The 55,683-nt window shown below is 70.9% G+C and carries 55 protein-coding genes (1 of these 55 only partly in view); 26 read left to right on the forward strand and 29 right to left on the reverse strand.

Annotation, left to right across the window (positions count from 1 at the left end):
• Positions 1 to 250: hypothetical protein (locus tag AB0O24_RS13910; RefSeq protein ID WP_363375667.1), on the forward strand; the 250-nt coding region annotated here is incomplete at its 5' end.
• A gap of 7 nt (positions 251 to 257) precedes the next feature.
• Entirely contained in the window at positions 258 to 908 is a 651-nt protein-coding gene (locus AB0O24_RS13915; RefSeq protein WP_363375669.1) for a GIY-YIG nuclease family protein, read from the forward strand.
• On the opposite strand, the gene ald is transcribed toward AB0O24_RS13915, so the two are convergent.
• A complete protein-coding gene (gene ald, locus AB0O24_RS13920) occupies positions 871 to 1,956 on the reverse strand; it encodes an alanine dehydrogenase (protein WP_363375672.1) in 1,086 nt (361 codons plus the stop codon). The two genes, AB0O24_RS13915 and ald, sit on opposite strands and share 38 nt — an antisense overlap.
• A gap of 155 nt (positions 1,957 to 2,111) precedes the next feature.
• Between ald and AB0O24_RS13925 the strand changes: the two genes are divergently transcribed.
• Positions 2,112 to 2,585, forward strand: a complete 474-nt coding sequence (locus tag AB0O24_RS13925) for an Lrp/AsnC family transcriptional regulator (RefSeq protein WP_307384960.1) — start codon at positions 2,112 to 2,114, stop codon at positions 2,583 to 2,585.
• Here AB0O24_RS13925 and AB0O24_RS13930 read toward each other — a convergent pair.
• Both AB0O24_RS13930 and AB0O24_RS13935 read right to left on the reverse strand, forming a co-directional pair.
• Positions 2,552 to 2,833 (reverse strand): hypothetical protein, encoded by a 282-nt coding sequence (locus AB0O24_RS13930; RefSeq protein ID WP_275798327.1) that lies wholly within the window; start codon positions 2,831 to 2,833, stop codon positions 2,552 to 2,554. The two genes, AB0O24_RS13925 and AB0O24_RS13930, sit on opposite strands and share 34 nt — an antisense overlap.
• Positions 2,834 to 2,880: 47 nt before the next feature.
• A complete protein-coding gene (locus AB0O24_RS13935) occupies positions 2,881 to 3,333 on the reverse strand; it encodes a hypothetical protein (RefSeq protein WP_275798325.1) in 453 nt (150 codons plus the stop codon).
• Positions 3,334 to 3,481: 148 nt separating this feature from the next.
• On the opposite strand from AB0O24_RS13935, the gene AB0O24_RS13940 reads away from it, so the two are divergent.
• From AB0O24_RS13940 to AB0O24_RS13950, 3 genes are all read left to right on the forward strand, one after another.
• Positions 3,482 to 4,027 (forward strand): sigma-70 family RNA polymerase sigma factor, encoded by a 546-nt coding sequence (locus AB0O24_RS13940; protein ID WP_275798323.1) that lies wholly within the window; start codon positions 3,482 to 3,484, stop codon positions 4,025 to 4,027.
• The gene (locus tag AB0O24_RS13945; protein WP_363375676.1) at positions 4,024 to 4,590 is read left to right on the forward strand and encodes a hypothetical protein; all 567 of its coding nucleotides are present in this window, start codon (positions 4,024 to 4,026) and stop codon (positions 4,588 to 4,590) included. The genes AB0O24_RS13940 and AB0O24_RS13945 overlap by 4 nt, the downstream gene beginning before the upstream one ends.
• Positions 4,591 to 4,711: 121 nt before the next feature.
• Positions 4,712 to 5,641, forward strand: a complete 930-nt coding sequence (locus AB0O24_RS13950; protein ID WP_363375679.1) for a hypothetical protein — start codon at positions 4,712 to 4,714, stop codon at positions 5,639 to 5,641.
• 21 nt (positions 5,642 to 5,662) lie between these two features.
• Here the strand turns inward: AB0O24_RS13950 and mmuM are convergent, their stop codons facing one another.
• The 6 genes from mmuM to AB0O24_RS13980 form a co-directional block, all read right to left on the reverse strand.
• Positions 5,663 to 6,517 (reverse strand): homocysteine S-methyltransferase, encoded by an 855-nt coding sequence (gene mmuM / locus AB0O24_RS13955; protein ID WP_275798318.1) that lies wholly within the window; start codon positions 6,515 to 6,517, stop codon positions 5,663 to 5,665.
• Entirely contained in the window at positions 6,514 to 7,020 is a 507-nt protein-coding gene (locus tag AB0O24_RS13960; protein ID WP_275798317.1) for a MarR family transcriptional regulator, read from the reverse strand. Before AB0O24_RS13960 ends, mmuM begins: the two co-directional genes overlap by 4 nt.
• A gap of 378 nt (positions 7,021 to 7,398) precedes the next feature.
• Complete coding sequence (locus AB0O24_RS13965; RefSeq protein ID WP_363375682.1) at positions 7,399 to 8,517, reverse strand: glycerate kinase; 1,119 nt, start codon at positions 8,515 to 8,517, stop codon at positions 7,399 to 7,401.
• A 288-nt stretch (positions 8,518 to 8,805) separates the two neighbouring features.
• Positions 8,806 to 10,362, reverse strand: a complete 1,557-nt coding sequence (locus AB0O24_RS13970; protein ID WP_058615024.1) for a tripartite tricarboxylate transporter permease — start codon at positions 10,360 to 10,362, stop codon at positions 8,806 to 8,808.
• On the reverse strand, positions 10,350 to 10,991 hold the full coding sequence (locus tag AB0O24_RS13975; protein WP_363375685.1) for a tripartite tricarboxylate transporter TctB family protein: 642 nt from the start codon (positions 10,989 to 10,991) through the stop codon (positions 10,350 to 10,352). Before AB0O24_RS13975 ends, AB0O24_RS13970 begins: the two co-directional genes overlap by 13 nt.
• A complete protein-coding gene (locus tag AB0O24_RS13980; RefSeq protein WP_363375688.1) occupies positions 10,988 to 11,956 on the reverse strand; it encodes a tripartite tricarboxylate transporter substrate-binding protein in 969 nt (322 codons plus the stop codon). Before AB0O24_RS13980 ends, AB0O24_RS13975 begins: the two co-directional genes overlap by 4 nt.
• 201 nt (positions 11,957 to 12,157) lie before the next feature.
• Here AB0O24_RS13980 and AB0O24_RS13985 point away from each other — a divergent pair, with 201 nt between their 5' ends.
• Together AB0O24_RS13985 and AB0O24_RS13990 are read left to right on the forward strand one after the other, a co-directional pair.
• On the forward strand, positions 12,158 to 13,387 hold the full coding sequence (locus AB0O24_RS13985; RefSeq protein WP_363375691.1) for an ATP-binding protein: 1,230 nt from the start codon (positions 12,158 to 12,160) through the stop codon (positions 13,385 to 13,387).
• The gene (locus AB0O24_RS13990; protein WP_363375693.1) at positions 13,384 to 14,097 is read left to right on the forward strand and encodes a response regulator; all 714 of its coding nucleotides are present in this window, start codon (positions 13,384 to 13,386) and stop codon (positions 14,095 to 14,097) included. The genes AB0O24_RS13985 and AB0O24_RS13990 overlap by 4 nt, the downstream gene beginning before the upstream one ends.
• A gap of 101 nt (positions 14,098 to 14,198) precedes the next feature.
• Here the strand turns inward: AB0O24_RS13990 and AB0O24_RS13995 are convergent, their stop codons facing one another.
• The gene (locus AB0O24_RS13995; protein ID WP_363375696.1) at positions 14,199 to 15,200 is read right to left on the reverse strand and encodes a LacI family DNA-binding transcriptional regulator; all 1,002 of its coding nucleotides are present in this window, start codon (positions 15,198 to 15,200) and stop codon (positions 14,199 to 14,201) included.
• 172 nt (positions 15,201 to 15,372) lie between these two features.
• Here AB0O24_RS13995 and AB0O24_RS14000 point away from each other — a divergent pair, with 172 nt between their 5' ends.
• From AB0O24_RS14000 to AB0O24_RS14015, 4 genes are read left to right on the forward strand one after another with little or no spacing between them, the layout of a single operon-like run.
• Positions 15,373 to 16,656: an extracellular solute-binding protein gene (locus tag AB0O24_RS14000; RefSeq protein ID WP_363375699.1), complete on the forward strand. Its 1,284-nt coding sequence runs from the start codon at positions 15,373 to 15,375 to the stop codon at positions 16,654 to 16,656.
• A gap of 11 nt (positions 16,657 to 16,667) precedes the next feature.
• Positions 16,668 to 17,690 (forward strand): sugar ABC transporter permease, encoded by a 1,023-nt coding sequence (locus AB0O24_RS14005; RefSeq protein WP_275799812.1) that lies wholly within the window; start codon positions 16,668 to 16,670, stop codon positions 17,688 to 17,690.
• Entirely contained in the window at positions 17,687 to 18,571 is an 885-nt protein-coding gene (locus tag AB0O24_RS14010) for a carbohydrate ABC transporter permease (protein WP_275799810.1), read from the forward strand. Before AB0O24_RS14005 ends, AB0O24_RS14010 begins: the two co-directional genes overlap by 4 nt.
• Positions 18,572 to 18,578: 7 nt before the next feature.
• On the forward strand, positions 18,579 to 21,041 hold the full coding sequence (locus AB0O24_RS14015) for a glycoside hydrolase family 3 N-terminal domain-containing protein (RefSeq protein WP_363375702.1): 2,463 nt from the start codon (positions 18,579 to 18,581) through the stop codon (positions 21,039 to 21,041).
• A gap of 356 nt (positions 21,042 to 21,397) precedes the next feature.
• On the opposite strand, the gene AB0O24_RS14020 is transcribed toward AB0O24_RS14015, so the two are convergent.
• Positions 21,398 to 21,958 carry a hypothetical protein gene (locus AB0O24_RS14020; protein WP_363375704.1) on the reverse strand — a complete coding sequence of 187 codons (561 nt, stop codon included), beginning with the start codon at positions 21,956 to 21,958 and terminating at the stop codon, positions 21,398 to 21,400.
• A 197-nt stretch (positions 21,959 to 22,155) separates the two neighbouring features.
• Between AB0O24_RS14020 and dgt the strand changes: the two genes are divergently transcribed.
• Complete coding sequence (dgt, locus tag AB0O24_RS14025; RefSeq protein WP_275799806.1) at positions 22,156 to 23,679, forward strand: dGTP triphosphohydrolase; 1,524 nt, start codon at positions 22,156 to 22,158, stop codon at positions 23,677 to 23,679.
• Between the two features lie 407 nt (positions 23,680 to 24,086).
• Here dgt and AB0O24_RS14030 read toward each other — a convergent pair whose 3' ends face one another.
• Together AB0O24_RS14030 and AB0O24_RS14035 are read right to left on the reverse strand one after the other, a co-directional pair.
• The gene (locus AB0O24_RS14030; protein ID WP_275799804.1) at positions 24,087 to 24,566 is read right to left on the reverse strand and encodes a hypothetical protein; all 480 of its coding nucleotides are present in this window, start codon (positions 24,564 to 24,566) and stop codon (positions 24,087 to 24,089) included.
• Positions 24,567 to 24,677: 111 nt separating this feature from the next.
• The gene (locus AB0O24_RS14035) at positions 24,678 to 25,265 is read right to left on the reverse strand and encodes a CGNR zinc finger domain-containing protein (RefSeq protein ID WP_275799802.1); all 588 of its coding nucleotides are present in this window, start codon (positions 25,263 to 25,265) and stop codon (positions 24,678 to 24,680) included.
• Between the two features lie 64 nt (positions 25,266 to 25,329).
• Between AB0O24_RS14035 and AB0O24_RS14040 the strand changes: the two genes are divergently transcribed.
• The gene (locus AB0O24_RS14040) at positions 25,330 to 26,622 is read left to right on the forward strand and encodes an MFS transporter (RefSeq protein ID WP_363375708.1); all 1,293 of its coding nucleotides are present in this window, start codon (positions 25,330 to 25,332) and stop codon (positions 26,620 to 26,622) included.
• A gap of 300 nt (positions 26,623 to 26,922) precedes the next feature.
• Positions 26,923 to 27,567: a hypothetical protein gene (locus AB0O24_RS14045; protein ID WP_275799799.1), complete on the forward strand. Its 645-nt coding sequence runs from the start codon at positions 26,923 to 26,925 to the stop codon at positions 27,565 to 27,567.
• A 268-nt stretch (positions 27,568 to 27,835) separates the two neighbouring features.
• On the opposite strand, the gene araA is transcribed toward AB0O24_RS14045, so the two are convergent.
• From araA to AB0O24_RS14065, 4 genes are all read right to left on the reverse strand, one after another.
• Positions 27,836 to 29,347 (reverse strand): L-arabinose isomerase, encoded by a 1,512-nt coding sequence (araA, locus tag AB0O24_RS14050; RefSeq protein ID WP_275796334.1) that lies wholly within the window; start codon positions 29,345 to 29,347, stop codon positions 27,836 to 27,838.
• A 20-nt stretch (positions 29,348 to 29,367) separates the two neighbouring features.
• The gene (locus AB0O24_RS14055; RefSeq protein ID WP_275796333.1) at positions 29,368 to 30,951 is read right to left on the reverse strand and encodes an FGGY-family carbohydrate kinase; all 1,584 of its coding nucleotides are present in this window, start codon (positions 30,949 to 30,951) and stop codon (positions 29,368 to 29,370) included.
• Positions 30,948 to 31,664, reverse strand: a complete 717-nt coding sequence (locus AB0O24_RS14060) for an L-ribulose-5-phosphate 4-epimerase (protein ID WP_307384939.1) — start codon at positions 31,662 to 31,664, stop codon at positions 30,948 to 30,950. The genes AB0O24_RS14055 and AB0O24_RS14060 overlap by 4 nt, the downstream gene beginning before the upstream one ends.
• Positions 31,665 to 32,039: 375 nt before the next feature.
• Positions 32,040 to 33,008: a LacI family DNA-binding transcriptional regulator gene (locus AB0O24_RS14065; RefSeq protein WP_307384938.1), complete on the reverse strand. Its 969-nt coding sequence runs from the start codon at positions 33,006 to 33,008 to the stop codon at positions 32,040 to 32,042.
• Between the two features lie 66 nt (positions 33,009 to 33,074).
• On the opposite strand from AB0O24_RS14065, the gene AB0O24_RS14070 reads away from it, so the two are divergent.
• Positions 33,075 to 33,932: a hypothetical protein gene (locus AB0O24_RS14070; RefSeq protein WP_363375713.1), complete on the forward strand. Its 858-nt coding sequence runs from the start codon at positions 33,075 to 33,077 to the stop codon at positions 33,930 to 33,932.
• Here the strand turns inward: AB0O24_RS14070 and AB0O24_RS14075 are convergent.
• The 3 genes from AB0O24_RS14075 to xylA form a co-directional block, all read right to left on the reverse strand.
• Complete coding sequence (locus tag AB0O24_RS14075; RefSeq protein ID WP_307384936.1) at positions 33,908 to 34,057, reverse strand: hypothetical protein; 150 nt, start codon at positions 34,055 to 34,057, stop codon at positions 33,908 to 33,910. The two genes, AB0O24_RS14070 and AB0O24_RS14075, sit on opposite strands and share 25 nt — an antisense overlap.
• Before the next feature lie 53 nt (positions 34,058 to 34,110).
• Entirely contained in the window at positions 34,111 to 35,502 is a 1,392-nt protein-coding gene (xylB, locus tag AB0O24_RS14080; protein ID WP_363375715.1) for a xylulokinase, read from the reverse strand.
• Between the two features lie 146 nt (positions 35,503 to 35,648).
• Entirely contained in the window at positions 35,649 to 36,836 is a 1,188-nt protein-coding gene (xylA, locus tag AB0O24_RS14085) for a xylose isomerase (protein WP_307384934.1), read from the reverse strand.
• Positions 36,837 to 36,984: 148 nt separating this feature from the next.
• Between xylA and AB0O24_RS14090 the strand changes: the two genes are divergently transcribed.
• Both AB0O24_RS14090 and AB0O24_RS14095 read left to right on the forward strand, forming a co-directional pair.
• The gene (locus AB0O24_RS14090; RefSeq protein WP_275798299.1) at positions 36,985 to 37,191 is read left to right on the forward strand and encodes a type II toxin-antitoxin system VapB family antitoxin; all 207 of its coding nucleotides are present in this window, start codon (positions 36,985 to 36,987) and stop codon (positions 37,189 to 37,191) included.
• On the forward strand, positions 37,188 to 37,601 hold the full coding sequence (locus tag AB0O24_RS14095; RefSeq protein ID WP_363375718.1) for a PIN domain-containing protein: 414 nt from the start codon (positions 37,188 to 37,190) through the stop codon (positions 37,599 to 37,601). The genes AB0O24_RS14090 and AB0O24_RS14095 overlap by 4 nt, the downstream gene beginning before the upstream one ends.
• 10 nt (positions 37,602 to 37,611) lie before the next feature.
• Here the strand turns inward: AB0O24_RS14095 and AB0O24_RS14100 are convergent, their stop codons facing one another.
• The 3 genes from AB0O24_RS14100 to AB0O24_RS14110 form a co-directional block, all read right to left on the reverse strand.
• On the reverse strand, positions 37,612 to 38,508 hold the full coding sequence (locus AB0O24_RS14100) for an alpha/beta hydrolase (protein ID WP_363375721.1): 897 nt from the start codon (positions 38,506 to 38,508) through the stop codon (positions 37,612 to 37,614).
• 177 nt (positions 38,509 to 38,685) lie between these two features.
• Complete coding sequence (locus AB0O24_RS14105) at positions 38,686 to 39,171, reverse strand: glutathione peroxidase (RefSeq protein ID WP_058597352.1); 486 nt, start codon at positions 39,169 to 39,171, stop codon at positions 38,686 to 38,688.
• 324 nt (positions 39,172 to 39,495) lie between these two features.
• On the reverse strand, positions 39,496 to 40,224 hold the full coding sequence (locus AB0O24_RS14110) for an SDR family oxidoreductase (protein WP_275800412.1): 729 nt from the start codon (positions 40,222 to 40,224) through the stop codon (positions 39,496 to 39,498).
• Between the two features lie 237 nt (positions 40,225 to 40,461).
• Here AB0O24_RS14110 and AB0O24_RS14115 point away from each other — a divergent pair, with 237 nt between their 5' ends.
• From AB0O24_RS14115 to AB0O24_RS14135, 5 genes are all read left to right on the forward strand, one after another.
• Positions 40,462 to 41,160, forward strand: a complete 699-nt coding sequence (locus AB0O24_RS14115) for a nucleoside/nucleotide kinase family protein (protein WP_275800414.1) — start codon at positions 40,462 to 40,464, stop codon at positions 41,158 to 41,160.
• Positions 41,157 to 41,933: an ATP-binding cassette domain-containing protein gene (locus AB0O24_RS14120; protein WP_275800417.1), complete on the forward strand. Its 777-nt coding sequence runs from the start codon at positions 41,157 to 41,159 to the stop codon at positions 41,931 to 41,933. The genes AB0O24_RS14115 and AB0O24_RS14120 overlap by 4 nt, the downstream gene beginning before the upstream one ends.
• Positions 41,930 to 43,015, forward strand: a complete 1,086-nt coding sequence (locus AB0O24_RS14125; RefSeq protein WP_363375725.1) for an ABC transporter permease — start codon at positions 41,930 to 41,932, stop codon at positions 43,013 to 43,015. The genes AB0O24_RS14120 and AB0O24_RS14125 overlap by 4 nt, the downstream gene beginning before the upstream one ends.
• Before the next feature lie 67 nt (positions 43,016 to 43,082).
• Entirely contained in the window at positions 43,083 to 44,069 is a 987-nt protein-coding gene (locus tag AB0O24_RS14130; protein WP_363375784.1) for an ABC transporter substrate-binding protein, read from the forward strand.
• Between the two features lie 353 nt (positions 44,070 to 44,422).
• A complete protein-coding gene (locus tag AB0O24_RS14135; RefSeq protein WP_363375728.1) occupies positions 44,423 to 45,886 on the forward strand; it encodes a mannitol dehydrogenase family protein in 1,464 nt (487 codons plus the stop codon).
• 422 nt (positions 45,887 to 46,308) lie between these two features.
• On the opposite strand, the gene AB0O24_RS14140 is transcribed toward AB0O24_RS14135, so the two are convergent.
• The 3 genes from AB0O24_RS14140 to AB0O24_RS14150 form a co-directional block, all read right to left on the reverse strand.
• The gene (locus AB0O24_RS14140; protein ID WP_363375787.1) at positions 46,309 to 47,280 is read right to left on the reverse strand and encodes a LacI family DNA-binding transcriptional regulator; all 972 of its coding nucleotides are present in this window, start codon (positions 47,278 to 47,280) and stop codon (positions 46,309 to 46,311) included.
• A gap of 139 nt (positions 47,281 to 47,419) precedes the next feature.
• The gene (locus AB0O24_RS14145; protein WP_363375731.1) at positions 47,420 to 48,307 is read right to left on the reverse strand and encodes a hypothetical protein; all 888 of its coding nucleotides are present in this window, start codon (positions 48,305 to 48,307) and stop codon (positions 47,420 to 47,422) included.
• A 62-nt stretch (positions 48,308 to 48,369) separates the two neighbouring features.
• Positions 48,370 to 49,740: an FGGY family carbohydrate kinase gene (locus tag AB0O24_RS14150; RefSeq protein ID WP_363375733.1), complete on the reverse strand. Its 1,371-nt coding sequence runs from the start codon at positions 49,738 to 49,740 to the stop codon at positions 48,370 to 48,372.
• A gap of 83 nt (positions 49,741 to 49,823) precedes the next feature.
• On the opposite strand from AB0O24_RS14150, the gene AB0O24_RS14155 reads away from it, so the two are divergent.
• Positions 49,824 to 51,050, forward strand: a complete 1,227-nt coding sequence (locus AB0O24_RS14155) for an HAD-IA family hydrolase (RefSeq protein ID WP_307384926.1) — start codon at positions 49,824 to 49,826, stop codon at positions 51,048 to 51,050.
• Between the two features lie 230 nt (positions 51,051 to 51,280).
• Here AB0O24_RS14155 and AB0O24_RS14160 read toward each other — a convergent pair whose 3' ends face one another.
• Positions 51,281 to 51,970 carry a DUF2848 domain-containing protein gene (locus AB0O24_RS14160; protein ID WP_275796268.1) on the reverse strand — a complete coding sequence of 230 codons (690 nt, stop codon included), beginning with the start codon at positions 51,968 to 51,970 and terminating at the stop codon, positions 51,281 to 51,283.
• Between the two features lie 129 nt (positions 51,971 to 52,099).
• Between AB0O24_RS14160 and AB0O24_RS14165 the strand changes: the two genes are divergently transcribed.
• A complete protein-coding gene (locus AB0O24_RS14165; RefSeq protein ID WP_363375736.1) occupies positions 52,100 to 53,446 on the forward strand; it encodes an MFS transporter in 1,347 nt (448 codons plus the stop codon).
• 143 nt (positions 53,447 to 53,589) lie between these two features.
• Here AB0O24_RS14165 and AB0O24_RS14170 read toward each other — a convergent pair whose 3' ends face one another.
• Complete coding sequence (locus tag AB0O24_RS14170) at positions 53,590 to 54,249, reverse strand: GntR family transcriptional regulator (protein ID WP_275799788.1); 660 nt, start codon at positions 54,247 to 54,249, stop codon at positions 53,590 to 53,592.
• 46 nt (positions 54,250 to 54,295) lie between these two features.
• Between AB0O24_RS14170 and AB0O24_RS14175 the strand changes: the two genes are divergently transcribed.
• Positions 54,296 to 55,099 carry a carbon-nitrogen hydrolase family protein gene (locus AB0O24_RS14175; RefSeq protein WP_275799789.1) on the forward strand — a complete coding sequence of 268 codons (804 nt, stop codon included), beginning with the start codon at positions 54,296 to 54,298 and terminating at the stop codon, positions 55,097 to 55,099.
• A 28-nt stretch (positions 55,100 to 55,127) separates the two neighbouring features.
• Here the strand turns inward: AB0O24_RS14175 and AB0O24_RS14180 are convergent, their stop codons facing one another.
• Positions 55,128 to 55,683, reverse strand: partial view of an MFS transporter gene (locus AB0O24_RS14180; RefSeq protein ID WP_275799790.1) — the final stretch only. It continues 1,115 nt past the right edge of the window; the window shows 556 of its 1,671 coding nt (coding positions 1,116-1,671); its start codon lies beyond the right edge, outside the window — the gene reads right to left on this strand; it ends in the stop codon at positions 55,128 to 55,130.

Here is a 55,683-nt window from a genome sequence, read left to right on the forward strand (position 1 = left end):
CTTCGACAAGCTCAGCCACCTCCGCCGCACCGAGACCTCCAGCTACGCGAGGTCCCTGAGCCCACGCGAGGTCCCTGAGCTTGTCGAAGGGACCGCAGGCTTCGACAAGCTCAGCCACCTCCGCCGCACCGAGACCTCCAGCTACGCGAGGTCCCTGAGCCCACGCGAGGTCCCTGAGCTTGTCGAAGGGACCGGACCCGACGCGACGTTCTCCACAGTCTCCGCGAGCAGTCGCCACAGGCTGCCATGATCACGGGATGCCTTGGGCCTACATCCTCGAATGCCGCGGCGGTGCGCTATACGTCGGGAGTACCGGCCGCGAACTCGAGAGTCGCGTGTGGGAGCACAACAACGACGATGACCTGGCGGCATCCTTCACCCGGAAACGTCGACCCGTTCGGCTCGTCTATGCGGAATGGTTCGACGCGGTCGAGCTAGCCTTCACGCGCGAGAAGCAGCTACAGGGGTGGCGCCGGGAGAAGAAGCTCGCACTTATCGCCGAGCGGGGCGCAGATCTTCCCCGGCTGTCGCGCTGCGGGCCGGGACCGGAGGCTTCGACAAGCTCAGCCACCTCCGCCGCAGCCCCGGGACCGGAGGCTTCGACGAGCTCAGCCACCTCCGCCGCAGCCCCGGGACCGGAGGCTTCGACAAGCTCAGCCACCTCCGCCGCAGCCCCGGGACCGGAGGCTTCGACAAGCTCAGCCACCTCCGCCGCAGCCCCGGGACCGGAGGCTTCGACAAGCTCAGCCACCTCTGCCGCAGAGGAACCCTCACCACGCGAGGTCCCTGAGCTTGTCGAAGGGACCGGAGGCTTCGACAAGCTCAGCCACCTCCGCCGCAGCCCCGGGACCGGAGGCCACGGAGGGGATGTCAGAGGGCGAAGGCGGCGCGGACGCCCTCGTTCGTGACCTCGCCGGCGCGGACGTTCAGGCCCTTCGCGAGGGCGGGATCAGCGGATGCCGCGGCGTCCCAGCCCGCGTCGGCGATCCGCGTGATGTAGGGCAGGGTCGCGTTCGAGAGCGCGCGCGTCGAGGTGTGCGGCACCGCGCCGGGCATGTTCGCGACGCAGTAGTACAGCGAGTCGTGGACGCGGAAGGTCGGCGCGTCGTGCGTCGTCGGGCGCGACCCCTCGAAGCACCCGCCCTGGTCGATCGCGATGTCGACGAGCACGGAGCCGGGCTTCATCGCGGCGACCATGTCGTCCGTGACGAGCTTGGGGGCGGCCGCGCCCGGGATCAGCACCGAGCCGATCACGAGGTCGGCATCGGCGAGCTGCTCGGCGATCTCGAGGCGGGTCGACGCGCGGGTCTCGATCGCTCCGCCGAAGCGCTCCTCGAGCTGGCGGAGCTTGGGCAGCGAGATGTCGACGACCGTCACGCGCGCCCCGAGTCCGAGGGCGTTGGCGGCCGCGTGCTCGCCCGCGACGCCGCCGCCGATGACGACGACCTTCGCGCGAGGCGTTCCGGGAACACCGCCGGGCAGGAGCCCCCGTCCGCCCGAGGCGCGCAGCAGGTGGTGCGCGCCCTCGATGATCGAGAGGCGTCCGGCGACCTCGCTCATGGGGGCGAGCAACGGCAGGGCCCGGTCGGCGGTCTGCACGGTCTCGTACGCGACGGCGGTGGTCCCCGCCGCGATGAGGGCATCGGTGAGCGGGCGATCGGCGGCCAGGTGCAGGTAGGTGAAGAGCGTGAGGTCGGGGCGGAGGAACCCGTACTCGGGGGCGATCGGCTCCTTGACCTTGACGAGGAGCTCGGCGCGCGCCCACGTCTCGTCGGCGGTCGCGACGATCTCAGCGCCCGCCGCACGGTACTGGTCGTCGCTGAACCCGCTGCCCTCCCCCGCACCGGCCTGGACGAGCACCTCATGGCCGCGGTGGACGAGAGAATCCACGCCCGCGGGCGTCATCGCGACGCGGTTCTCGTTGTTCTTGATCTCGGTCGGCACGGACACGCGCATGGGTTTCTCCTCGATCGACTGAGCGTTGCCGAGAGAATCGCAGAAACGAGTGTTTCGGCGACGTTAAACCGATGATCCTTCGAATGGATGCCGGCAAACCGGCGTACTGTCGAACGCAACCATGCCAAGTGCCACCGTCGACCGAAGGATCTGCGATGCCCGACGACGAGCTTCACCCTCACGACGCGCGGATCATCGAACTCCTCTCCGCCGACGCGCGAATGACCAACGCCGCGATCGCCGAGGACCTCGGCGTCGCCGCATCGACCGCGCACGCACGGCTGCGCTCCCTCGTCGATCGAGGTCTCATCACCGGCTTCCACGCGGCCGTCGACCAGAGCCGCCTCGGCCGCGGGCTGCAGGCGATCGTCGGGGTGACCCTCCGCCCGGGGCAGCGACAGGAGAGCATCCGCGCGTTCGCGCACGACGTGCGCCGGCATCCGGATGTCATCCAGCTCTACTTCCTCGGCGGGGCCGACGACTTCCTCGTGCACATCGCCGTCGACGACTCGTCCGCCGTGCGCCGCTTCGTCGTCGATCACCTCTCGGCGCGGCACAGCGTGGCATCCACACGCACGAGCATCATCTTCGAGTATCACCGGAACGCTGTCGCGGCCGACTTCGACTGATCCTCTCGGCACGAAGATGACGCCGCGCGCGACGCCGCTGTCGCGGCGATCGCGAGCCCCACGGCGAGAGCCAGCGCGGCGAGAAGACCGTCACGGACAAGGGCTGCGGAGATCGTGGTGACGACCGTCAGCGCGAGGAACACCGTGGAGACCGCCAGCAGGACGCCGGGAGACAGACGCCCCGGCCCTTTGCGCGTAGCGGAACGCGCGTACACGTAGATCTCGCGCCTCCCGGCTGCCGTGCTCACCGCGGCACGCGACGGCAGCCAGGAGGCCCGAGGAGAGGAGTCGAGGCTCACCGAGCCTCGACCGTGATCTCAAACGTCGTCTTGACGCCGGCGGCATCCTGGATCCAGGCGGACGTCGTTCCGGTCTCGCCCGCTGTGAAGCCCGCGTTGAACGACACCTCGTCCGCATCGGTCGACGCGGCATCGAAGTGCGCGACGGCGTCATTGTCCGTCCCGCCGGTGCCCGGCCATCCGGCGGTGTCGTCGTCGGTCGAGATGATGAGCACCTCTCCAGCGGCGAGCGAGATCTTCGCCCCGGCGAGTTCGGCGGGGGTCATGATGAGCGGGGCCGGCATGCCGATCTCGGTGTCGGCGCCGTCGGTGTCGGGCGCGATGACGTCGACGCTGGTGTTGTCGGAGATCGCGTCGTCGGACGCCGCCGCGAAGGCGGTCACCGTTCCCGTGGCGATGCCGAGCACGACGACGGAGGCGGCCAGGAGGGTGAGGGTTCGCGTGCGCATGGGAGTTCCTTTCGGGAGGGAGCGCCGTCGTTCGCGGCGTCTGATCTGTTCATGGCCGACACCGACGGGGTTCTTTCATCGGGAACGAACCTTTTTTCTGCGCGCGAAAGCGGTGAAAGGCTGCCGCGCTGTCGGACATGATCAATGTGTGCGACACCACTCCCCCGAGAAGACGCGGACGTACGAGGCCTTCGTCCGCGCACATGGCGACGCCGTCTCTCGGTTCCTCCGCCGGCGGTCCGACCCGCAGACCGCCGAGGACGCGTTCTCGGAAACCATGCTGGTGGTGTGGCGGCGCTTCGACGAGGTGCCCGAAGATCCGCTGCCCTGGCTGTACGTCACGGCACGCAACTGCCTGCGCAACGCGGAGCGTTCCACCCGGCGACAGCAACGCGTCGTCGATCGCATCACCACCGTGGACCCGCCCGTGGAGGCGATGGATGCCGAGGATGAGGGCGATCCGCGCGAGGACTGCCTGCGCACCGCTCTGGCCCGCCTGTCGAGAACCGACGCCGAGGTGCTCCGCCTGTGGGCCTGGGAAGAGCTCGGACCGCAGGAGATCGCGATGGTGATCGGGGGCACCGTGAACGCCGTGACCATCCGCCTGCACCGGGCGAAGAAGAAACTCCGTCAAGAAATGGACGCGGCGTGCCCGCCCGTCTCGCGCACGACCTCGGGAGGAGGGGCACGATGACCGATGACGACGACCTCAGAGCGCTGATGCGACGGGCCGACCCCACGAACGCGCACCCGCCGCTCGACGACGCCCGCATTCGCCGCGTCGTCGCAGCCGCCGAGCGCGACGACCTCGCCCCGGCACCCCGAAAGCGAGCGCGTCTGCTCATCGCCGGGGCCTCGCTCGGAGCCGTGGCGACCGCGGCGGGTGCCGCACTCATCGCCGGCCTCGTGGCGACACCCGCGCTCCAGGCACCCGGGCCCACGGGCGGATACGTCACGTGCGAGGTTCCGACCGCCGCGGAACTGCGGACGAACGACACGGCGTACGAGGCCCTCGTGACAGGCGTCGACGATGGCGTCGTCACCCTCGAGGTGTCGCACGTCTTCACGGGGACTCCGGATGCCACGGTGGAGCTGCCGCAGTCGCGGACGCCCTCGGGAGACGACCTGTTCGTCACGGGTCGCACCTACCTCGTGGCCTCTACGGGAGGATTCACCGATGACTGCCTGACGGGGCCCGCAACCGCCGAGCTCCGCGCCGTGTACGAGCAGGCGTTCGGCCCCGGGACGGGCGGCTGATTCCGCCGCGCGCCGCCTCCGACGCACGAGAGGACCTTCCCGCACCGCGCATAACTCGGGCCTGGCGTCAAGTGAGGGTCCGTGACCGCGTCAGCACCCATGATGTGACGCGGAGGCGTCAATGCTGCTGTCGATCGGAGTGGTCGTGATGTGCGTCGGGCTAGCGGCCGGCGTCATCGGCGTCGTGCTGCCCCGCGTCGGCAGCCGGACACCCCTGGGCGTGTACCTGCGCTACGCGGCGGTCGCCGGGGCTCTCTCGGTCGGGTCCGGTCTCATGTACATCGTGAGCTTCAACGGCGGAGCACCAGGCGCCCTCGTCGTCGCCGATACGGCGATGGTTCTCGCGCCGGCCACTCTGTGCGTCGCGGTCTGGCCTCCGTCGGGCGCACGCTACGGCTCGCGCGTCATGCTCGGCGCCGCGATCGCGATCGGCGGTGTCATGGCCGTCTGCTCGACCGTGCTCATCCCTGCCACATCGATGAAGGTCAAGGTGGCGCTCTTGACCGTGGTCTGCGGTGCCTGCGCGGTGATCGCCCTGCGAAACCGCGCACTCCCGCCCCGATCGACGCGTCTCCTCGGCGCCGTGCAGGGCGCGTACAGCGTGTACTCCGCCCTGCGAAGCGTCGTGCATTCGACGCCCGAGTCACCCCTGAGTCAGAGCCTGTTCTCGATCGCCGGCGCCGGCGTCGTCTCGGTGACGTCGATGCTGCTCTGCGGCGTGGCCATCGGACTCGTCGGGCGTCCCGCGGCGCGCACGGAGCACAGCGGCAGCAGCCATCGCACGTTGGTCACGATCGGTGACTGGAAGCTCGCGACCGCCGCTTTCGGCAGAGACCGCGTGCGCGGCCTGCTCATCGAGCTGCGCCTCGCCGCGCAGGACCTCGACCCGACGGCGGTCGACGCGCCACACGGGGTGGAAGTGGCCATCCCGTCCGCCGCCTCGGCGCTGCGGGAACGGATGCGATCGACCTATGGCTGGCGACCCGAAGAGACCGGCCTGCTCATCGACGGCTCGTCGGCCCCGCGGAGTCGGCGGAGAACCGACGCGTAAGGCGCCGCGACCCGGCCGCGCTCAGCCCACGGCCGCGGCGATCGCGGCGATGTCGGCGGGCATCGACCGGCAGCAGCCACCGACGACCCGCGCGCCGGCGTCGACCCACGATGGAGCGGTCTCGGCCAGCGGAGCCGCACGACCGCTCCAGGTGCGGGTCTCGGCATCCCACCTCTCGCCCGAGTTCGGATAGGCCACCAAAGGCATCCGGGGTGCGATCGCGAGGGAGGGGAGGACGTGCTCGGGGGCGCAGCAGTTGACACCGATCGCGACGACTCCCGGCACGGATGCCGCGATGTCGAAAGCCCGTGCCAACGCCCCGCGCGCCGCGAAAGCGGTGCTGTCGGCCGAGAGACTCACGATGCTCGGCACGTCGAGATCGGCGAGCTCGAGCGCGAGCGCCTCGAGTTCGAGCGCGGACGGGATGGTCTCGACGGCGAACAGGTCGCATCCGGTGTCTGCGAGGATGCGCAGGCGGCGGCGATGCTGCCGGCGTAGCTCGTCGACGGTGAGACCGTAGTCCCCCGTGTACTCGCTCCCGTCGGCGCGCAGCGCCCCGATCGGGCCCACGGATGCCGCGACCACGACGTCGCCGGCCTCTCGGGCGAGCGTCACCGACCGGTGAAGGAGAGCATCGACCTCGGCATCCGGAATCCCTGCTCCGTAACCCACCTGGTAGCTCGACGTGATGACGACCTCGGCCCCCGCGGTGACGAACGCGGCGTGCGCGGCGCGGACCTCGTCGGGGTCGTCGCGCAGGATCCGCGCGGACCACAGCGACGACGAGACGTCATTGCCGCGGGCCTCGAGCAGGGTCCCCAGACCACCGTCGAGCACGACCGCCCGCTCGGCGAGCGTCGCGGCGAGGTCGATCACGCCTCGTGGGTCTCGCCAGCGGCGAGGACACGCAGGGCATCGGCGAGCAGAGCCTGATCCGCACGGCTGACGCCCCGCAAGGCCTCGGCCTCGAGGCGGACGAGCTCGGTCATCGCGGCGTCGACGCGCTCGATGCCCTCGGGTGTGATGGCGACGAGGATCGCGCGACCGTCGGACGGGTTCGGGCGGCGGTGGACGAGCCCGCGCTCGGCGAGCTTGTCGAGGCGGTTGGTCATCGCGGCGCTGCCGATCATCGTCGCGGCGATCAGCCGGGTGGCGCTCAGCTCGGTGCCGGCGCGGCGGAGGACCGCGAGGACGTCGAACTCCCACAGCGCGATGTCGGCGCTCGCGAACGCGCGGGCACGGAGCTTCGAGAGGTGGAAGGCCGCGCGACGCAGACGCGACATGACGTCGAGCGGTGTGAGGTCGATGTCGGGGAGCAGGCGCGACCACGCGTCGATGAGGAGATCGACCTCGTCATCCTTATTGCTTGCGATAGCCACATGACGACGGTACCGGAGCCACGGGGCGATGGCGGCTTTCCGGCGGGGTGGGGTGGGTCGTCATGCCGGCGCGGCCCCACGGGCGTCCGGGGCGACGACGGCCGGCGTCGGTGCTGCCGAGGTGGCTGAGCTCGTCGAAGCCACCGGTCCCTTCGACAGGCTCAGGGACCTCGCGCGGGCTCAGGGACCTCGCGCGGCCGGCTGTGACGGTGCTGCCGAGGTGGCTGAGCTCGTCGAAGCCACCGGTCCCTTCGACAGGCTCAGGGACCTCGCGTAGCTGGAGGTCTCGGTGCGGCCGAGGTGGCTGAGCTTGTCGAAGCCTCCGGTCCCTTCGACAAGCTCAGGGACCTCGCGCGGGCTCAGGGACCTCTCGCGGGCTCAACGAGCTCGTGGGGCTCCACCGAGCCGCTCGGCGAGCGCGCGGCCCGCGGCGCGCAGCCACCGGGCGGGGTCGGCGAGCGCGGCGGCGGGGGATCCCGCCAGGTCGGCGAGCGCGACCGTGGTACGGAACATCGACGTGTCGGCATCCGGAGCGATCCGCCCCGCGACGAGCAGCACCGGACGGTCTCCGGCGAGGGCCGCGAGACGGCCCGGGACCTTCCCGGCCGCGGAGCTCGCGTCGAACGCGCCCTCGCCGGTGACCACGACGTCGGCACGCTCGACGGCGTCGCGCACCCCGATGAGCTCGGCGACGGCCTCGGCCCCGGGAACGAGCGCGGCGCCCCACGCTCGCAGGGCTGCCCCGGTCCCCCCGGCGGCTCCCGCTCCGGGCGCGTGGGGGTCGGTGTCGAGCAGCACGGCGGCGCGGGCCAGGGCGGCGTCCGCCTCGGCGAGGTCGACCAGGCCCTTCTGCGGGCCGAACACCGCGGCCGCACCCGTCGCGCCGACGAGCGGGCTGCGGACATCGGTCAGCACCGTCGCTCCGCCCGGTGGGGGTGGCCGCAAGCCCGAGCGATCGAGGCGGACGGCGCCGCGCAGACCCCGCAAGCCGGACGAGACGGGGGTGCCGGTGGCATCCGTGATCCGTGCGCCGAGCGCGGTGAGGGCACCGAATCCGGCGTCGGTGGAGGCGCTCGAACCGATGCCGAGCACGAGCCGCGAGACGCCGTGATCGAGGGCGGCGGCGATCGCCTCGCCGAAGCCGCGGGTGTCAGCGTCGAGCGGGCGGAAGTCGCCGCCCAGCAGCTCGATTCCCGAGGTGGATGCCAGCTCGACCACCCCCGTCCCCCGCGGTGCGGCGGCGGTGGGAGGGAGGAGGACCCAGGATGCCGCGACCTCGCGGCCGTGCGGACCGATCACGCGCACGGGCATGCGGCGCGCACCGGGAACCGCCGCGAGGAAGGCGGCAGCGGTGCCCTCTCCCCCGTCCGCCATGGGGCGCTCGATCGTGGCGTCGGCGGGTCGGGCGTCGCGCCATCCCGCGGCGAGCGCCGCGGCGGCGTCGGCCGCGGTGATCGAGCCCTTGAAGCCGTCGGGCGCGAGCAGCACGGTGGTCACGCGCCGACCTTAGCCGGTCGGCATCCGTAGTGCCGGGGCCCTGCGCCCGCGCCCGCCCCGCGCCCGCCCCCACCGTTGAGTGTCCAGGACACGCCGTAATGCATGCCGCCGTAACGGCGTGTCTTGGACACTCAACGAGAGCGCGGCGCGGCCGCAGGGCGCGCCGCGGGGCGCGCCGCGGGGCGGGACGCGACCGCAAGGCAGGACGCGGCGCGGGACGCGGCCGCAGGGCGGGACGCCGAAGGCCCGGCCCGGCCGCACGCGGCAGGCCGGGCCGGGACGGGCGGGTCAGCGACGCCCGGCCGGCACCGGGGCGTCGCGGCGGGCGGCGGCCTCGACGCGCTCGCGGCGCGCGTGGCGGGCGTGCTGCAGAACGCTCACCGTCACGATGATCGCGAGCAGGGCGTACAGCACGACGGTCAGCGGCGACGAGACGAAGATCGTCGGGTCGCCCTCCGACACGGCGAGGGCGCGGCGCATCTGGGTCTCGGCCATGGGTCCGAGGATCGCGGCGATCAGCACGGGCGCGAGCGGGATCGAGAAGCGCCGCATGACGAAGCCGACGACGCCGATCGCGAGGGCGAGCCACAGGTCGACCACACGCGAGGCGATCGCGTAGACGCCGAGCATCGCGACGACCGTGATGCCCGCGTAGAGGTAGTGGCGCGGGATGAGCAGCAGCTTCGCCCAGACGGCCGCGAAGGGCAGGTTGATGATCAGCAGGATGATGAGGCCGAGGAAGAGGCTCGCGAGCAGCGGCCACACGAGATCGCCGGAGCGCTCGAACAGCAGCGGACCCGGCTGCATCCCGTACTGCTGGAAGGCGGCGATCATCATCGCGGCCGTGGCCGAGGTCGGAAGCCCCAGTCCCAGCAGGGCGCCCATCGCCGAGCCGGCCGTGGCGTTGCCCGCGGCCTCGGGGGCGGCGACGCCCTGGATCGCACCGCGGGTGCCGAAGTCGGTGTCGCCGCGGCGACGGGCGAGGCGCTTCTCGGTGCCGTACGCGAGGAACGTGGGCACCTCGGATCCGCCGACCGGGATCGCTCCGAACGGCACGCCGAACGCCGTGCCGCGCAGGAACGCGGGCAGAGCCTGACGCCACTCGCGGCGCGACAGCAGCGGCGAGCCGCTCGGGGCGACGAGCTTGCCCGGTCCGCCCGCGCGGCGGATGTGGCCGGCGACGTGCAGCACCTCGCCGATCGCGAGCAAGCCGACGGTGATCACGATGATCGAGATGCCGTCGAAGAACACCGGGCTTCCGCCGGTGAAGCGCTCGGCGCCCGTCATCGCGTCGATGCCGACGAGGGCGAGGGCGAAGCCGAGACCGAGGGCGACCAGGCCGCGCACGATCGAATCGGCGACGACGGCCGAGATCGCGACGAACGCGAACACGGCGAGCGCGAAGTACTCCGCGGGGCCGAACACCTTCGCGAGCTCGACGATGTAGGGCGCGAAGAACACCACCAGGACACAGGCGATGGTGCCGCCGAGGAACGCGCCGATCGCCGAGGTGCCGAGCGCCTTGGCCGCCCTGCCGTCCTTCGCCATGCGGTGGCCCTCGAACGTCGTCGCGATCGCGGACGAGTTGCCGGGGGTGTTGAGCAGGATGCCGGCGGTCGAATCGCCGAACAGACCACCGAAGTAGATCGAGGCGAACATGATGAACGCGCCGGTGGGGTCGAGGCTGAAGGTGACGGGCAGCAGCAGCGCGACGGCCATCGCCGACCCGAGTCCGGGGAGCACGCCCACGGCGGTGCCGAGGATGGCCCCGATGACGAGGAAGAGCAGGTTCTGCGGCGTGAAGGCGACCGCGAACCCGTCGGCGAGGTTGATCAGCTGATCCACGGCGAGAGTCCTTCCAGGATGCCGGCGGGAAGCGACAGGCCCAGACCCGCGCCGAACGCGAGCTGGACGAGGGATGACACGATCACCGAGACGCCGATGTCGAGCAGCGGCCGGCGGCTGCCGAATGCCCACGAGATGACCCAGAAGAGCGCGGCGGCGGAGAGGATCCACCCGAGCACCGGCAGCACGACGATGAAACCGGCGAGCGCGGCCACGGTGATGCCGAGTGTGCGCCAGTCGGCGGCCGCCGGCTTCGCGGTCGACGCCACGTCCTCAGGCGAGACGATGCGGATCTCGCCCGTCGCGTCAATCGCCCCGAGGTCCTCGAGCATCTCGTTCGAGATCTCGACGGGGTCGTCGGCGACGTGCGCACGGCGACTCGTGCGCAGCACCTCGATCAGCAGCCCGATGCCTGCGAGCCAGAGGAAGCCGCTGACGAGCATCGGGAAGAACTGCGGCCCGGGGAAGGCGACGTCGGCGGGCACCTGCATGGTGGCGGTGCCGTAGGTCATGAACCCGGCGAGCACGAGAACCCCGGCGACGACCACCAACTCGCTGCGGCCGGTGTACCAGCGGGGCGTGCGCTGCACGCGCAGCGACCCCGTGGTGAGGGTGGACGGTTCGGTCACAGACCCAGCTCCTTCATGATCGCGGTCGTACGTTCGGTCTCATCCGACAGGTAGGCGGCGAACTCGTCACCGGCGAGGAAGCTGTCGACCCAGCTGTTGCGGGTGAGCACTTCCTGCCAGGCCTCGGTTTCCCGCATCTCGGATGCCATGGCCACGAGCTCCGCGTGCACCTCGTCGTCGATGCCGGGAGGCGCCACCAGCCCGCGCCAGTTCGACATCGCGACGTCGACGCCCTGCTCGCGGAAGGTCGGCACATCGACGTCGTCGAGCGGTTCCTCGGCCGACAGCGCGAGAGCCCGGAGGTTGCCCGATTCGATCTGATCGCGGAAGTCGTTGTATCCGGAGAGTCCTGCCTGCGTCGTGTGCGACAGCAGAGAAGTGACGACCTCGCCGCCGCCGGGGTAGGCGAGGTAGTTCACGCGCTGCGCGTCGATGCCGCCCTGCTGGGCGAGCATGCCGGCGAGGAGGTGGTCGATACCGCCGAGCGATCCGCCCGCGATCGCGGTGCCCTCGGGGTCGGCGAGGAATGCCTGCATGAAGTCGTCGAGGGTCTGGAAGGGCGAGTCGCCGGGCACGACGAGCACGTTGAAGTCGTCGGCGAGACGCACGATGGGCCGCACGTCCTCGAGGCTCACGGGCGAGCGGTTGACGATCACGCCGCCGACCATCACTCCGCCCGTGACGAGCATGATGTCGTGCCTGTCGCCCATCTCGGCGACGGCGCCGAGGCCGATCGTGCCGGCGGCTCCGGGGATGTTCATCACCTGCACGGCTCCGGCGATGCCCTCTTCGCGCATGACCTGCTGTGCTTCGCGACCGAACGTGTCCCATCCTCCGCCGGGGGCGGCGGGAGCCACGATGGTGAGCTTCGTCCGGGGGTTGGCGACTCCGCCGGTCGCGGCGGCGCTGAGACCCGCCGTCACGAACAGTGCCGCCGCGACCACACCCACCACGACCCCCGTCACGCGGCGGCGTCGAGGTGAGCGCGCGGGGTGCTGCGCCTCTGCTGGCGTCGGATGCTGCATCAAGCCCTCCCGGGACATCGTCGTTGCCGGATGAGAAGCTAGGTTGTCAGCGCCTCTCCCCCGGTGGCGCGTTCGAGGGGCTTTGCGCTCTTTGATGCTCACGGCCATCCGGTCCCGAAGCGACCGCACGAGGAGGTGCCGATGCCGATCACCCAATCCGATCGCGCGCCCGTGCGCGTGCGCCTCGCCGTCCTGCTCGCCCTGCAGTGCACCGTCGTCCTGGTCTGCGTGCTCGCGACGACCCTGGTCGCCATGTCGGTTCAGGAGCGCAGCATCCGCGCCGCGACCGAGGAACGCGTGCTCGATGTGGCCATGAGCCTCGTCGAGCTCGACCAGGTGCAGCGTGCGGTGCTGCTCGACACCGCCGCAGCCACCGCCGACCTCCAGCCGCTCGCCGACGTCGTCGCCGCGGCATCCGGGGTCGACTATGTCGTGGTCACCGATGTCCGCGGCATCCGGCTCACCCACCCGAATCCCGCCGAACGCGGACGGACGGTGTCGACGGATGCCACCGCGGTGCTGGCCGGAGAGACGTTCCTCGGCACCGAGACAGGGACCATCGGGCCGAGCCTGCGGGCAAAGGTGCCGGTGCGTGCGGCCCACGCCGTGGTGGGCACCGCTTCGGTCGGGGTGCTGGAGTCGGAGATCTCGCGCAGCTTCGACGAAGCGGTCGGGGGGATGCTGCCCTGGGTGGTCGGCTCGATCGTGCTGGGCGTCGTGCTCAGCGGGCTGCTCACCGCGGCGCTCCGCCGACGCGTGCGACGCCTCGAGGCCGATGCGCGCGAACTCGAGACGCAGCGACGCATCTCCGGCGCGCTCCGCGACCAGACGCACGAGTTCCACACGCGGCTGCACGTGATCCGCGGGCTCGTCGCCGAGGGCGAGACCGGCGAAGCGCTCACCTATATCGGAGGGCTCGCGCCCGTGGCATCCGGTCTCCCGATCGACGACCCGGCGCTGCGCGCCCTGCTGGACGGCCTGGTCTCGGAATTCGCGGGGCTGCGGGTGGACCCCGCGAGCCTCGTCCCGCGCGGAAGCGTCGACGACGAGGTGCTGACGATCGTGGGAAACCTCGTGCGCAATGCCGCCGAGGCGGCCGGCGGCGACGGACACATCGACGTGCTCGTGCTCGCGGGCGACGAGCGGCTGACGATCGACGTCGCCGACGACGGGCCCGGCGTCGCGCCGGCCGACGTGGCCCGAATCTTCGACCGCGGGGTCAGCTCCAAGGCCGCCGCGGGCAGGGGCGTGGGGCTCGACCTCGTGCGCCGCATCGCGGGGGCGCGCGGAGGCTCGGTCACGGTCGGTCGGTCGGCGTCGGGTGGGGCGCGCTTCACGGTGGAGTTGCCGCACGCGGGGGTGCGGGGATGAGTCCGGATGCCGTGATCCGCACGATCATCGTCGACGACGACCCCGCGGTGGTGCGGTTGCACACCGCGTATCTCGAGACTCTTCCCGGGTTCCGGCTCGTCGGGACGGCGCGGACGGGGGCCGCAGGGGCGGCCCTCGCGGCGGGAAGCGACGTCGACCTGGTGCTGCTCGACATGAACCTCCCCGATTTCAGCGGCGTCGAGGTGCTGCACCGGCTGCGGCTCGTGCGGGAGTGGGACGTCGACGTGCTCGTGATCAGCTCCGCGCGCGACACCCTGACGATCCGCCAGGCCGCGGCCGCGCACGTCGTCGGCTACCTCGCCAAACCCTTCACCCGCGAGGCCTTCGTGAACCGGCTCGAAGAGTACCGCCGCGGGCGAGCCGAACGCCCGGCCGAGGTGCCCGTCAGCATGGGCCAGGGCGACATCGACCGGCTGGTCTCCCCGGTGACCTCTCCGGTGCGCACGGTCGTGGCATCCGAAGCCCTTCTCCCCAAGGGACTCGCGGAGTCGACCATGCACACCATCCGGGCAGCTCTCCACCCGGTGACACCGGCGAGCGCGCGTGACATCGCCGCCGCGTCGGGTGCCTCTCGCGCGACGGTGCGGCGATACCTCGACGTGCTCGTGGCCCGCGGCGAGGTCGACATCTCGCACCGCTTCGGCGCGCGCGGACGCCCCGAGGTGCTGTACCGCCTGGCCGCGCGCTGACCCGCGGCGACGGCAGGTCGAGTGTCCAAGACACGCCGCTACCGCGTGCGGAGTTGCGGCGTGTCTTGGACACTCAACGGGTCGGGCGGGGCGCGCCGCGCTCAGCGCGGGCGCGGCGGAGCCGTCGTGCCGCGGGCCACGAGCCGCGTCGGCAGAAGCACGTGCGTCTCGGGGAGGTCCTCGCCCGCGAGGAGGGCGAGCACCATCCGCACGGCCTCGGCGCCGAGGCGCTTCATCGGCTGGCGCACGGTCGTCAGCGCGGGTTGGGCGCGCGCGGCCTCGGGCACGTCGTCGAAGCCGACCACCGAGAGGTCGTCGGGTACGCGCAGTCCGCGCTCGGCCGCGACGTCGATGATCGACAGGGCCGACAGGTCGTTCGCGGCGAAGACAGCGGTCGGCGGGTCGTCGAGCGACAGCATGGCCTCGGCGGCCTCGCGCGCGACGTCCTGCTCGTACCTCCCGACGCCGACGAGGGCGGGATCGAACGGGATGCCGGCGGCCGAGAGCCCCTCCCGGTACCCGGACGCACGGGCCACGGCCGACCGTAGATCCGGGCGGCCCGCGATGAAGCCGATGCGGCGATGACCGAGCTGGGCGAGGTAGTGCACCGCCTGCTGCGCGCCGGTGAAGCTGTCGGACTCGACCGTGGGGAGGTCGGCGCGGCCCGTGTGCGGGTCGATCGCGACGATCGGCACGTCGCTCGTCACGTTGACCACGGTCGGCGTCACGATGATCGCGGCGTCGATGAGGGTGCCACTGAGGCGGCTGAGTGATCGCCGCTCCCACCCCTCGCCCTCGCGGCGCGATCCGCTGTAGGCGAGCAGGTCGTACCCGGTGCCCGACAGCGCTCCCCCGACGCCCTTCAGGATCTCGGCCGAGAACGGCTCGATCGCGGCGACGAGCACCCCGACGACGCCCGTCTTGCGCGACCGCATGCTGCTCGCGACGAGGCTCGATTCGTAGCCGAGGGTCTTCACGGCATCCAGAACGCGGCTCACCGTCTCGGGCGAGACCCCGTACCGCCCGTTGACGGCTTTCGACACCGTGGCCACCGAGACGCCGGCCGCCGCGGCGACGTCGTGGATGGTGGCGCGTCGGGTCATGGCATCCGACCCTAGCGTGGAAATCATTTTCGAAAACGTTTGACGAGCGTTCGCGACCGGGCGACACTGCTCAGACCCGGGGCGCAGCACACGCTCCGGACAACGGCATCGCTGCCGATGACCACCGCGCATCCCTGACGGACGCACCTCGACGAAGAGAAACGGGAATCACATGAACACGCGCAAGATCCTGGCCGGAGCGGCTCTCGCCGTCGCCGGCACCCTCGCGCTCGGCGGCTGCGCCGGCGGCGGCGGGGGCCAGAACGCCGACGGCTCGGTCACGCTCACGCTGTGGCACAACTCCACCACCGGCGACGGCAAGAAGTACTGGGAAGACACCGCCGCGGCCTTCGAAGCGGCGAACCCCGGCGTCACCATCGAGATCCAGGCCGTCCAGAACGAAGAGATGGACGGCAAGCTCCAGACCGCCCTCAACGCCGGAGATGCCCCCGACCTGTTCATGGCCCGCGGCGGCGGCAAGCTCGCCGACATCGTCGCGGCCGGCCAGGTCATGGACCTCACCGACAAGATCTCCGCGGATGCCAAGAGCGCGCTCGGCACCTCACTCAACGCGTTCGAGGTCGACGGCAAGAACTACGGCATGCCCGTCGCCGTGCTCCCCTCCGGCATCTTCACCGCGCAGGACCTCCTCACCGCCGCCGGGGTGACCGAGGCCCCCGCGACCATCTCCGACCTCGAGGCCGCCGACGCGAAGATCCGCGCGACGGGCGTCGCCCCGATCGCGGTCGGCGCCAAGGACGCCTGGCCCGCCGCGCACTGGTACTACAACTTCGCGCTGCGCGCGTGCTCGAAGGACGTGCTCGACGAGGCCGCCCAGAGCCGCAGCTTCGACGACCCCTGCTGGTTGCAGGCCGGCGAGAACCTCGAGTCGTTCCTGAAGACCCAGCCGTTCAACGAGGGCTTCCTCACCACCGCCGCGCAGCAGGGCGCCGGGTCCTCGGCGGGCCTGCTCGCCAACCACCAGGCCGCCATGGAGCTCATGGGCGCGTGGAACCCCGGCGTGATCGCCTCGCTGACCCCCGATGAGAAGCCCCTGGCCGACCTCGGTTGGTTCCCGTTCCCCGAGGTCCCGGGCGGCAAGGGCGAGAAGGGCGCCATCATGGGCGGCGTCGACGGCTACTCGTGCTGGGTCAACGCTCCCGCGCAGTGCACCGACTTCCTGAACTTCCTCGTCAACAAGGAGAACCAGGAGAACTACGCCGCCGCGTTCCAGACCATCCCCGCTTCGAACGAGGCGACGGATGCCGTCACCACCCCCGCCCTGCAGTCGGCACTGCAGGCGTACACCGACGCCCCCTATGTGTCGGTGTGGCTCGACACGCTCTACGGCCAGAACGTCGGCAACGCGCTGAACGTCGCCGTGGTGGACCTCTTCGCCGGCAAGGGCACGCCGCAAGGCATCGTCGACGCCGTCAACGCCGCCGCCTCGCGCTGAGGAGTCCCGACATGACCACCGTGCGTCATCCGGTCGCCACCGCGTCCGACGACGTCGCCGGTCGCCGCCTGGCCGAGGAGGGTGCCCCGCGCACCCCCTCGGCCGGGCGGTCGCCCGTCCGGCGCCGCCGCGAGAACTGGCGTATCCGCGGCGAGCTCGCCATCCTCCTCGGCCCCGCCCTGGTCGTCTTCGTCTCGTTCGTCATCCTCCCGGTGGTCCTCGCCGCCTACTACGGCTTCTACAAGTGGTCGGGGTTCGGCACGCCCACCGACTTCGTCGGCATCCGCAACTACGTCACGATCCTCACCGACCCCGCCTTCCACGAGGCGCTCGGCCACAACGCCTTCATCGTCGTCGGCTCACTCGTGCTGCAGGGGCCTCTCGCCCTCGGTCTCGCGCTGCTGCTGAACCGCAAGATGCGGGCGCAGTCGCTCATCCGCGTGCTGATCTTCGTGCCCTACGTCATCTCCGAGGTCGTCGTGGGCCTCGGGTGGGGCCTCATGCTCCAGTCGAGCGGCGCGATGAACGGGATGCTCGAGAAGATCGGCCTCGGAGCACTCCGCGCCGATTGGATCTCCGACCCGGCTCTGGCGATCTGGACGCTGCTCATCATCATCACGTGGAAGTACATCGGCTTCGCCGTGATCCTCTTCCTCGCCGGACTCCAGGGCATCCCCGAGGAGCTCAGCGAGGCCGCCGCGATCGACGGCGCCTCGTACTGGCAGATCCAGCGGCACATCGTTCTGCCCCTGATGGGCCCGACCATCCGCATCTGGGCGTTCCTGTCGATCATCGGCTCGTTGCAGCTGTTCGACCTGGTCTGGATCATCTGGGGCCAGTACGTCGCCTCGACCGCGGGCACCTCGACGATGGCCACCTACATGGTCGCCAACGGTCGCAACGCCGGCAGCTTCGGATACGGCAGCGCGGTGGCCGTGGTGATGTTCCTCATCTCGCTCGCCGTCGCCCTCGTCTACCAGCGCTTCGTGCTGCGTCGCGACACGGCCGGCGCCCTCACGGGAGGCACCAAATGACCGCCACCGCCACCCTCGTCACCCCGCGTGGCGCCAAGGCTCCGCGCCCGCGTCCTGCCGGAGCGAACCGCGGATCCTCGGTGATCGTCGGCTTCGTCGCCCTGCTGCTCATCGGCATGATGCTCGCACCGGTGGTGTACATCATCCTCGGCGGCTTCCGCTCGAACGCCGAGATCACCGTCGACCCCTCGGGCTTCCCCACGCGCTGGAACTGGGAGAACTACGCCGACGTGCTGGCGAGCCCCACGTTCTGGGGCCAGGTCGGCAACTCGGCGATCGCGGCCGTCGCGACGACCCTGTTCGTCGTGGCGCTGGGCCTCATGGCCGCCTACGCCCTGTCGCGCTATCGCTTCCGCGGCCGCGGCGCGGTGTACGCCCTGTTCACCGCGGGCCTGATGTTCCCGATGACCGTGGCCATCACGCCGCTGTACATCCTCGTTCGCAACCTCGGGCTGATGAACTCGCTCGCGGGCGTCATCGTGCCGCAGATCGCTTTCGCCCTGCCGTTGACGATCATCATCCTGTCGCCGTTCCTCGCCGCGATCCCGAACGAGCTGCAGGAGGCCTCGTCGATCGACGGGCTCGGTCGCCTCGGCTTCTTCTGGCGCATGGTGCTGCCGCTCGCCGTTCCCGCGGTCGTGACGGTCGGCATCCTGGCCTTCGTCAACAGCTGGAACTCCTACATGCTGCCGCTGTTCATCCTCAACAACGAAGCCGCTTTCACGCTGCCGCTCGGGACGCAGGCGTTCGCCTCGCAGTACTCGGTCGACACCGCGCGCGTGCTCGCATTCACCTCGCTGTCGATGATCCCCGCTCTGCTGTTCTTCAGCGTGTTCGAGCGGCGCATCGTCGGCGGCCTGACCGGCGCCGTGAAGGGCTGATCCACTCATGACCATCCACCACACCGACGTCGGTGCTGCCCTCACGTCCGGCGGCTCTCCGCGCGTCCAGGCCCTCGTCGCCGAGATGACGCTCGACGAGAAGCTCGCGCAGCTCGTCGGCTACTGGGTCGACCAGGGCGACGAGGTCGTCGCTCCCCTCTCGGGCGAGAAGATCACCTCCGCCGCTTACGCGGATGCCACCGTCCACGGCCTCGGCCACCTCACGCGCGTGTATGGCACGCGCCCGGTCGATCCGATCGAGCGCGCCGAGTGGCTGTGGGGCGAGCAGCGTCGTCTGAAGAACGAGACACGGCTCGGCATCCCGGCCCTGGTCCACGAGGAGTGCCTCACCGGCTTCGCCGCGTGGAAAGCGGCGACCTTCCCGACACCGCTCGCGTGGGGTGCCTCGTTCGATCCGGATGCCATCGAGCTCATGGCATCCGCGATCGGTCGCTCGATGCGCGATCTCGGCGTGCACCAGGGACTCTCGCCCGTGCTGGATGTCGTGCGCGACCCCCGCTGGGGCCGCGTCGATGAGTGCATCGCGGAGGACCCGTACGTCGTCGGGACGATCGGCACGGCGTACGTCCGGGGCCTGCAGGGCGCGGGCGTGCACGCGACACTCAAGCACTTCGTGGGGTACTCCGGCTCGCGAGCCGGGCGCAACCACGCCCCCGTGTCGGCCGGCCCGCGCGAGCTGCAGGACGTCTTCCTCCCGCCGTTCGAGATGGCCGTGCGCGACGGAGGCGCGCGCTCGGTAATGAACGCGTACGTCGAGATCGACGGCGTGCCGATCGCCTCGTCGCCCGAGATCTTCACCGACCTCCTGCGTCGTCGGTGGGGCTTCGACGGAACAGTGGTGTCCGACTACTTCGCCGTCGAGTTCCTCCGCTCGATGCACGGCATCGCGGGCTCCCTCGGCGAAGCGGCCCAGCTCGCCCTCGAGGCGGGGATCGACGTGGAGCTGCCCGGCCCCGACGCGTATCCGTACCTCGCCGAGCGGGTGGCATCCGGGTCCCTCCCCGAAGCCGTGGTCGACCGGGCCGTCGCCCGCGTGCTCGCCGAGAAGGAGGACCTCGGGCTCCTGGATGCCGACTTCGCCGACGTCCCGACCGAGATCGACCTCGACGATGCCGAGCACCGGGCGCTGGCCCGACGTCTCGCTCTCGAGAGCGCGGTGCTGCTGCGCAACGACGGAGTGCTCCCCCTCACGACGCCGGGACGGATCGCGGTGATCGGGCCCAACTCCGACAGCGCGGAGGCGCTGATGGGGTGCTACTCGTTCGCGAACCACGTGCTCGCGCATCACCCGGGCACGCCGATGGGCTTCGACATCCCGACCGTCCGCGAGGCTCTGGAGTCGCGATTCGCCGCGGTCTCGTACGCCGTCGGCTGCGCCGTCGAGGGTGACGACACCTCGGGCTTCGTCGAGGCCGCTGCGGCGGCTCGGGACGCCGACGTCGCGATCGTCGTCGTCGGCGACCGCGCCGGGCTCTTCGGCCGCGGGACCGTCGGCGAAGGCAACGATGCCGAATCGCTCGAGCTCCCCGGCAGGCAGCGGCAGCTCGTCGAGGCCGTCGTCGCCACCGGCACGCCCGTGGTCCTCGTTCTGCTCACGGGGCGGCCGTACGCGCTGGGGTGGGCGCTGGACGGCGCCGAAGGCCCCGCGGCGGTGCTGCAGGCGTTCTTCCCCGGCGAGGAGGGCGGGTCCGCGCTGGCGGCGCTGATCGCCGGGGATGCCACCCCTTCGGGCCGTCTGCCGGTCTCGCTCCCCCGCTCGGCCGGGGCGCAGCCGTACTCGTACCTGCACCCGATCCTCGGCGGCCCGTCGGGCGTGACGAGCACCGACCCGACGCCCGTTCGGCCCTTCGGGTTCGGGCTGTCGTACACGACGTTCGAGCGCGGGGAGCTGCGGGTCGACGGCGGCGGTCGCGGAGCCGGTGAGGCCGGTGGCGAGCGCGGGGGCGCCGGGGGCGCGGAGGGCGCGGAGCGCGGGACCGGCGGCGAGCACGGGGGCACGGCATCCGCCGGGCACCGCGCCGTCGACGCTTCGCGGAGCGTCGGGATCTCGGCATCCGGAGCCTCGCCCGAGGTCCGCGCGGGCGACGCGTTCACCGTGTCGGCGCGGGTCACGAACACCGGCACCGTGCGCGGAGCCGACGTCGTGCAGGTGTACACGCATCGCACGGGCGCGAGCGTGACACGGCCCCTGGCCGCGCTCGTCGCGTATGCGCGGGTCGAGCTCGATCCCGGCGAGAGCGCCGAGATCCGGTTCACGGTGCCCTCGTCACGCCTGGCGTACAGCGATCGCGCGATGCGCCGCGTGGTCGAGCCGGGCGAGATCGAGCTGCGGCTGGGACCGTCGTGCGCCGAGGTCGACGAGGCGGTGCGTCTGCGCGTCACCGGCCCGACCTACGAGCTCGGTCCCGACGACGCGCGCGTGGTCGAGGTCGAGGTGCGCCGGGGCTGATGCCGCACATGTGGGAGGGCGGCGCGGGAGGTGCCGCCCTCCTCATCGCGGCGCTCCTCGCTGTGTGAACACCGTCCGCAGGCGTCAGGGGTGGCGAGAGGGAAAGAGCGGCGCGATCTGCGCACGCACAGCCGGTCAGGCGGCAGAGCGAGGAGTTCGGGGCGACGGCGGGAGAGGCTCGCCGTGAACACTCGAGACGGACCGTCCGGTCGAGCCCCCTGAGCGGGAGACGATGACGTACTGTCCCGATCTGGAGGTCTTCACCGTCTGCTCACCCGAATCGCGCTGGGCTTTGACCCGGCGCGCTTTTTCGCGGAGCCGGCGGACGAGGTCACGAGTCTCATCACTAGTGGACGTCATCTCTCACCTCCTTCTGCTCCCCCATCGGGGGTTCCAGTATCCAACTTGTCGAGGACGTCGGCAACGGCGTCGGCGATGTCGGTGTCTTCCGGGCTGGCCCAAGGGTGGCCCACCAGCCCGATCATGCTCACCAGACCGACGTTTCGATGTCTCGGGTCGAGTGCTCTCTCGGTTGCCCACGTAAATCGGGCCCACCACTGCGCTCTTTGATCCGCGACTTCTCGTTGCAGGCGGTCATCCTCGGCCGCGATGTCACGTTGCCTCCGGTCAGCGGCGGCATTCAGAGTCGATCGATGACTGGTGTACCACGCAGCGCCGAACGCGATGGCCGCCGCGGCGAGTGCCGCGACCCCACCGAACCCCGCGGACGTCACGAAGTCTCGCCAAAACCCCTCGTCGAGGACGAACGGGGGAAACAGACGCCCTCCGATTGCACCGACGGCGAGGAATACGAGAGCGCCGACGCCGAGCAGCGCAGCTTTACGGACATCGAATCTGGAACTCGAAGACGCGGGGGGGGGCGCCTCCACCACGATCGGCTCATCATTCTGAATCATGTTGTTCATCCGTTTTCGTGTCACCGCGACGCGATGTCCCGGGCTCACAACGAAAGTACCGGCGGCACGGCAAACACGATCCGCTGTCCACAGCCTCCCCGGAGCTCGATGGACGCGAGTCGCCTCGTCGACTTCCGCGCGTGAGCTCGCAACCGCGTTAGCGTTGATGGAACACGCTGACGCCGCGGAAGGACCCGATGACGCTGCACGACGACACCACCGCCCGACCCGAGACCGTCGTCGGCAACCCCGCGTCACGGATCCACCGCGACCACGACGACGCCCGCGCCGACCCGTGGTCGATCGACCTCGAGCGGATCCAGTTCTCGCCGTACTTCTCGCGTCTGTCGGCCGTGACCCAGGTGGTGTCGCCCTCGATCGGCGCCGCTCCCGTGCACAACCGCCTCACGCACACGCTCAAGGTGAGCGCGATCGCGCGGGTCGTCGCGCTGCAGCTCAATACTCGTGCGCGCCAAGCGGGCGAAGGCGACGTCTGTAACGCCACCGTCGTCGAGGCCGCCGCGTACGCGCACGACCTCGGCCACCCGCCCTTCGGCCACCTCGGCGAGTCCACGCTCGACCGCCTCGCGCGCGAGGAGCTGGGCCTCCCCGACGGGTTCGAGGGCAACGCGCAGACCTACCGCATCCTCACCGCCCTCGACGTGGTCGAGAACGCGCCCCGCGGGCTCAATCTCACCGCGGCCGTGCGCGCCGCCTCGGCGAAGTACCCGTGGGCGCCGTCGGTCGAAGCGGCCGATGTCGAGCGGATCGGCCCTCCCCGTGGCATCCGTCGCTCTTCCGACGGCGCGTATCGCGTGCACAAGTACTCGGCGTACGACCTCGACCTCGACGACCTCGCCGAGGCCCGCCAGGGGGTGGATGCCGAGCCTCTCCGCCAGAGCATCGAGGGTGCCGTGATGGACCTCGCCGACGACATCGCGTACTCGGTGCACGACGTCGACGACTTCTACCGCGCGGGGATCCTCGATCACGCGCCGATCGCGGCGGAGTTCCGCGGCTGGCTCGACGACGTGCTCGAGTGGCGCTCGCGCGACGACGCGGAGGTGCGCGCCGAGCTCGCGCCGGGCGCGGGACTGGAGCGCCTGCGCCGGAAGATGCGCCGCGACGACCCGTGGATCGCCGACGACGAGGCCTTCCTCGCCGCCGTCAGCGACGTGGATGCCGAGATGGTCACCGACCTGCTCGCCCGCCCCTTCGACGGCTCGTTGACGGCCGAGCGTCGGCTCGCCGCCTTCACCGACCGCTGGATCCGGCGGTTCCAGGAGTCGGCACGGCTGCGGCCGCTCGACACGCCGCGGGCCGGACCCGTGGTGCTGTCGCCGTGGGCCTGGCACCACGTCGAGGTGCTGAAGTTCGTGCACAAACGCTTCGTGCTCAGCCGCCCCGACCTGGCGATCCAGCAGCGCGGCATGAGCCGCATCCTCGCCCGGTCGGTGCGCGCCCTCGGCGAGTGGCTCGACGACGATCTCGACCGCGCCCGCACCCCGCGGCGCCTCCGCGAGCTCATCGCGCTGGCCCGTGAGCAGTACGCGGCCCTGCCCGCTGAACGTCGGCCCTCGGATGCCGAAGCCGAAACGCTCGCGCGCTCTCGCGGGATCGTCGACTACGTGGCATCCCTCACCGATTCGCAGGCGTTCGCGCTGTCCGAGGCGATCTCGGGGCGGGCGGACCGATTGTGGGCTCTGGGGCAGCGGCTGTGACGGGGGAACAGTCGGTGTCGCTCATCCAGCAGCGGATGCGGCTCGACCGCGCCCGCACCGCCGCGATCTGGACCCTGGTCGGCGCCGTGGTCCTCGCCTCGGCGGCATTGGAACGCTCGCCGCCGAGGGGGCCGACGCACCGTGGTGGCTGTGGGGTACGGCGATCACGTTCGTGACCCTGACGGTGTACGGCGTGGTTCGAGTGATCGGCGCGGTCCGACAGCTGCGGCGATTCCACATCGAGCACGGACCGGATGCCGGACGTCAGAATCCCGTCGGTCGGCCCTGAGCTTTTGCCAGCGTTGTTCTCGGCATCCCTGCCCCGAGAAATAAGGCCTTCCGTGTCCTGTGGGCCGCACCCTCAGGATCACGCCGCGCGGAGAACGGGACGCGCCCCCTCGCGTCGCTCAGCCGCCTGCGCTCTCCATCTCGGCCCACTGCCGCGGTGTCTTCTCCTGTAGCCAGGAGGCGAATTCGGGGAACCCCTGGTACACGCGCATCGTCTCGAACAGCGTCCGGCCGTCCGCGTCCTTCCCGCGGACCCGCCCCGACATCAGCGCCGCGAGTTCGGCGATCTCGGACGCCGGCACGATGCGCGCCCGGCGGCGGCCCGAGCGGACGACGAGGTGGTCGTCGAAGACGAGGATCCGGGCCCGGCCCAGCGACAGGGCGTAGAAGAAGATGATCGCGCCGAGGCCGCCCAGGGTGGTCAGCCACACGGTCACGCCGATGTACGCGAGAGGATCCCGCTCGATGACCTCGGACGCGGCCAGCACGACCGCCCCGGCCATGAAGAGGATGCCGATCCCCCGGGCAACCAGGTGCTGCGAGGGGTATCGCTGAACGACGAAGAGAGGTTTCGCGTAGGCACCGTCGGGGTGGTTCATGGTTCTCCGATGGGTCAATCGTGGTGTCACGGTCCAGACGTTGCGGAGAGGCCAGGACCCATCGAATCATGGGCGCGCGTCAAGAGAGAGCGAAGCACGCGAGGTGCGCCGTCATCGCTTGGTTCGCGCGTGATGGCGCGCGACGCGATTGCGATTTCCGCAGCCGGCGGCGGTGCACCACACACGATTGCCGCGCGGGGAGGTGTCGAGATAGACCCATCCGCAGGCGTCGTCACCGCACTGTCGGGCCGCGCTGAGGTCGGAGGCGAGAAGGTCGTGCGCGAGGAAGGCGACGGCTGCCCGGGGGCCGGTGATGTCATCGGGGGTTCGCCAAGACCAGGGTCCTGCGTCGGTCGAGCGCTCCCACGACGATCTCTGCACGGCGTCGACGTATTCTCGCGCGATGAGCGCGGCGGCGCTCCCCGACCCCTCGAACACGGCGGCGTAGATCGCCTCGCGCAGCGCGATCACCGCCGCGTGCTCGCGCTCCGCCTGCGCGGGGTCGCGCGTCGCCGCGAGAGCGGCGGAGCGAGCGTCACCGAAGACGCCGACCTGCGTTCCCCAGGCAAGGACCGCGTCGAAGGTGGGCACCGTATCGATCCACCGGGCGGGGTCCAGCCGCCAGTGCACGGTGTCAACCAGATCGAGGGCGGCGTGCCCACCGATCTGCGGATACGTCGCCGCGCGGGTCTGGCTCATACCCTCAGGCTAATGCGTGATGGGCCCTTGCACCATTAGCCAATCTCTGGACATGATCTAACGCATGTCCTCCCGATCACGTATTAGAAGAAACCCGCGGATCCGCCTCGGACCGGCTTTCGCGAGATTCTGGCTCGCACACGGAGCATCGGCGGTCGGGGGACAGATCGGGGAACTCGCTCTGCCCCTCCTCGCCGTCGTGACGCTGCACGCCTCGGCGACCGAGGCCGGGCTGCTCGGTGTCGCCCGGTGGCTCCCGTTCCTGCTGCTCGCTCTCCCCCTCGGCGTGCTCGCCGACCGCCGCACCCGGCGTCCCATCCTCATCGTGTCCGACGTCTGTCGCGCTTCTCTGACGATCGCAGTGGTGGTCGCCGCGATGGCGGGTGCGCTCACTCTCGCGGCGCTGGTCACCCTCGTCGCGCTTCTCGGGGCATTCACCGTCGCGTTCGAGGTCGCGTACCAGTCCTTCCTCCCGAGCGTCGTGGGGCGTGAGCACCTCGAAAGCGCGAACAGCCGACTCCAAGCGACGTTCTCCGTCGCCGAGGTCGCGGGCCCGGGTGTCGGAGGATGGCTCATCCAGACCTTCACCACGGCGGGCGCCCTGCTCGTTCAGGCGGGGACGTTCATCGTCTCGGCCGTCGCACTGCTCGGCATCCGGTCGCTCGAAGAGCGCCCCGATCCGTCGGCGGTGAGCGCGATGACACAGCTGCGCGAGGGGCTGCGTTTCGTTCGTCGCGATCCATACTTGGTCGCCCTCGTCGGCTTCTCGGCGATCTACAACCTGTTCGCGCAGTGGGTCATGGTGCTGCTCCTCGTGCGTGCGGTGCGGGAGTGGGGACTCACCGCGGGCCACCTCGGATTGGTGTTCAGTCTGGGCGCGATCGGCGCCGTGATGGGCGCCGCCCTCGCTCCTCGCAGTGTGCGACGGTTCGGGGCTGGTCCCGTCCTCGTCGCCTGCGCTGGCGCGGAGTCGATCGTGCTCGCCGCCCTGCCTGTCATCGAGGCGGACTGGGGTCGCACCCTCGTCGTCGCAGCCCTGATCGGTGTCTTCGCCGTGAACGGCGCGGGCACATCCCTGTCGAGCGTCGTGGCGCTCACCCTGCGGCAGCTGCGCACGCCCGACCACCTGCTCGGCCGCGTGAACGCGACGATGCGCTGGATCTCGTACGGGGTCGTCGCCATCGGCGCGGGCATCGGAGGTGTTCTGGGCGATCTCGTGGGAACGCGGCTCGGCATCGCGATCGGCTGCGCGGGAGTCGTGCTGACCGTTGTCTGGGTGATCGCGTCGCCGCTGCGCCGCATCGGCAATCCGAACGACATCACGAGGGAAGAGGTGGTGCTCACGCGCGAGAGCTGAGCACCTCGCGGGAAGGACCAGGCGCACGGACCCGTCATTGCCGCCGATGAAGAGGTCGTGAACACTGCCAGCACTTCTCTGCCGCGGTATGACTGTCGGTCCGGTGGGCGCGAATCGATCGTCGCTCGACGCGACTGACGCTGGCTCGTGGGCTGTAACCCGGTTCGGGGCGCGTTTCGTCCGATCGGGGCGGGAGTTTCGCGCCCCAAGCGGAAGAACACGCCCCAAACCCCACAAGGTGACGCTGCGCGAACCGTCCTGGGGGTTCCGTCGCGCCGCATCCCTTGTCACCATGAGGGGATGTGGTCGACGCACCCCGTTCCCGGTGACCCGTGGCCCCGCGACATGGTGATCTCCGTCGAAGACCGTCCGCACGCGGCCGACGAGATGCTCTGGGTACGCGAGGCGTATGGCCTCGAGGTCGAGGGCGACGTTCCGCCGCGCCTGACCGACACGCCCGCGCCAGCCGGCCGAGAGCTGACCGCGGCGGAGCGTTCGCGATGGGCGGCCGTCTGGCCGGTTCTCTGGAGAGACGTCATCGAGCACGCGGGGCGGCCGACGGATCACGCGGCGATGGAACGGCTGATGGGCCGTGACCTCCCCGCCGACGAACGCGGGTCGCTGCTCTCGCAGGTCATGGGTCCCTCGTGGCGCGATGAGTTCGGCGACGCCGTGTTCGACGACGCCTCGTACCGACAATGGCAGGATCACTCCTTCGAGGCAGCGCGGTCCACCCGTCCTCGACCCCTCGAGGAGCAGCCGGAGCGCCGCGACCTCGACGCCCTCGTCCCCGCCTGGCGACGCGGGCTCGAGCGCATCGTCGTCCTCGCCTGCCGCGGCCCGTACGTGCGCACGCTCGGCTCGCGTGCCCTGTTGGTCACGACGGAGGTCCGCGAAGAGTCGCGGGCCTACCGGGCGGCGCTGGCCTCGTTCACCCCGCACTGATCACCCGCGATTCCGGATGCCGTGGCGTCCGCGTCCCGAGAGGTGTTGGCCGAGCACGCAGCCGCAGGGGACTCGCCTCGCCGCGCGCGCGACATCTCGGCGAGCACACGAGAAATGCCCCGGAACCGCCGCAGCCCACCGCTGCGGCGGTTCCGGGGCACGATCCGCACACCTGCCGAGCCGGTGCGCGGCACGCGCCCCGAGAGAGCGAGACGCGCGAGTGCCGCACCGCCCCCGGATCATCGAAGGAACCGGGGACGGCGGGGTCTTACAAGCCCTGGGCCAGGCGGTAGTACGCCTGGTTCCAGCGCAGCTCGCTCTGGAAACCGCGGACCGTCGTGTCCTCGTCGATGACGACGAGCTCGGTCTTGGCGATCTCAGCGAAGTCGCGGAACACCTCGATACCCACGGCCGTCGTCATGACGGTGTGGTGCGCGGCTCCCGCGGCGAGCCAGCAGCCGGCCGAGGTCGCGAAGTCGGGGGCGGGCTTCCACACGGCGCGCCCGACGGGGAGCTTCGGCAGGTCGGGGGCGTCGACGTTCTCGACGACGTTCGCCACGAGGCGGAAGCGATCGCGCATGTCGCTCATCGCGACCACGAGCGCGGGGCCGGGGTCGGCGGTGAAGACCAGGCGCACCGGGTCGTCCTTGCCGCCGATGCCGAGCTCGTGGATCTCGAGGCGCGGCTTCTTCGTGGTGAGCGAGGGCGAGACCTCGAGCATGTGGGCGCCGAGGATGCGCTCGGAGCCGGGGACGAGGTCGTACGTGTAGTCCTCCATGAGCGACGCGCCGCCGGGGAGGCCGGCGCCCATGACGTTCGCGACGCGCACGAGGATCGCCGTCTTCCAGTCACCCTCGGCGCCGAAGCCGTAGCCCTCGGCCATGAGGCGCTGCACCGCGAGACCGGGCAGCTGCTTCAGCGCGCCGAGGTCTTCGAACGACGTCGTGAAGGCGCCGAAGCCGCCCTCCTCGAGGAAAGAGCGCAGGCCCAGCTCGATCGCGGCGCCGTCGCGCAGCGACTGGTGGCGTGCGCCGCCGGGGAGCAGCTCGTCCACGACGTCGTAGCTGTCGACGTACTCCTGCACGAGCGCGTCGATGTCGGCATCCGATGCCTTCTCGACGGCCTCGACGAGCTCGTTGACGCCCCACGTGTTGACCTGCACGCCGAAGCGCAGCTCGGCCTCGGTCTTGTCGCCCTCGGTGACCGCGACGAAGCGCATGTTGTCGCCGAAACGCGCGAGCTTGAGGGTGCGGGCGGCGGTCCAGCCGGCGGCGGCGCGCTCCCAGTCCTCGATCCGCTGGCGCACGGCCGGGTTCGACACGTGGCCGACGACGGTCTTCCGCGAAACGCCGAGGCGCGTCTGGATGTACCCGAACTCGCGGTCGCCGTGGGCGGCCTGGTTGAGGTTCATGAAGTCGAAGTCGATGTCGTTCCACGGCAGCTCGACGTTCGCCTGCGTGTGCAGGTGGAGGAGCGGCTTCTGCAGGGCGTCGAGGCCGGAGATCCACATCTTCGCAGGGCTGAAGGTGTGCATCCACGCGATCACGCCGATGACGTCATCGCGGCCGTTGATCTCGAGCGCCATGCGGCGGATGCTGTCGGAGTCCTTCAGCACGGGCTTCCAGACGACCTTCACCGGGAGGCCGTTCAGCCCCTCGACGACGGCCTGCGACTGCTCGGCGACCTGCTTCAGGGTCTCTTCGCCGTAGAGGTTCTGGCTGCCGGTGACGAACCAGACCTCGTAGCCGTCGAGGTCGTTCTTGAGCTTCGTGCGGGTCATTGCTGTTCCTTTTCGAGTGTTCAGAGGGATGCCGCGGCGGCGGCCTCGACGGCGAGGCCCGCGCGGTAACGGTCGAGGTAGGCCGAGAATCCGGCGACGTCCGTCGGGTCGGGGTCGGCGGTGGTGATGGGTGCGTCGGCGAAGACCACCTCGGCCAGGTAGGTATCGAGGTCGCGGCCCGCGCCGTCGGCGACGTAGGCCGCGAGCACGGCCATGCCCCACGCGCCGCCCTCGGACGCCGTCTCGGCGACCGCGACGGGAGCGTCGAGCGCCGCCGCGAGGAAGCGCTGCGCGACCCCCGCGGTGCGGAACATGCCGCCGTGGGCATACATCTTGTCGAGGCCAACGCCCTCGGCGTGCAGCACCGCCATGCCGAGCGCGAGCGTCCCGAAGACGCCGTACAGCTGCGCGCGCATGAAGTTCGGCAGGGTCAGGCGGCTGTCAGGCGTGCGGACGACGAGGGGGCGTCCTTCGTCGAGACCCGCGATGGGCTCTCCGGCGAGGTGGTTGTAGGCCAGCAGCCCACCGGCGTCGGGCTCACCCTCGAGCGCGGCGGAGAAGAGCACCGCGTAGGTGGCATCCGGGGTCTGCGGCACGCCGGCCGCGGCTGAGAAGGCGGTGAACATGTTCGCCCACGCGGCCAGCTCGCTCGCGCCGTTGTTGCAGTGCACCATCGCGACCGCGTCGCCCGAAGGAGTCGTGACGAGGTCAAGTTCGTGGTGCACCTCGTCGAGCGGGCGCTCCAGCACGACCATCGCGAAGATGCTCGTGCCGGCGCTGACGTTGCCCGTGCGGGGAGCGACGGCGCCTGTGGCGACCATGCCGGTGCCGGCATCTCCCTCGGGAGGAGCGAACGGGATGCCAGGGCGCAGGGTTCCGGTCGGGTCGAGGAGCTGTGCCCCGTCGTCGGTGAGGTTCCCCGCCGCCGTTCCCGCCACGAGCACGCGCGGCAGCAGATCGTTCAGCGCCGGGACGCGACCGGCGGCGAGTGCGTCGTAGCGGGCGACCAGCTCGGCGTCGTAGTCACGCGTGGCGGAGTCGATCGGGAACATGCCCGAGGCATCCCCCACACCGAGCACCTTCTCGCCCGTGAGCTTCCAGTGGACGTACCCGGCGAGCGTGGTGAGGAAGCGGATCTCGGGCACGTGCGGTTCGGCATCGACGACCGCCTGGTGCAGGTGCGCGATCGACCACCGGAGCGGGATGTTCACACCCAGCAGCTCGGTGAGCTCGCTGGCTGCGACACCGGTGTTCGTGTTGCGCCACGTTCGGAAGGGCGCGAGCATCTCGCCGTCGGCGTCGAACGCGAGGTAGCCGTGCATCATCGCCGAGACCCCCATCGCCGCGTAGCGCTCGGGAATGACGCCGTACCGCTGCTGCACGTTCTGCACCAGCTCGGCGTAGGCAGCCCGGAGGCCCGACCACACGGCATCCAGAGAGTAGGTCCAGAGCTTGTCGGCGTAGACGTTTTCCCACTCGTGGGAACCGGTCGCGAGCACCTCGGCGTCGGGGCCGATGAGGCACGCCTTGATGCGGGTCGAGCCGAGCTCGATGCCCAGCGAGGCGCGGCCCTGCTCGATGAGGGCGGTGAGTTCGGCGTTCATCGGCGGTCGTCCGTGCTCTGTCCGTAGACGTTCTGGTAGCGGTTGTAGAGGGCGTCGATCTTGTCCTGGGGGATCGGGATGAGGGGGCCAGCCTCGCGCGCGATGTGCACGGTGCGGGCGACGTCTTCTAGCATGACGGCGGCCTTCACGGCATCCTTCGCCGTCGCCCCGATCGTGAACGGGCCGTGGTTCTGCATGATCACGCCGCGCGAGCGGTGGCCGCGCAGGGTCTCGACGATGCCGCGGCCGATCGAGTCGTCGCCGATGATCGCGAACGGGCCGACGGGGATGGGGCCGCCGAACTCGTCGGCCATGGCCGTGATGACGCAGGGGATCTCCTCGCCCCGGGCCGCCCAGGCGACACCGTAGGTCGAGTGCGTGTGCACGACCCCGCCGACCTCGGCCATGTTGCGGTACACGTACGCGTGCGCGGCGGTGTCGCTGGAGGGACTGCGCTCGGAGCCCGGGGTGCCGGGGATCGCATTGCCGTCGAGGTCGCAGAGGATCATGTTCTCGGGCGCCAGGTCGTCGTACGAGACGCCCGAAGGCTTGATGACGAACAGGTCGGCGCCGGGCACGCGACCCGAGACGTTGCCGCCGGTCCAGACGATGAGGTTGTAGCGCACGAGCTCGGCGTGCAGCTTCGCGACGTCGGCGCGGACGGCGTCGATCGCCTCCTGCACCTCGGGGGCGAACGGGGCGGCAGCGGACACGCGGGTCTCCTTCGACTCTCTCGGTGGCGGGTTCCCGAGTCATGTTACCGGTAACATCGCGGGATGGCGAGAGGCGGATGCCACTGCCCGCGGTCGCGCGCGTGCCGGGCTCCGGAGATTTCGAGCGGGCGGGCCGACGGACGTGCGGCTTTCCGCGGGGCACGTCGGCGAACGGTGCCGAATCTCCGGAGTTTCGCACGGGATGCGCCGACCCGGGGTGCCGCGCACACCCGCACAACTCCTGCAGAACAGACCCCGGGATGCCACCTCCCCGACGGCTGAGCCGGATCGCCGGACTTGTGCCCGCCGCCGACCCGGCGGCAGCCGCGGGGCAGCAGCGCGGGGCCGCCGCCGACGCGGCACCCTCGCGGGGCGTCAGCGCGGCGCGGCGGTCGACGCGCGCGGCACCAGCACCGGCTGCGCGGGAGCCGTCGGCTCGTCGCCCAACACCCGCGCCACCGCCTCCGCCGCCTCGCCCTCGACGTCGAGGCGCACCGTGGTGAGCGCGGGCGTGTAGAAGGCGGCATCCGGGTTGTCGTCGAAGCCGGCGACCGAGACGTCGGCCGGAACCGTGATCCCACGGGCGGCGAGCCCCGCCATGAGCCCGAGTGCCATCTGGTCGTTGGCGACCGCCACCGCGGTGGCACCGCGGCGCACGTGCGCGGCCACCGCGTCGGCGACGGCCGCACCGGAGCCGGCACTCCAGTCCCCCTCGACGCGCCCCTCCCGCGCGAGCCCGCGCCGGGCCAAGGCATCGGCGACACCCGCCGTGCGCGCCAGGGCTTCGCGCCAGTCCGGCGGGCCGGCGACCTCGACGATGCGGCGATGTCCGAGGTCCGCGAGATGATCCACGACGAGGGCGGCCGCGTCGCGCTGGCGAATCCCCGACTCGCCGTACAACGGCACGAGCGGCACGTCGTACCCCTCGAGAGGAGTTGCTCCGTGAGCCGCGACGAGCACGATCCCGTCGACCCCCTGGTCGAGCAGGTGGCGCACGGCGGCGTCGATGTCGGCGGGGTCGTCCGAGTCGGTGTACGCGGTCGAGATCCACCGGCCCCGCGCCCGCGCCGCCCGCTCGAGAGCGGCGATACCGGCCGACGGTCCATGCAGAACGGCATCGGATGCCACGACGCCGACGGTCCGGGTGAGACTCGTGCCGAGCGCCCGCGCGGCGTTGTTCACGCGGTAATCCAGCGCCGCGACGGCGGTGAGCACGCGCTCGCGCGTGGCATCTCGAATGCCCGGATAGTCGTTCAACACGCGAGAGACGGTCTGCGGCGAGACCCCGGCTGCCTCGGCGACCTCGCGCATCCCGATGCGCTTGCCTCCGCCGTCGCCGCTCATGGTCCCTCACAGTAGCGGCGCGCAACCCCCTCGGTCGTCCGCGGGTCTTCGTTGTGCCCTGGGAGCATGACCGAGCCGACCGGCATCCCGCCGTTGCACCACTCCCCCGTCGCGCGCACGCTCGGGGCGCTGCTCGCGAACGGCTTCAGCCTGCTGCAACGGCTCCGCCCGCCGCGCCCCATCCACAGCCGCGGAGTCGTGCTCCGCGGTGAGATGCGCTGGATTCCGGATGCCGAGTCCGCCGGCGTCACCTTCATCGACCACGCGCCGCCGGGGCCGGTGCCGGCCATCGCGCGGGTGTCGCGGTCGCTCGGGCTGCCCGCGCCGCTGCCCGACATCATCGGGCTCGCGGTGCGGGTGGATCTCGCGGAGTGGGATCGGGGGACGGCGGGGACTCTGCGCGGGGAAGCCCCCGGACGGCAACCGGGCGCTGCCTCGCCGATGAACGACAAGACGGGCCCGGCCTCGCCCGTCGCTGATGTCGAACTCGCGTCCGCCGGGTGGAACGTCCCCGCGCGCTTCCTGCTGCTGCCCCACCGCCGTGCCGAGCGTGCGCGCCTGGGATCGCTCCTGCCGTTCCGCGGCACGCGCGGCGCCGTCCTGCTCGTGGCCCGCACCGCGTCGGGGCGACCGCCCGCGACGGATCCGCGTGAGCTCGACGGGGCGGACGACACGCCGTGGGTCCTCACGCTCGGGCACGCCACGCCGGCGGGCCCATGGCATCCGTTCGCTCGACTCGTCCTGCGCCTCGACCCCGACCAGGACGACCACGGCCTGCGGTTCGACGCCGTGCGACGCCCGATCCCGGGCGCGCGGTGGCCCGCGTGGGTGCGGGCGGCACGGCAACCGTCGTACGCGAGGGTGCAGCCGCTTGATGCCGAGATCCGAACGCCGACGAGTCAGCCCGCGGCGGCCGGGACGTAACGCGGCACACCCTCGATCTCCCCTTCGCGCGCCCAGGTCATCCCCTCGGCCTCGACGAGGTCGGCGGCAACATCGACCTCGATCTCACGGTGGAAGGTCGGGGCGTCCAGACGGATCAACGGCATGGCGCGACGCTACGGATCGAGGCGCGACGCGACCAGCCCGTTGACGCGACGGATCACTCCTGCGCGCGCAGTGCCGCCACCACGTCGTAACGCTCGCGGATCTCGGGCCGGTGATCGGCGTCGACCGCGCGGGTTGTCGCCACGGTCCAGTCGACCGGGCCGCCGGCGAGAACCCCCGCCGCCTGCCGTGCCGCGCCGAGCGCGACGTACTCACCGGCCGCGGGCACGACGATCTCGGCGTCGAACACCTGCGCCGCGATCCGCGCGACGCCCTCGTTGGCGGCGGCACCGCCGATGAGCAGCACGCGACGGACCTCGACGCCCTGCGCCTGGATCGCCTCGAGCCCCACGGCGAGGCCGCTGAGCATGCCCTCGATCGCCGCGCGGGCGAAGTTCGACCGGTTCGTGGATGCCAGGGTCAGACCCGTCAGCGACGCTTGCGCGTGGGGCAGGTTGGGGGTGCGCTCCCCCTCGAACCACGGCACGAGCACGACGCCACCGGCGCCGGGCTCGGCCTCGAGAGCGAGGGCGCCGAGTTCGTCGTGCGAGACGCCCAGCAGGCCCGCGAACGCGTCGAGAACGCGCGCAGCGTTGAGCGTCGCAACGAGCGGGAGGAACTTGCCCGTCGCGTCGGCGAACCCGGCCACCGTGCCGGTGGTGTCACGGGTCGGGGCGTCGGCGACCGCGAAGACCGTTCCCGAGGTGCCGAGCGACACGACGACGTCGCCCACCCCGGCGCCGAGCCCGAGGGCCGCACCGGCGTTGTCGCCGGCCCCGGGGCCGACGAGAGCGCCACCGTCGAGCGCGCCCGCGCTCTCCCACGGCCCGAGCACGCGCGGCAGCACCGCCTCGTGGCCCAGCGCGCGGGTGAAGAGGTCGAGGTCGTAGCCGTCCGCTCCCCAGTACGCGGTGCCCGAGGCATCGGAACGGTCGGTGACGAGCTCCTCGAGCACGGCGTTGCCGGGGCCGAAGCCGCGCAGACGCCACGTCAGCCAGTCGTGCGGCAGCGCGACCGCGGCCACGCGCGCGGCGTTCTCGGGCTCGGCGTCACGCAGCCAGCGCAGCTTCGTCCCGGTGAACGAGGCGACCGGCACCGCGCCGGTGCGTTCGGCGTACTCGGCCGCACCGACCTCGTCGATGAGGTCACGCGCCGCCTGCGCCGAGCGGGTGTCGTTCCACAGCAGCGCGTCGCGGATGACCGCGCCGCCCGCGTCGAGCACGACCATGCCGTGCTGCTGACCCGCGATCGAGACCGCCGCGACGTCGTCGAGGCCGCCGGCCTGGCCGATGGCATCCTGCAACGCGACCCACCACGCCTCGGGATCGACCGACGTCCCCGCAGGATGCGACGCACGCCCCTCGCGCACCACGCGCCCGGTCTCGGCGTCGACGACGACGACCTTGCACGACTGCGTCGACGAATCGACTCCCATGACGAGCGCCATGCTCACTCCCTCTGTTCGCGCCGCACCGGTGCGGCATCCCGTTCAGTGTCCAAGACACGCCGTTTCACGCGGGGGCGATGCGGCGTGTCTTGGACACTCGACGGAAAGAAGGGCCCGGATGCCGTGGCATCCGGGCCCCACGCGGATCAGCGCGCGCCGAGCAGGTGCTCGGTGGCGAGCTGCTGCAGGCGGACGAAGCCGAAGCCCTTGCCGCCGAGGTACACGTCGGTGTCGAAGTCCTCGTACGCCGAGCGGTCGGCCAGCAGATCGTCGTACGACTCGCCCTCATTGAGCGTCGGCTGCGCGAGCTCGAGCACCTTGGCGGCCTCGAGGGCCTCCTGCACCTCGGGGTCGGCGCGGAAGGCCGCGGCGCGCTCCTTCAGCAGCAGGTAGGTGTTCATGTTGGCCGAGACCGAGTCCCAGACGCCCGTCTCGTCCTCGGTACGCGAGGGCTTGTAGTCGAAGTGGCGCGGGCCGTCGTACGCGGGAACGCCGCCGGGGCCGCCGTTCTCGAGCAGGTCGACGAGAGCGAAGGCGTTGTGCAGGTCGCCGTGACCGAAGACGAGGTCCTGGTCGTACTTGATGCCGCGCTGACCGTTGAGGTCGATGTGGTAGAGCTTGCCGTGGTAGAGCGCCTGGGCAATGCCGGCGGCGAAGTTCAGGCCCGCCATCTGCTCGTGGCCGACCTCGGGGTTGAGGCCCACGAGCTCGGGGCGCTCGAGCGAGTCGATGAACGCCAGCGCGTGGCCGAGGGTCGGCAGCAGGATGTCTCCGCGCGGCTCGTTCGGCTTGGGCTCGATCGCGAAGCGGATGTCGTAGCCCTTGTCGGTGACGTAGTCGCCGAGCAGGTTCACGGCCTCGCGGTAGCGCTCGAGCGCCTGGCGGATGTCCTTCGCGGAGTCGTACTCGGCGCCCTCGCGGCCGCCCCACATGACGAACGTCTTGGCGCCGAGCTCGGCGGCGAGGTCGAGGTTGCGCAGCACCTTGCGGAGCGCGAAGCGGCGCACCTGGCGATCGTTCGACGTGAAGCCGCCGTCCTTGAAGACGGGGGCCGAGAAGAGGTTGGTCGTCACCATCGGCACGATCACGCCGGTGTCGGCGAGAGCGCCCTTCAGGCGATCGATCTGCGTCTGGCGCTCGGCATCCGTGGATCCGAAGGCGAACAGGTCGTCGTCGTGGAACGTCAGTCCGTAGGCGCCGAGCTCGGACAGCTTCTCGACCGCGTGCACGACGTCGAGTGCCGGGCGAGTCGGGCCACCGAACGGGTCGGCACCGTTGTAGCCGATCGTCCAGAGTCCGAACGAGAACTTGTCATCGCGGGTGGGGGTGGGCATTCCTGCTCCTTCGCATGGAGACGCACGAGTGCGCGGTGACGCACGGCGGGTTTGTTGGTGCTCACAACATATACCCCGGATGCCACGGCGTCCAGCCCCGAAGGCCCACCTCGGCATATACTGACTTATATATCGAGAGGAGCCACCCATGGCAGTCACCAGCGTCGATCTCGATCCACGACTTCTCGAACGCGCGCGTCTCGTAACCGGCGAGCCGTCCAACCGCGCGGTGCTCGACCTCGCCCTGCGTCGGCTCATCGCGTCGAAGCAGAAAGACGCGATGATCGCCGGAATCGCCGGGCTCACCGACCTCGAAGCCGAACTGGATTCCCCCGTCACCACTCCGACCCCGTGACGGACTACCTGGTCGACAACTCGGTCTGGGCACGCTTGGCTTCGGGCGACCCCGCCATTCGAACGCGGCTCGACAGGATCGCGCGGTCCCCGTCGGACCTCTTCGTCACGTGCCCACCCCAGGTGCTGGAGTTCTGCCACAGCGCCCGTTCGCCCGAGGAGCATGCGCACTACCTCGAGCAGATATCGCTGGGTTTTCCCCTGGAGCGCGCTCCCGACGAGTCACTCGCCGTCGGCATCCAATCCGCTCTCTGGAACGCCGGACTCGTGCGCGTTGCGGGTGCGGTGGACATCCTGATCGCCGCGTACGCGATCGCCAACGACGCGACCATTCTCAGCGCCGACCACGACTTCGACCACATCGCCGCCGTGAGCGACCTCGCGCACGAATTCGTCGCTCCGACACTCTGACGCGCCCGCCTCAGCGCCCGAGCGCCGCGTCCACGACCGCGAACACCGCCGGATCCCACGTCAGCGCACGCTCCCACGGCAGACCGAAGCCCTCGGCGAGGAAGATGCTGTGCACGTGATCGGGGAACGAATGCCGCTCGACCTCGGGGAGCACCGCGGCCGGCACCTCGTCGGCCCGACCGCTCGTGAGCGAGACGAGTCCGTCGTGCGGCCAGAGCTGCACCGGCTCGGTCGCCGCCGAGAAGTACCCCGCGCCGATCGCGGTCACCGGGATGCCGTCGAGCACCCCCGCCTGCGCGTCGTTCCAGCCGCGCAGGAACCGGCGGGAGACCTCCGCTGCGGCGCCCTGCGAGTTGGCATCCGCGTAGGGCCGCACCTCGGCGAAGATCTGCAGCGTCGCGGGGTCACCGTGCGCGTCGGCCTCGGTGATCTCATCGTCGAGCAGGTCGCCGAGGACCGAACCGTCCCACGGGGTGCCGAGCGTGACGAGACGCTCGACCCGCGGGCCGTCGCTGGCGAGCTCGCGGATCGCGGCGCGCGAGAACAGCCCGCCCATCGAGTGCCCGACGAGGTCGACGCTGCCCACACCCTCCGTGGCGGCGAGATGACGAAGGAACCCGGCGAGTGCCACGCCCGCGTCGTCGACGCGACCGACCGCGTTGATCGTCACCTCGGCGGGCAGCACGACCGGCACGTCGGCGAAGCCCTGCCACCCGGCATCCTCCCGCACCTCCCCCGCCCCGATCCGCGCCGGCGCGGTGAAGACGCGGATGCCACGGGCGAGGAAGTGCGCGCGGAGCGCGGTCATCGTGTTGCCCGCGGCCAGACCCGACGCCGCGGCGTGCTCGGTGTCGGTGTACGGGGTGACGGCGGCACCGCCGGAGACGAGGACGACGGCATCGGTCATGGCGCTCAGATTACCGACCCGCGCATTCACGTTGAGTGTCCAGAACACGCCGCAACGCTTCGCCCCGTTACGGCGTGTCTTGGACAGTCACCGATGTCGCGCGGCGCAGCGCAGCGCGGGTGCGCAGCGCGACGCGGCGGGCGCGGGTGGCGCGGGGGGCGCGCGTGGCGCAGCGCGTCAGTTCGGCAGCGCGTCCTCGATCGCGGCGATGACCTCGGGGGCGTCCGGCAGCGTGCGCGGGCTGAAACGAGTCACGCGACCGTCGGGCGCGACGACGAACTTCTCGAAGTTCCACGAGATGCGGCCCTTCTTGCCCTCGGCATCCGGGGTCTGCGTGAGCTCCTGGTAGAGCGGGTGCGCGTGGCGCCCGTTGACCTTGACCTTCTCCGACATCGGGAAGGTCACACCCCACGTCGCCGAGCAGTACTCCGCGATCTTCTCTTCGTCGCTCAGCTCCTGCAGGAACTGGTTGCTCGGGAAGCCGATGACCGTGAACCCGCGGTCCGCGTACTTCTTGTGCAGCGCCTCGAGCGCCTCGTACTGCGGCGCGAGACCGCACCGCGAAGCGACGTTGACGACGAGCGCCGCCTTGCCGTCGGTGAGACCGCCGAAGGTCGTCTGCTCGCCGCGGATGGTCGTGATCGGGATGCCGGAGAGGTCCATACATCGATCCTGGCACCGCCCGCTTTGCCCGGGGTGGGAATGCGGTCACGACTTCGCCGCCCATAAACGCGATCGGCGCACAGAAACACGCTGTGCTCGCGTTTCTGTGCGCGGATCGCGTTTATGCGGGTGGGGTGGGTGCTGCGCGGGGCGGGAGCGCGCCTGACCGACACCCACGACCGGGGCGCGACGCCCGCAACCGGGGCGCGTCGCCCGCAACCGGGGCGCGTCGCCCACAACCGGGGCGCGTCGCCCGCGGACAGGCGCGGGATGCCACCACCCCGGCGGCGACGCCCACCGCGCCGCCGCCGGAGTGGCATCCGTTCAGCGGCTGGAGTAGCCGCCGTCGATGGGGAGCGAGACGCCCGAGATCATGGCGGCGCCGTCGCTGAGAAGGAAGACGATCGGGGCGGCGATGTCGTCTTCGGTCGCCCACTTGTGCAGCGGCATCGCCTCGAGGAAGGGGCCCTCGATGTCGGGGCGCCCCCAGTACCAGGCCGACATCGGCGTCATGACGACGGTCGGGTTGACGCTGTTGACGCGGATGCCGTAGCCGCCCAGTTCGAGGGCCGAGACGCGCGTGATGTTGTCGAGCGCGGCTTTCGACGAGCCGTACGAGATGTGCCCGGTGAGGGCGACGAGGCTGGCCTGGCTCGAGACGTTGACGATCGCGCCGCCCTTGCCGACGCGGATCATCTCGCGCGACGCGTACTTGGTCACCAACAGCGAACCGCGCGCGTTGATGCTCATGACCTTGTCGAAGACATCGATGTCGGTCTCCATGGGGGTGGCGATCTCGCCGCCCCACCCACCGCAGTTCACGACGCCGTAGATGTCGCGGCCCTCGATGGCCGTGCGGATCTCGTCCTCGGACTCGAGGTCGAACACGACGGGCTCGGCGCCGGTCTCGGCGGCGATCGCGGCGACGCTGTCGGCCGTGCGGCCGGCCGCGAGCACGGTGGCGCCCGCCGCGACGAGGTGGCGCACGGTCGCGCCGCCGATACCGCCACCGGCGCCGGTGACGAGGATGGTGCGGTCGGTGAGTTCGGTCATGGGAGGGCTCTTTCGCGGGTCCTGGAGGCAAGGACGACGGCGGTGTCGTCGCGGCCCATGATAACCACAGAATCACGCGGATGACTTCGGTGTCATGACGAATTGATCACGGGTGTTGACACCGGTGACATGGCGGGCTTACCGTAACCGGAGTTCGACCGGCGGCCATCCCCGCCGGACACGCTCCACAGACGCAGCGCTCCGACGTGCGGCGTCGCCCGGAAGGACCACACCGCCGTGACCCACACCCCGCCCACTGCCGCGACGCCCGCCGCCGCGACCCTGCGCCTCGACGATCTCGTCACCCGAGCGCGCCGGCTGGTCGACTCGGGCGAGCGTCGCGTTCTCGGGCTCACGGGCACCCCGGGCGCGGGCAAGTCCACCGTCAGCGACGCGTTGCTCGCCGCTCTCGGCGCCGACGCCGTTCTCGTCGGCATGGACGGCTTCCACCTCGCGAACGAGGAGCTCGTACGGCTCGGCCGCCGGGACCGGAAGGGCGCCCCCGACACATTCGACGTCGAGGGCTACATCGCTCTGCTCGATCGCATCCGCGCCGGCCACGCGGTGTACGCCCCGCGCTTCGACCGCGACCTCGAGGAGTCGATCGGCTCCGCGGTCCTCGTCCCGGCCGACGTCCCGCTGGTCATCACCGAGGGCAACTACCTGCTGCACGACGCTCTCGGGTGGGATGCCGTGGCATCCCGTCTCGACGAGGCCTGGTTCCTCGACGTCGACGCCGACGCGCGCCGCGACCGCCTCGTGGCGCGCCGCCTCTCGCACGGCCACCCCCGGGAAGAGGCTGTCGCCTGGGTCCGCGACGTCGACGAAGCCAACGCCCTCATCGTCGAGCGGGGCCGCCACCGCGCCGATCTCGTCATCACCGTCACCGACGCTCCCAGCCGGGTCGTCGGACATCACGAAGGAGCTTCCTCATGAGCACCACCACGACCACCCCGGTGCTGCAGGCGCGGGGCCTGTCGCGCCAGTTCGGATCCGTCCGCGCCCTCAACAACGTCGATTTCGAGGTCTACCCGGGCGAGGTCACCGCGCTCATCGGCGACAACGGCGCGGGCAAGTCCACGCTCGTGAAAGCGCTGTCGGGAAACCTCGCGGTCGACGAGGGCGAGATCCTCTTCGACGGCAAGCCGATCGACATGTCGAACCCGCAGGTCGCGTCGTCGCTCGGCATCGAGACCGTCTACCAGGACCTCGCCCTCGCCCCCCACCTCGACCCGGTGCAGAACATGTACCTGGGTCGGGAGATCCGTCGCCCCGGGCTGGCCGGTGCTCTCGGCTTCATGAAGACCAAGGACATGGCCAAGGCCTCGCGCGCCGCGTTCGACGAGCTGGGTGCCACGGTCCGCAGCCTGACCTCCCCCGTCGGCGAGATGTCGGGCGGACAGCGCCAGGCCATCGCGATCGCCCGCGCGGTGCACTGGGCCTCGCGCGTGGTCTTCCTCGACGAGCCGACCGCCGCGCTCGGCGTGCGTCAGACGAAGAACGTGCTCGAGACCATCCGCCGGGTACGTGACAAGGGCATCGCCGTGGTCTTCATCTCGCACTCGATGCCGCACGTGATCGACGTCTCCGACCGCATCCAGGTCCTGCGCCTGGGCACCCGCGTCGCGAACATCAACGCGAAAGACACCTCCATGGAAGAACTCGTCGGGCTCATGACCGGCGCCGTCACGAAGGACGACCAGAAGTGAGCACCACGACTCCCCCCACCGAGACCGTCGCGATCGGCACGTTCGACGACAACCAGAGAATCAACCCGGTCCGCCGGGTCCTGCGCACCCAGGCGTTCCAGATCCTCCTGGTACTGCTAGCGATCATCATCGTCTTCAGCATCATCGCGCCCGACTCGTTCGCGCAGTGGACCAACTTCCGCCTGATCATCCAGAACGCCTCGATCCTCGCCGTCCTCGCGGTCGGCATGACCTACGTGATCATCACCGCCGGCATCGACCTGTCGGTGGGGTCGGTCCTCGTGTTCTCCGGCGTCGTCGCCGCGATCGTCATGCGGGCGATGGGCGGCGAGGGCTGGGGCGTCGCGATCGTCGGCATCCTCGTCGCGATCCTCAGCGGAGTGTGCTGGGGGCTGCTGAACGGCTTCCTCATCGCGAAGGCGAAGATCCCGCCGCTCATCGTCACGCTGGGCTCGCTCGGCATGGCCCTGGGGCTGGCGCAGATTCTCACCGGCGGCGTCGATATCCGCGACGTGCCCACGGTGCTGACCGTCTCGATCGGCTACGGCAACGTGTTCGGTAGCGTCCCGATCATCAGCGTCATCGCGCTCGTCGTCGTCGTGGTCGGCGCGATCGTGCTGCACTTCACCCGATTCGGCCTGTACACGCTGGCCGTCGGGTCGAGCGAGATCGCTGCCCGTCGCGTCGGTGTCAAGGTCGACGCTCAGCTGATCAAGATCTACACGATCTCGGGTGCCCTGGCCGGGCTCGGCGGCATCCTGTCGCTCTCGCAGTTCTCGACGACAGCGATCGCCGGTCAGTCACAGACCAACCTCAACGTCATCGCCGCGGTCGTGATCGGCGGCACCTCGCTCTTCGGCGGGGTCGGCACGATCATGGGCACGGTCGTGGGCCTCTTCATCCCGGCGGTGCTGCAGAACGGCTTCGTCATCACCGGTGTCCAGCCCTTCTGGCAGCAGGTCGCCGTCGGCGCGGTGCTGATCGCCGCGGTCTACGTCGACCAGGTCCGCCGCTCGGCCGCCATGCGCGGCAACACCCAGAGCCTCTGGCGCAAGTTCGTCAGCGGAGGTCGGCGCGGCTGAGCCGCGGCGGCATCCCTTCCCCACCCACACAACACCCCACAACCCGAACCAAGAAACGGTGATCACAATGAAGTGGAACAGCAAGGCGACCGCACTGACGGTCTTCGGCATCGCAGCGACTCTGACCCTCGCGGGCTGTTCGGGCGGAGCCTCCTCCGGTGGAGCCTCGGCCGGCGCAGACGGCTACAAGATCGCGTTCGTGCAGGGCGTCGCCGGGGATGAGTTCTACATCTCCATGCAGTGCGGCATCGAAGCCGAAGCCAAGGCCGAAGGCGCCACCGTCACCACCCAGGGACCGGAGAAGTTCGACCCCACCCTGCAAAAGCCCATCGTCGACGCCGTGGTCGCGTCCAAGCCCGACGCGCTGCTGATCGCGCCGACCGACGTGTCCGCCATGCAGGCGCCCATCGCGGCGGCCGAAGCCGCCGGGATCAAGGTGGTGTTGGTCGACACGACCCTGGAGGACCCCTCGGGTGCGGTGTCGCAGATCTCCAGTGACAACGAAGGCGGCGGAGCCGCGGCGTTCGAGGCGATCCAGAAGGCCAACCCGAACGGCGGGAAGGTCCTCGTCGTCTCCACCGACCCGGGTGTGTCCACCACCGACGCCCGCGCGCAGGGCTTCGAAGACGCCGTCAAGAAGGACAGCAAGTTCTCCTCCGTCGGGGTGCAGTACTCGCACAACGAGCCCTCCACCGCCGCGGAGATCGTGACGGCGGCCCTGCAGAAGGACCCCGACATCGTCGGCATCTTCGCCGCCAACCTCTTCGCCGCCGAGGGCTCCGCCACCGGTGTCCAGCAGGCCGGCAAGCAGGGCGCCGTGACGATCGTCGGGTTCGACGCCGGTCCCGCCCAGGTCAAGGCCCTCGAAGCCGGCACCGTCCAAGCCCTCGTCGCCCAGGAGCCCGCCACCATCGGCGAAGACGGCGTCAAGCAGGCCATCGCCGCCTTGAAGGGCGAACCCACCGAGGAGAAGATCCAGACCGGATTCACCATCCTCACCAAGGACAACATCAACGGCGACGGCAAGGACGCGGTCTACAAGTCCAGCTGCTGATCAACCCCGGATGCCGGGACCCCGACGCACACGCGGAGGGTCCCGGCATCCACCCCTCCCGCCCGGAGGCTTCGACAAGCTCAGCCACCGGACTCCCGCAACGCAAGCTCCCTGAGCCTGTCGAAGGGACCGGACCCACCGCCCGGAGGCTTCGACAAGCTCAGCCACCGGGCTCGCGCAACGAAGGTCCCTGAGCCTGTCGAAGGGACCGGACCCACCGCCCGGAGGCTTCGACAAGCTCAGCCACCCGGCTCCCGCAACGACCGAGCTCAGCCACCGGGCTCGCGCAACGCAAGGTCCCTGAGCCTGTCGAAGGGACCGGACCCACCCCTTCCACCCACACGGAGCCCCGCATGACCGACCTCACCGCCGCCGCCCTCCCCTCTCTCGCGGCGAACGTGTCCGTCCCGACGTACGACCGCTCGGCCGTGCGGTCGCGCATCGTGCACTTCGGCGTCGGCGGGTTCCACCGGGCGCACGAGGCGATGTACCTCGACCGCCTGCTCGAGGCGGGCCATACGGACTGGGGCCTGTGCGGCGTCGGGGTCCTCTCTTTCGACGCCGCCATGCGTGATGCCCTCTCCGCGCAGGACGACCTCTACACGCTCGTCACCACCGCTCCCGACGGCTCTTCCGCAGGCCGCGTCATCGGCTCCATCGTCGACTACCTCTTCGTCCCCGACGACCCCGAGGCCGTCGTCGCCAAGCTCGCCGACCCCGACACGGCGATCGTCTCGCTCACCATCACCGAGGGCGGCTACGGCATCGACGACGCCACCGGCACCTACGCCCCTCGCGACGAGGCGACGCTCGCCGACCTCGACGGCGCTCTGCCCCCTCGCAGCGTCATGGGCCTGCTGACCGAGGGACTGCGCCGACGCCGGGATGCCGGCATCCCGGCGTTCACGGTCATGTCGTGCGACAACATCCAGGGCAATGGTCACGTGGCCCGTGCGGCGCTCCTCGGCTTCGCCGAGCGCCGCGACCCCGAACTCGCACGCTGGGTCGCGGAGAACGTCTCGTTCCCCAACTCGATGGTCGACCGCATCACCCCGGTCACCACCGACGACACGCGTGCCGCGATCGCCGAGGAGTTCGGCATCCGGGACCGCTGGCCCGTCCGCGCGGAGTCGTTCGAGCAATGGGTGCTCGAAGACGCGTTCCCGGCCGGCCGTCCACCGTTCGACGAGGTCGGCGTGCAACTCGTCGACGACGTCGAGCCCTACGAGCTCATGAAGCTGCGGCTGCTCAACGCGTCGCACCAGGCGATGAGCTACCTCGGCATCCTGTCGGGGGCACACTACGTCCACGAGGTGTGCACCGACGACCTGTTCGTGTCGTTCCTGCAGGGCTACATGCACGAAGAGGCCATCCCGACCCTGCGCCCCGTGCCCGGCATCGATCTCGACGCCTACTGCGATCAGCTCATCGCGCGTTTCAGCAGCGAGGCGATCCTCGACACGCTCGCGCGTCAGGTCGTCGACGGCTCCGACCGTCTGCCGAAGTTCCTGCTTCCGGTCGTCCGTGCGCAGCTCGAGAGCGGCGGACGCATCGATCACGCCGCCCTCGTGCTGGCCGCGTGGAGCGTGTTCCTCGAGGGGAAGACCGAGACGGGCGAAGAGACGCCCGCGGTCGACAGCCGCCTCGAAGAGCTGCGCGCGATCGTCGCCGACGACCCGGTGGCCCTGCTCGACTACGCGCCGGTGTTCGGCGACCTGGGGCAGAACCCGCGCCTGCGCGAGGCCTATCGTGAGGCGCGCGCGTCGCTGGCCACCCACGGCGCGCGGGGCGCGATCGCTCGGGTCATCGGCGCCTGAGGCTCGTCCCTCCCGCCGGAGCGCGACTGGTCGGGACGGCGCCGCGCGGCACCCGAGCGGGCCCTACTCCTGGCGACGCCACGCGGCACCCGAGCGTCCCTGGTCGGGGCGGCGCCGCGCGGCACCCGGTCGGGCCACCTCAGGGCGCTGCCACACGGCATCCGCCCCTGGTCGAGCGCCCCTCCTCAGGGCGACGTCACGCGGCACCCGAGCGCCCCTGGTCTGAGCGGCGCCACGCGGCACTCGAGCGCGCCAACTCAGGGCGGTGCCGCACGGCATCCGAACGCCCCTGCTCGGGGCGACGCCATGCGGCACCCAAACGCCCCTCGTCTGAGCGACACCACCACCCCGCCAGAGCGCCATGCACGGCCTGAGCGCACGGATGTGCACAGCGGACCCCCGTCACGCACGACGAGCCGCCGTCAGAGGCCGCAGGACTCCCGCTCGACGAGCGACACATCGATCACGGTGACCTCGTCGAGGTCGACCCCGGTCTCGGGCTGCAGTCGCGCGAACACCCGTTCGGCGGCGAGCGCGCCGATGCGGCGCGGGTCCTGATCGATCACGGTCACGGACGGCGTCAGGGTGTCGGCCATGGGGAAGTCGCCGAAGCCGACGTACGGCATCGGCCGACCCCGCAGGACGTGCGCGAGAGCCATCGACGACCGCGCGTTCGCCGAGAACAGCGCCGTGGGCGGGTCGACGATTCCGCGGAGTCGTTCGAGGGCGGATGCCGCGGACTCGCGGTCGGAGACACCCGAGGCGACGAGGCGCTCGTCGACATCGACTCCGGCGTCGCGCAGCGCGCGGCGCCACCCCTCGACGCGCTTGGTCTCGGTGGAGAGGTGCACCATGTCGCCGATGTAGGCGATGCGACGGTGCCCGTGCGAGAGCAGGTGGGTCGTGGCGAGGTGAGCGCCGGCCTCGTCGTCCTCGGTGAAGGTGTCGGTGTGCAGCCCGAAGGGAGCACGGTCGACGAAGACGATCGGGGTGTGTCCGCGCCAGCGTTCCAGCCACGAGTGGTCGGTGCCGACCGGGGCGATCACGAGACCGGTCAGCTGGCGCCCGAGCAGAGACTCGAGGGCGGGACGCTCGTTTGCGGGGTCGTCGCCGAGACTCGTGACCAGGGTCGAGAGCCCGCGCTCGCGCGCGATGTCCTCGACGGCGCGCGCGATCGCGGCGAAGAAGGGGTCGACCACGTCGGGAACGGCCACGCCGATCACGGACGCGCGCCCGGCGCGGAAGGTGGTGGCGAGCGCGTTGGGGACGTAGTTGAGGTCGTGCATCGCCGCTTCGACGAGCGCGCGGGTATCGGGGAGGACGTGCGGGTCGTCGTTGAAGACCCGAGACACGGTCTTGGTGCTGACCCCGGCGCGCAGGGCGACGTCGCGCATGGTCGTCACAGGGCACCTCCGGGGTCGGGTCGGGCGGCGGATCGGCCCCGCCACCCTATCGCCCGCCCGGCATCGAGCCGGTCCGGCACCGCGTGCACCCGCGGAGCGGCCGCACGATGCGGGGCGGGCGACGGGGTCATCAGCGACCGTCGACGGCGTCGGCGAGCTCGCGCAGACGCGGCAGGGCACGGCCCGAGAGGAGCTCCTCGCGACGGTCGGCGTCGATCGAGAGGCTGTCCTTCCACAGCGACCGGCCGGCCATCGCGCCGGAGGCGCCGTTGGCGACGGCCGTGCGCACCTGCTCGATGAAGGTCTCGTGGTCGACACCGGCCGACAGGACGGCCCACGGCACGCCCTGAGCTGCCTCAGTCACGCGGGCGCTCGCCTCGGCGGAACCGGGGTACTGCAGCTTCAGGATCTTCGCTCCGCACGCCACCGCGAGCGCGGCACCGTCGACGACGAGGTCGGCGAACTTCGCCTTGTACTCCTCGTCGCTCTCGTCGTCGAGCTGGTAGGTGAGCAGTTCGACGATCAGCAGCAGGCCCTCGGCCTCGCAGGCGGCGACCAGATCGCGGATCTCGTGCGCGACGCGGGAGTCGGCATCCTGCTTGTCGGGCCGTGTGTACCAGAGCATCTTGGCGACGTCGGCGCCCTGCTCCCGGATCGAGTGCGGCGTGACCCCCGGGACGAAGCGCGTGTACTTGAGGCCCTCGACCGTCTCGGCACCCGAGGCATCGAGACCGACGACGAGGGCGGTGTCGCGGGCGAGCACGCCGTCGTCGACGATCTGCGGCAGCGCGACCTCGGGGTCGAGCAGGATCGCGGGGGCGTGGTTGGCGAGGTGGCGCACGAGGTCGGCCTTCACCTCGGCGAGTTCTTCGCGCGAGATGGCGTCGGAGCCGTTCGGAGCGTCCTTGATGGCGGCCTTCATGCCGTTGCGCTGGTCCGCGGCGACGATGAGCATGTGGCCGTCGGGGGTGCTGATCGACTGGAGCGCGCGGCGCTCGAGCGTGGTGAGTGCGTTCATGATCTCTCTTTTCTGGGGGTCTGTTCGCGCGTCCGGTCGGGATGAGCGCGGCGGGTGGGAAGTCAGGAGGGGACGGATGCCGAGACGAGGCGCCGCGCCATGTCGGCGGCTCCGTACGCGACGTCCTGCTCGCGGGTGGACAGGGACGGATTCGGGAGCACCTCGGCGCGGGCGCGCCGGACGCTGGCCATGCCCGCCCAGCCGCCGGTGAGGGTGGAGTGCGTGGCGGGGGCGACCTCGCGGTCCATGGCGGCGATGAGCTGGGCGATCTCGTCGTTGCTGTGCCGGAGCACGGCGCCGAAGATCTCGGCGGGGCTCGCCTCGGCGTGAAGGGTCAGACGCAGGACGCCGTCGTCGTTGCGGGCGCCGGTGACCTCGATCGCCCCGGCCGGCAGTTCCCCTTCATAGGAAAGGGCCATCACGGCGTCGTCGAGGGCGTCGCGACCCGCGCGATCGCTGATCCCGGCGGCGTGGAGAGCGCGGCGCAGCAGGAGCCCGGTCTTGACGCCCGCGACGAGCACGTGCTTGCCCGGCACGACGTGGCGCACCTCGTTGATGAGCGCGTCGGCGAGGCGCTGGCGTGCGGCGAAGCCCAGGGGCGCGTCGAGCACGCGCAGAAGGACCTCGGCGGTGCCGAGGGAGACGTGGTAGCCGTCGGCATCCAGGGTTCCGTTGGCCTGGGCGGCGACGAGGTGATCGTGGCCGGCGACAGTGAGGGCGGCACCCGCGACGCGGGGACCGAGAGCGTCGGATGCCACGCCCCAGGGCAGTCCGCCTCCGCGCAGCGGCGGCAACAGGTCGGCGTCGACCCCCAGCGCGTCGAGCATCGCGGGCCAGGCCGCACCGGAGTCCTGGTCGATGAGCCCGGTGCGTGAGGCGAGCGAGAGCTCGAGCGCCACGTCTCCCCCGAGGGCGGCGACGACGAACTCGGGGAGGTCGAGCCAACGCAGACCCTGGAGCGACGTGCCCTGGTCGCGCAGCCACGCGAGCTTGGCGACGCTCACCTGGGCGCCGAGGGGCAATCCCGTGCGTCCGGCGAACTCCTCGCGCACGACGGCGGGGAGCGCGGCGATCTGCTCCCACCCGCGCGGGTCGAACCACGCGAAGCCCGGGCCGGCGGCGACGCCGTCCGCGTCGATCAGGATGCCGGTCTCGCCCATGCCCGCGACGGCGAGCGAGGTGAGCGGGTCGGCGGTCAGAGGCGCGAGCTCGGCGTCCACCAGATCGATCAGCGCGCGAACTGCGGCGAGCAGATCGCCCGCGTCGATGTCGGTGGTTCCGCCCTCGCCCACACGCCAGGGTGTGGGCACCTGGGCGGCGGCGAGCTCGGTTCCGGCGTCGTCGATGACGAGCATCTTGATGCCCGTGCTGCCGAGATCGATGCCCGCGTGGAGGCGCGAGGGGCCCGTCGCCATGTCACCGGTGTCTTGCATGCGCGGCCGTCCTTTCCGGAACTTCTTCGAGTCCCGGAATTTCGAGCATGACACCGGTGACTTGCTACGTCTATCGTGGAGGTATGCCGTCGCCGTGTCAACTTCCCGATCCGCTCGCCGTCGTCGTCGCCGGGACCGCCGGGAGCGGCAAGAGCACGCTCGGCCGCGCGATCGCCGAGCGGCTCCGGGCGCCCTTGATCGACCTCGACAGCGTCACGACGCCCCTGCTCGACGCCCTGCCTGCGGGGGTGCTCGGCGACCACTGGCTCACCTCGCCGCACGCCGCCGCGATCCGCGCCGGACGCTACGCCGCACTTCGCGCCACGGCGGCGGATGCACTGTCCACGGCCGGCCGCGTCGTGGTCGTCGCCCCCTTCACCGCGGAGCTCGCGGGCGGCGCTGAGTGGGAAGCGCTGCGCGCGGCTCTCGCCCCCGCCGAGCCGCACGTCATCCACGTCGACGGAGACCCCGCGGTGCTGGCATCCCGTCGCGCCTCCCGGGGAGCGTCCCGTGACGCGCACCGCCCCGAAACCGCGCCCGTCGCACCCGCGATCCCGGTGATCACCGTGGATGCGGAACTCTCGACCGCGCAGCAGCTGGCCCGGGTGCTCCCTGCGCTCGGGCTCCGCCGGCCGGTCGACACGAGCGCAGACATCTTTACCCGCGAGTTCGACGCCGTGCTCTTCGACCTCGACGGGACACTGGTCGACTCCACGGCATCCGTCGTCCGCTCCTGGCGCCGGTTCGCCGAGCACTTCGAGGTGTCGATGGAGGCCCTGCACGCCAATCACGGACAGCCCGCGCGCACGCTCGTGGGGCATCTGCTGCCCTCCGACCGGCACGCCGAGGCGATCGCGCACGTCACCGATCTCGAGGTGACGGATGCCGTGGGCCTGCGGCCGATCCGCGGCGCCGCGGAGTTCTTCGCCTCGGTGCCCGCCGAACGTCGAGCAATCGTGACGTCGGGGTCGGTGCCGATCGCGACGGCTCGCCTCGCTGCGGCCGGCTACGCGCAGCCCGCGGTGTTCGTCACGGTCGACGACGTCGTCAACGGCAAGCCGCACCCGGAGCCGTTCCTCACCGCCGCCGCCCGCCTCGGCGTCGACCCGTCACGCTGCCTCGTCGTCGAGGACGCCCCGGCCGGCATCGCCGCAGCACGGGCCGCGGGGTGCGCGGTGCTGGCGCTGACCGGCACCACGGCCGATGAGGAGCTGACCGCCGACCTCGTCGTGGACGGCCTGGATGCCGTGCGGCTCGAGGTCACGGCATCCGGGGCGTTGCGTCTGGCTCCGGCCCCGCCCCTCGTGTGACGACATCGAGCGCAACGGGAACGGCGCGGCTCTCACGTCGTCCGACTGAGCGATCCCGGATGCCAGGACTCGGGCCCTCGGCCTGACTCCCGGCATCCACCCCTCCTCCGTCCACCGATTGCCACGATCTGTCGCCTCCGGCACCCCCGAAGCGACGAACTGCGGCAACCCCCGTCGCGCGGAGAGTCCCCGCGTCCCGGGGTTCCGCCCGACGCGGTCGCCGGTGGGGATCAGCCGATCGGCGTCGGCATCCGTTCGACGTCGTAGCGGACGACGCTGGACTCCCCGGTGGTCTCATCGAGCAGCTCGACCTCCCAGCGGTCGGTGAACTGGTCGACGCCGGCGATCATCGGGATGGTGCCCGAGATGAGGGCGACACCCGCCTGCCGCTCACCGCGCTCGGCGAGCACGTCGAGCCAGTACTGCGGCGACAGCAGTTCGCCCACGCGGCCGTCCTGAATGAGGGTGCGCTCGGTACCCACCCAGGCTCGCAGGCGCAGATCGTCGGCGCGCCCGCCCAGCGACGACAGGCGCCATGCCCGACGCCCGAGCACGTCGGGACCGGCGTTCTTGCTCCACGCCACACCGTGCACCTCGAGGGCGCGGTCGGTGTGGTCGCAGGCCACGGTCAGCAGCACGTCGTCGGCCGCGGGACCCGCGATGACGATGCCCCACTCGGCCTCGCCCGAGGTGCGCTCGTGCTGAGCCTCGACCAGGTCGCCTTGCCGGGCGAGGTAGGACGACACCGGGTACAGCGACGGGATCGTCGTCGGCGCGGGCACCCCGAGCTCCGCGAGTTCGTCGATGTGGTGCCGCACGGCGGCCTGGTCACGACCGGCGTACCCGGCGTTGTACAGGTGCTGCACGTCGACGGTGACGAGGGTGTCCTCGCCGATGATCTCGAACTCCAGAATGCTCACGTCGCCTCTTCTCGGTGTTACGACGAGAGAAAATCTCGCCGTATCGGTTGCGTATACGTCGTGTATACAGCAAGTATGAGGGGAACGGAAACGCACCGACGCGGTTCGCCGACACCAGATGGGACCCTCATGACGAACGTTCGACACGGAGCGCTGCACGGCCGAGAGCACAAACGCTCACTCGCCAAGGCCTACACCGCCAGCCTCACCGGCACCGCTCTGGAGTGGTACGACTTCGCCGTCTACTCCGCGGCCGCGGCCGTCGTCTTTCCGGCGCTGTTCTTCCCCGAGAGCGACCCGCTGACGGGCGCCCTCCTGGCCTTCTCGACCTACGCGGTCGGCTACCTCTCGCGCCCCGTGGGCGGCATCGTCTTCGGCCGACTCGGCGACAAGATCGGCCGCAAGAAGGTGCTCGTGATCACGCTCATGCTCGTGGGCGTCGCCACCTTCCTCATCGGCGTGCTCCCCACCTACGACGCCGTCGGACCGCTCGCCGCGGTCATTCTCGTGCTGCTGCGCTTCGCGCAGGGCGTCGGCGTCGGCGGCGAGTGGGGCGGTGCCGTGCTGCTGTCGAGCGAGTTCGGCACACCGCGACGGCGGGGGTTCTGGGCCTCAGCCGCGCAGGTCGGACCGCCCGCGGGCAACCTGCTCGCCAACGGCGTTCTCGCGGCCCTGACACTCATGCTCACCGACGAGCAGTTCCTGGCGTGGGGTTGGCGCGTCGCGTTCCTGCTGTCGGCCGTGCTCGTCGCGTTCGGCCTGTGGATCCGCCTCGCACTCGAAGACACCCCGATCTTCCGCGCGATCGAGCAGTCCGGCGACCGCCCCGAAGCGCCCATCCGAGACGTGTTCCGCCTCGAGGGCCGTGGCCTGCTCGCCGCCATCCTCTGCCGGCTCGCCCCCGACATCCTCTACGCGATGTTCACGGTGTTCACCCTCACCTACGGCCTGACACAGCTCGGCATGGACCGCTCGCAGGTGCTCACCGCCACCCTCATCGGCTCCGCGTTCCAGCTCGCCCTCATCCCGCTCGCCGGCTGGCTCAGCGACCTCGTCAACCGTCGCGTGCTGTACGCGATCGCGGCCGTCGCCGCGGCTGTCTGGCCGTTCGTCTTCTTCGTCATGATCGGCGGAGGGTCGCAACCTCTGTTCATCCTGGGTGTCGTGGTGGGCCTCGCGATCCACTCCTTCATGTACGGGCCCCAGGCCGCGTTCATCACGGAGCAGTTCAGCCCACGCCTGCGCTACACGGGCTCCTCGCTGGCGTACACGATCGCCGGCGTGTTCGGTGGAGCCCTCGCACCGGTGATCTTCACGGCACTGCTGAGCGCGACGGGCAGTTGGGTCGCTCCGGCGATCTACCTCGGGGTGGCTGCTGTGCTCACCGTGGTCGGCCTGCTGCTCGGGCGCAACCCCCAGCACGCCGAAGACGAGGAGTATCTCGACGTGCTCGCCTCGTCGCGCGTCGCGTCCTAGCGCGCCGGCGCCTGACCGGCGGACCGATGGGCCGCCGGTCAGGCGGGCCGCGGGGCAACTGGCCGCAGGTGGATGGTCCGCGGGTCGCGACAGGCCGTAGGCCAACGGGCCGCGGGTCTTCCGCCCCTGCCGGGGCGTGCGTCTTAGGAACCGGTCAGAATCGTGCGGAGGGTGATGTTCAGATGGTCGTCTATGGCTTTCTCGGCGGCGGCCTGATCCCCCGCGCGCAGGGCATCGACGATCGCGCCGTGCTCGTGCGTGACGGCCTGCCACCGCGACGGACCGATGCCGAGCGCGGCGATACCGACGCGCACCTGACGCTCGCGCAGCGCCGCATAGCTGCGCGAGAGCAGGGTGTTTCCCGCGGCATCCACGAGCGCCTGGTGGAATTGGCGGTCGAGCTCGATGCACGCCCGGGCCTGTTCGAACGAAAGGCGATCCAAGCCCTCGGTCACGGCCTCCTGCCGACGCATGATCTCGGCGAGCGCCTCGTGCGGAGACACGTGCTGCGACAGCGCCCGCTGCACCGCGAACCGTTCCATCAGGCCACGCATCTCCATCAGCTCAGCGGTCTCGCGCGGCGTCAGCGCCGCGACGCGCGCACCGCGCCGCGGTTCGAGGTCGACGAGCCCCTCCGAGGCCAGGATGAGCAGGGCTTCGCGCACCGGCGTGCGCGAGACGCCCACGGCGTCGGCGACATCCTGCTCATTGATGAAATCACCCTCGACCTCGGGGTCGGTCAACAGCACACGAAGGTGTCCGAGGGCACGGTCGCGGCCGGACCGCGGCTCAGCTGAAGGCATACATCAGGTATACAACACGGGGAGACCCGTCACGAAGGAGACACTCATGCGCATCGCCCTGGCCCAGGTCGTCGCCGGTTCCGATCCCGTCGAGAACCTCGACATCATCGCCCGCGAGACCGAGAGAGCGGCCGCCGACGGCGCCGACCTCGTCGTCTTTCCCGAGGCGGTGATGTGCCGATTCGCCGGCCCCGATCTCGCCGAACTCGCTCAACCGACCGACGGGGAGTGGGCCGGTGAGGTGCGCCGCATCGCCCGCGACGCGGGGGTCACCGTCGTCGTGGGGATGTTCACCCCGGCTGCGACCGCCGATCGCGTGCGCAACACCCTGCTGGTCACCGGCGGGGTCGAGGCGCGGTACGACAAGATCCACCTCTACGACGCGTTCGGATACCGAGAATCGGATGCCGTCGAACCCGGGGAGCACCCCGTCGTCTTCGATCTCGGCGACGTGCGCATCGGGGTGGCCACGTGCTACGACGTGCGCTTCCCCGAGCTGTTCCGCGCTCTCGCCGACGATGGCGCGCAGCTCGTGATCGTCTGCGCATCGTGGGGCTCGGGCCCCGGAAAGCGCGAGCACTGGGAACTGCTGACGCGCGCACGCGCCCTCGACACGACCAGCGTGGTGGTGGCGGTGGGCCAGGCCGACCCGCGCACGATCGGCCGCGACGACGGCGTCGGAGCACCGACCGGCATCGGCTACAGCGGTGTCATCGGAGCCGACGGCGCCGACGTCGTGCGTCTCGGCGACGCGCCCGACACCGTCGTCGTGGACCTCGCCGACGCGCTCGCCGCCGTTCCCGACACCCGGGCGAAGATCCCGGTCCTGGCCAACGGCCACCGCGTCTGACCCCCGTTCCTCCTACGGGGGTGAGGGCTCAGCCGCGGAACGTCAGCCGCGTGGTGGCGACGTCTTCGGCGAGCGAGCGGCTCACCCCCGTCACCGCGCCCAGGAACGCGTCGCGATGCAGGGACAACAGCGTCGTGTCGGTGAGGGCCGTGACGGTCGCGGAGCGCGGGGTGTCGTACAGCAGGGCGATCTCGCCGAAGAAGCTGCCCGCGTCCTGCGTGCGGAGCAGGCGCCCGTCCTGCGTCACCTCGACGCTGCCCGCCTCGATGACGAACAGCTCGTCGCCGTCGTCGCCCTGCGTGACGACCGCGGTTCCGGCCGGCACCTCGACGCGCACGAGCGAATGCGCCAGCGACTCCTGCGTCGCCGGCGTGAGCGAGGCGAACCACGGAATCCGCTGGAGCAGTCCCAGCGACTCCGGTGCCCGCAGGCGGCGGTCCATCTCCCGCATCCGCCGCAGGCTCAGCAGCGCCACAGCCGCCACGGGCACGGCGATCACGACGAGCGACCACCGCAGGCCCACGAGGTCGAGCAGTGGCACCATGGCGAGCGAGCCGAGGGCCTGCGTGGTGATGTAACAGGTG

Source organism: Microbacterium sp. NPDC086615 (assembly GCF_040686055.1).
Taxonomy (GTDB): domain Bacteria; phylum Actinomycetota; class Actinomycetes; order Actinomycetales; family Microbacteriaceae; genus Microbacterium.

Bases quoted from the DNA above. Each gene is read 5' to 3' on its own strand.
- AB0O24_RS14040 (WP_363375708.1), top strand. From the start codon at position 25,330: ATGTCCTCCCGATCACGTATTAGAAGAAACCCGCGGATCCGCCTCGGA.
- xylA (WP_307384934.1), bottom strand. From the start codon at position 36,836: ATGCCCACCCCCACCCGCGATGACAAGTTCTCGTTCGGACTCTGGACG.
- AB0O24_RS14145 (WP_363375731.1), bottom strand. From the start codon at position 48,307: ATGAACGCACTCACCACGCTCGAGCGCCGCGCGCTCCAGTCGATCAGC.
- AB0O24_RS13950 (WP_363375679.1), top strand. From the start codon at position 4,712: ATGCTGCTGTCGATCGGAGTGGTCGTGATGTGCGTCGGGCTAGCGGCC.
- AB0O24_RS13935 (WP_275798325.1), bottom strand. From the start codon at position 3,333: ATGCGCACGCGAACCCTCACCCTCCTGGCCGCCTCCGTCGTCGTGCTC.
- AB0O24_RS14035 (WP_275799802.1), bottom strand. From the start codon at position 25,265: ATGAGCCAGACCCGCGCGGCGACGTATCCGCAGATCGGTGGGCACGCC.
- AB0O24_RS14105 (WP_058597352.1), bottom strand. From the start codon at position 39,171: ATGGACCTCTCCGGCATCCCGATCACGACCATCCGCGGCGAGCAGACG.
- AB0O24_RS14075 (WP_307384936.1), bottom strand. From the start codon at position 34,057: ATGCCGTTGATCCGTCTGGACGCCCCGACCTTCCACCGTGAGATCGAG.
- AB0O24_RS13915 (WP_363375669.1), top strand. From the start codon at position 258: ATGCCTTGGGCCTACATCCTCGAATGCCGCGGCGGTGCGCTATACGTC.
- AB0O24_RS13990 (WP_363375693.1), top strand. From the start codon at position 13,384: ATGAGTCCGGATGCCGTGATCCGCACGATCATCGTCGACGACGACCCC.
- AB0O24_RS14020 (WP_363375704.1), bottom strand. From the start codon at position 21,958: ATGATTCAGAATGATGAGCCGATCGTGGTGGAGGCGCCCCCCCCCGCG.
- AB0O24_RS13945 (WP_363375676.1), top strand. From the start codon at position 4,024: ATGACCGATGACGACGACCTCAGAGCGCTGATGCGACGGGCCGACCCC.
- AB0O24_RS14045 (WP_275799799.1), top strand. From the start codon at position 26,923: ATGTGGTCGACGCACCCCGTTCCCGGTGACCCGTGGCCCCGCGACATG.
- AB0O24_RS13995 (WP_363375696.1), bottom strand. From the start codon at position 15,200: ATGACCCGACGCGCCACCATCCACGACGTCGCCGCGGCGGCCGGCGTC.
- AB0O24_RS14000 (WP_363375699.1), top strand. From the start codon at position 15,373: ATGAACACGCGCAAGATCCTGGCCGGAGCGGCTCTCGCCGTCGCCGGC.
- AB0O24_RS14010 (WP_275799810.1), top strand. From the start codon at position 17,687: ATGACCGCCACCGCCACCCTCGTCACCCCGCGTGGCGCCAAGGCTCCG.
- AB0O24_RS14090 (WP_275798299.1), top strand. From the start codon at position 36,985: ATGGCAGTCACCAGCGTCGATCTCGATCCACGACTTCTCGAACGCGCG.
- AB0O24_RS14030 (WP_275799804.1), bottom strand. From the start codon at position 24,566: ATGAACCACCCCGACGGTGCCTACGCGAAACCTCTCTTCGTCGTTCAG.
- AB0O24_RS13985 (WP_363375691.1), top strand. From the start codon at position 12,158: ATGCCGATCACCCAATCCGATCGCGCGCCCGTGCGCGTGCGCCTCGCC.
- AB0O24_RS14130 (WP_363375784.1), top strand. From the start codon at position 43,083: ATGAAGTGGAACAGCAAGGCGACCGCACTGACGGTCTTCGGCATCGCA.
- AB0O24_RS14065 (WP_307384938.1), bottom strand. From the start codon at position 33,008: ATGAGCGGCGACGGCGGAGGCAAGCGCATCGGGATGCGCGAGGTCGCC.
- araA (WP_275796334.1), bottom strand. From the start codon at position 29,347: ATGACCCGCACGAAGCTCAAGAACGACCTCGACGGCTACGAGGTCTGG.
- AB0O24_RS14055 (WP_275796333.1), bottom strand. From the start codon at position 30,951: ATGAACGCCGAACTCACCGCCCTCATCGAGCAGGGCCGCGCCTCGCTG.
- AB0O24_RS14175 (WP_275799789.1), top strand. From the start codon at position 54,296: ATGCGCATCGCCCTGGCCCAGGTCGTCGCCGGTTCCGATCCCGTCGAG.
- xylB (WP_363375715.1), bottom strand. From the start codon at position 35,502: ATGGCGCTCGTCATGGGAGTCGATTCGTCGACGCAGTCGTGCAAGGTC.
- AB0O24_RS14070 (WP_363375713.1), top strand. From the start codon at position 33,075: ATGACCGAGCCGACCGGCATCCCGCCGTTGCACCACTCCCCCGTCGCG.
- AB0O24_RS14135 (WP_363375728.1), top strand. From the start codon at position 44,423: ATGACCGACCTCACCGCCGCCGCCCTCCCCTCTCTCGCGGCGAACGTG.
- AB0O24_RS14170 (WP_275799788.1), bottom strand. From the start codon at position 54,249: ATGCCTTCAGCTGAGCCGCGGTCCGGCCGCGACCGTGCCCTCGGACAC.
- AB0O24_RS14155 (WP_307384926.1), top strand. From the start codon at position 49,824: ATGCCGTCGCCGTGTCAACTTCCCGATCCGCTCGCCGTCGTCGTCGCC.
- AB0O24_RS14110 (WP_275800412.1), bottom strand. From the start codon at position 40,224: ATGACCGAACTCACCGACCGCACCATCCTCGTCACCGGCGCCGGTGGC.
- dgt (WP_275799806.1), top strand. From the start codon at position 22,156: ATGACGCTGCACGACGACACCACCGCCCGACCCGAGACCGTCGTCGGC.
- AB0O24_RS14140 (WP_363375787.1), bottom strand. From the start codon at position 47,280: ATGCGCGACGTCGCCCTGCGCGCCGGGGTCAGCACCAAGACCGTGTCT.
- AB0O24_RS14120 (WP_275800417.1), top strand. From the start codon at position 41,157: ATGAGCACCACCACGACCACCCCGGTGCTGCAGGCGCGGGGCCTGTCG.
- AB0O24_RS14015 (WP_363375702.1), top strand. From the start codon at position 18,579: ATGACCATCCACCACACCGACGTCGGTGCTGCCCTCACGTCCGGCGGC.
- AB0O24_RS14150 (WP_363375733.1), bottom strand. From the start codon at position 49,740: ATGCAAGACACCGGTGACATGGCGACGGGCCCCTCGCGCCTCCACGCG.
- ald (WP_363375672.1), bottom strand. From the start codon at position 1,956: ATGCGCGTGTCCGTGCCGACCGAGATCAAGAACAACGAGAACCGCGTC.
- AB0O24_RS14100 (WP_363375721.1), bottom strand. From the start codon at position 38,508: ATGACCGATGCCGTCGTCCTCGTCTCCGGCGGTGCCGCCGTCACCCCG.
- AB0O24_RS13925 (WP_307384960.1), top strand. From the start codon at position 2,112: ATGCCCGACGACGAGCTTCACCCTCACGACGCGCGGATCATCGAACTC.
- AB0O24_RS14165 (WP_363375736.1), top strand. From the start codon at position 52,100: ATGACGAACGTTCGACACGGAGCGCTGCACGGCCGAGAGCACAAACGC.
- AB0O24_RS14005 (WP_275799812.1), top strand. From the start codon at position 16,668: ATGACCACCGTGCGTCATCCGGTCGCCACCGCGTCCGACGACGTCGCC.